At 40.3% G+C, this 57,671-nt stretch carries 59 protein-coding genes and 1 pseudogene (1 of these 60 running past the window's edge); 32 read left to right on the top strand and 28 right to left on the bottom strand.

Features of this window, described 5'->3' with window-relative positions; translation table 11 throughout:
• The 11 genes from AC559H_RS19220 to AC559H_RS19170 form a co-directional block, all read right to left on the bottom strand.
• Positions 1-175, bottom strand: the 5' portion of a protein-coding gene (locus AC559H_RS19220) for a DUF3067 family protein (RefSeq protein ID WP_026787978.1). It extends 143 nt beyond the left edge of the window; 175 of the gene's 318 nt are visible here — the first part of the coding sequence; the start codon lies at positions 173-175; the stop codon falls past the left edge of the window.
• A gap of 35 nt (positions 176-210) precedes the next feature.
• Positions 211-1,701, bottom strand: coding sequence for a site-2 protease family protein (locus AC559H_RS19215; protein WP_026787979.1), 1,491 nt, complete (start codon positions 1,699-1,701; stop codon positions 211-213).
• 78 nt (positions 1,702-1,779) lie between these two features.
• Entirely contained in the window at positions 1,780-3,075 is a 1,296-nt protein-coding gene (locus AC559H_RS19210; RefSeq protein ID WP_043937812.1) for a glycosyltransferase family protein, read from the bottom strand.
• Between the two features lie 233 nt (positions 3,076-3,308).
• On the bottom strand, positions 3,309-3,821 hold the full coding sequence (locus AC559H_RS19205) for a YqeG family HAD IIIA-type phosphatase (protein ID WP_026795241.1): 513 nt from the start codon (positions 3,819-3,821) through the stop codon (positions 3,309-3,311).
• A 79-nt stretch (positions 3,822-3,900) separates the two neighbouring features.
• Positions 3,901-5,061, bottom strand: coding sequence for a hypothetical protein (locus AC559H_RS19200; RefSeq protein ID WP_148292314.1), 1,161 nt, complete (start codon positions 5,059-5,061; stop codon positions 3,901-3,903).
• 107 nt (positions 5,062-5,168) lie between these two features.
• Positions 5,169-6,215: an endolytic transglycosylase MltG gene (mltG, locus tag AC559H_RS19195; RefSeq protein ID WP_026795243.1), complete on the bottom strand. Its 1,047-nt coding sequence runs from the start codon at positions 6,213-6,215 to the stop codon at positions 5,169-5,171.
• Between the two features lie 150 nt (positions 6,216-6,365).
• Positions 6,366-6,962, bottom strand: a complete 597-nt coding sequence (locus AC559H_RS19190; RefSeq protein ID WP_026795244.1) for a DUF3727 domain-containing protein — start codon at positions 6,960-6,962, stop codon at positions 6,366-6,368.
• Positions 6,963-7,081: 119 nt separating this feature from the next.
• Positions 7,082-7,522, bottom strand: a complete 441-nt coding sequence (gene ruvX, locus AC559H_RS19185) for a Holliday junction resolvase RuvX (protein WP_026787984.1) — start codon at positions 7,520-7,522, stop codon at positions 7,082-7,084.
• A 33-nt stretch (positions 7,523-7,555) separates the two neighbouring features.
• Positions 7,556-7,717, bottom strand: coding sequence for a ribbon-helix-helix protein, CopG family (locus AC559H_RS19180; RefSeq protein ID WP_141292963.1), 162 nt, complete (start codon positions 7,715-7,717; stop codon positions 7,556-7,558).
• Between the two features lie 342 nt (positions 7,718-8,059).
• On the bottom strand, positions 8,060-9,271 hold the full coding sequence (locus tag AC559H_RS19175) for a GNAT family N-acetyltransferase (RefSeq protein ID WP_026795245.1): 1,212 nt from the start codon (positions 9,269-9,271) through the stop codon (positions 8,060-8,062).
• A gap of 45 nt (positions 9,272-9,316) precedes the next feature.
• Positions 9,317-10,486 carry a hypothetical protein gene (locus AC559H_RS19170; RefSeq protein WP_026795246.1) on the bottom strand — a complete coding sequence of 390 codons (1,170 nt, stop codon included), beginning with the start codon at positions 10,484-10,486 and terminating at the stop codon, positions 9,317-9,319.
• 272 nt (positions 10,487-10,758) lie between these two features.
• Here AC559H_RS19170 and cruF point away from each other — a divergent pair, with 272 nt between their 5' ends.
• Both cruF and cruG read left to right on the top strand, forming a co-directional pair.
• Positions 10,759-11,679 carry a gamma-carotene 1'-hydroxylase CruF gene (gene cruF / locus AC559H_RS19165; protein ID WP_026787987.1) on the top strand — a complete coding sequence of 307 codons (921 nt, stop codon included), beginning with the start codon at positions 10,759-10,761 and terminating at the stop codon, positions 11,677-11,679.
• Positions 11,680-11,796: 117 nt separating this feature from the next.
• Positions 11,797-13,026: a 2'-O-glycosyltransferase CruG gene (gene cruG, locus AC559H_RS19160; RefSeq protein WP_087882122.1), complete on the top strand. Its 1,230-nt coding sequence runs from the start codon at positions 11,797-11,799 to the stop codon at positions 13,024-13,026.
• 179 nt (positions 13,027-13,205) lie between these two features.
• On the opposite strand, the gene AC559H_RS19155 is transcribed toward cruG, so the two are convergent.
• Positions 13,206-13,475: a hypothetical protein gene (locus AC559H_RS19155; protein WP_026787989.1), complete on the bottom strand. Its 270-nt coding sequence runs from the start codon at positions 13,473-13,475 to the stop codon at positions 13,206-13,208.
• Between the two features lie 61 nt (positions 13,476-13,536).
• Positions 13,537-14,154 carry a ribosome maturation factor RimM gene (rimM, locus tag AC559H_RS19150; protein ID WP_026787990.1) on the bottom strand — a complete coding sequence of 206 codons (618 nt, stop codon included), beginning with the start codon at positions 14,152-14,154 and terminating at the stop codon, positions 13,537-13,539.
• 87 nt (positions 14,155-14,241) lie between these two features.
• Between rimM and AC559H_RS19145 the strand changes: the two genes are divergently transcribed.
• From AC559H_RS19145 to AC559H_RS19135, 3 genes are all read left to right on the top strand, one after another.
• Positions 14,242-15,615 (top strand): tetratricopeptide repeat protein, encoded by a 1,374-nt coding sequence (locus AC559H_RS19145; RefSeq protein ID WP_051319653.1) that lies wholly within the window; start codon positions 14,242-14,244, stop codon positions 15,613-15,615.
• 13 nt (positions 15,616-15,628) lie between these two features.
• Positions 15,629-16,207 carry a hypothetical protein gene (locus AC559H_RS19140; RefSeq protein WP_026795247.1) on the top strand — a complete coding sequence of 193 codons (579 nt, stop codon included), beginning with the start codon at positions 15,629-15,631 and terminating at the stop codon, positions 16,205-16,207.
• A 93-nt stretch (positions 16,208-16,300) separates the two neighbouring features.
• Positions 16,301-17,224 carry an Rpn family recombination-promoting nuclease/putative transposase gene (locus AC559H_RS19135; RefSeq protein WP_026795248.1) on the top strand — a complete coding sequence of 308 codons (924 nt, stop codon included), beginning with the start codon at positions 16,301-16,303 and terminating at the stop codon, positions 17,222-17,224.
• A gap of 166 nt (positions 17,225-17,390) precedes the next feature.
• On the opposite strand, the gene AC559H_RS19130 is transcribed toward AC559H_RS19135, so the two are convergent.
• On the bottom strand, positions 17,391-18,182 hold the full coding sequence (locus AC559H_RS19130) for a calcium-binding protein (RefSeq protein ID WP_141296331.1): 792 nt from the start codon (positions 18,180-18,182) through the stop codon (positions 17,391-17,393).
• 229 nt (positions 18,183-18,411) lie between these two features.
• Positions 18,412-19,539: a class I SAM-dependent methyltransferase gene (locus AC559H_RS19125; RefSeq protein ID WP_026795249.1), complete on the bottom strand. Its 1,128-nt coding sequence runs from the start codon at positions 19,537-19,539 to the stop codon at positions 18,412-18,414.
• A gap of 145 nt (positions 19,540-19,684) precedes the next feature.
• Between AC559H_RS19125 and AC559H_RS19120 the strand changes: the two genes are divergently transcribed.
• The 4 genes from AC559H_RS19120 (at position 19,685) to AC559H_RS19105 (ending at position 22,596) form a co-directional block, all read left to right on the top strand.
• A complete protein-coding gene (locus AC559H_RS19120; RefSeq protein ID WP_026787994.1) occupies positions 19,685-20,059 on the top strand; it encodes a DUF3110 domain-containing protein in 375 nt (124 codons plus the stop codon).
• 38 nt (positions 20,060-20,097) lie between these two features.
• Positions 20,098-21,015 (top strand): N-acetylmuramic acid 6-phosphate etherase, encoded by a 918-nt coding sequence (gene murQ / locus AC559H_RS19115; protein WP_026795250.1) that lies wholly within the window; start codon positions 20,098-20,100, stop codon positions 21,013-21,015.
• Positions 21,016-21,124: 109 nt separating this feature from the next.
• Positions 21,125-22,102, top strand: a complete 978-nt coding sequence (locus tag AC559H_RS19110) for a pentapeptide repeat-containing protein (RefSeq protein ID WP_051319654.1) — start codon at positions 21,125-21,127, stop codon at positions 22,100-22,102.
• 35 nt (positions 22,103-22,137) lie between these two features.
• On the top strand, positions 22,138-22,596 hold the full coding sequence (locus AC559H_RS19105) for a hypothetical protein (RefSeq protein WP_026795251.1): 459 nt from the start codon (positions 22,138-22,140) through the stop codon (positions 22,594-22,596).
• A 12-nt stretch (positions 22,597-22,608) separates the two neighbouring features.
• On the opposite strand, the gene AC559H_RS19100 is transcribed toward AC559H_RS19105, so the two are convergent.
• Both AC559H_RS19100 and AC559H_RS19095 read right to left on the bottom strand, forming a co-directional pair.
• Complete coding sequence (locus AC559H_RS19100) at positions 22,609-23,016, bottom strand: hypothetical protein (RefSeq protein ID WP_036832903.1); 408 nt, start codon at positions 23,014-23,016, stop codon at positions 22,609-22,611.
• Positions 23,017-23,081: 65 nt separating this feature from the next.
• Entirely contained in the window at positions 23,082-24,752 is a 1,671-nt protein-coding gene (locus AC559H_RS19095) for a GUN4 domain-containing protein (RefSeq protein ID WP_026795252.1), read from the bottom strand.
• Between the two features lie 293 nt (positions 24,753-25,045).
• Here AC559H_RS19095 and AC559H_RS19090 point away from each other — a divergent pair, with 293 nt between their 5' ends.
• Positions 25,046-25,438: a hypothetical protein gene (locus tag AC559H_RS19090; RefSeq protein WP_026795253.1), complete on the top strand. Its 393-nt coding sequence runs from the start codon at positions 25,046-25,048 to the stop codon at positions 25,436-25,438.
• 268 nt (positions 25,439-25,706) lie between these two features.
• Here the strand turns inward: AC559H_RS19090 and AC559H_RS19085 are convergent, their stop codons facing one another.
• Positions 25,707-27,266 carry a DGQHR domain-containing protein gene (locus AC559H_RS19085; protein WP_026795254.1) on the bottom strand — a complete coding sequence of 520 codons (1,560 nt, stop codon included), beginning with the start codon at positions 27,264-27,266 and terminating at the stop codon, positions 25,707-25,709.
• A gap of 157 nt (positions 27,267-27,423) precedes the next feature.
• On the opposite strand from AC559H_RS19085, the gene AC559H_RS19080 reads away from it, so the two are divergent.
• From AC559H_RS19080 to AC559H_RS19060, 5 genes are all read left to right on the top strand, one after another.
• A complete protein-coding gene (locus tag AC559H_RS19080; RefSeq protein ID WP_036832905.1) occupies positions 27,424-28,647 on the top strand; it encodes a DNA sulfur modification protein DndB in 1,224 nt (407 codons plus the stop codon).
• A 30-nt stretch (positions 28,648-28,677) separates the two neighbouring features.
• Positions 28,678-30,255, top strand: coding sequence for a DNA phosphorothioation system sulfurtransferase DndC (gene dndC / locus AC559H_RS19075; protein ID WP_026795256.1), 1,578 nt, complete (start codon positions 28,678-28,680; stop codon positions 30,253-30,255).
• Between the two features lie 149 nt (positions 30,256-30,404).
• Complete coding sequence (gene dndD, locus AC559H_RS19070; protein ID WP_026795257.1) at positions 30,405-32,390, top strand: DNA sulfur modification protein DndD; 1,986 nt, start codon at positions 30,405-30,407, stop codon at positions 32,388-32,390.
• Between the two features lie 407 nt (positions 32,391-32,797).
• Positions 32,798-33,199, top strand: a complete 402-nt coding sequence (dndE, locus tag AC559H_RS19065; protein ID WP_026795258.1) for a DNA sulfur modification protein DndE — start codon at positions 32,798-32,800, stop codon at positions 33,197-33,199.
• Between the two features lie 100 nt (positions 33,200-33,299).
• The gene (locus AC559H_RS19060; RefSeq protein WP_071782736.1) at positions 33,300-33,827 is read left to right on the top strand and encodes a late competence development ComFB family protein; all 528 of its coding nucleotides are present in this window, start codon (positions 33,300-33,302) and stop codon (positions 33,825-33,827) included.
• On the opposite strand, the gene ftsZ is transcribed toward AC559H_RS19060, so the two are convergent.
• Positions 33,824-35,098, bottom strand: coding sequence for a cell division protein FtsZ (gene ftsZ, locus AC559H_RS19055; RefSeq protein WP_026788004.1), 1,275 nt, complete (start codon positions 35,096-35,098; stop codon positions 33,824-33,826). The genes AC559H_RS19060 and ftsZ overlap by 4 nt on opposite strands.
• Positions 35,099-35,226: 128 nt before the next feature.
• Entirely contained in the window at positions 35,227-36,090 is an 864-nt protein-coding gene (locus tag AC559H_RS19050) for a cell division protein FtsQ/DivIB (protein WP_026788005.1), read from the bottom strand.
• A 275-nt stretch (positions 36,091-36,365) separates the two neighbouring features.
• Between AC559H_RS19050 and AC559H_RS19045 the strand changes: the two genes are divergently transcribed.
• From AC559H_RS19045 to AC559H_RS19035, 3 genes are read left to right on the top strand one after another with little or no spacing between them, the layout of a single operon-like run.
• On the top strand, positions 36,366-37,634 hold the full coding sequence (locus AC559H_RS19045; protein ID WP_036832907.1) for a P-loop NTPase fold protein: 1,269 nt from the start codon (positions 36,366-36,368) through the stop codon (positions 37,632-37,634).
• 25 nt (positions 37,635-37,659) lie between these two features.
• Positions 37,660-39,270, top strand: a complete 1,611-nt coding sequence (locus tag AC559H_RS19040; RefSeq protein WP_237746373.1) for a tetratricopeptide repeat protein — start codon at positions 37,660-37,662, stop codon at positions 39,268-39,270.
• Positions 39,271-42,960: a WD40 domain-containing protein gene (locus AC559H_RS19035; protein ID WP_237746372.1), complete on the top strand. Its 3,690-nt coding sequence runs from the start codon at positions 39,271-39,273 to the stop codon at positions 42,958-42,960. It begins immediately after the preceding gene.
• A gap of 259 nt (positions 42,961-43,219) precedes the next feature.
• Here the strand turns inward: AC559H_RS19035 and AC559H_RS19030 are convergent, their stop codons facing one another.
• From AC559H_RS19030 to AC559H_RS19020, 3 genes are all read right to left on the bottom strand, one after another.
• On the bottom strand, positions 43,220-43,654 hold the full coding sequence (locus AC559H_RS19030) for a heavy metal-responsive transcriptional regulator (protein ID WP_026795260.1): 435 nt from the start codon (positions 43,652-43,654) through the stop codon (positions 43,220-43,222).
• Positions 43,655-43,682: 28 nt separating this feature from the next.
• A complete protein-coding gene (locus AC559H_RS19025) occupies positions 43,683-43,973 on the bottom strand; it encodes a hypothetical protein (protein WP_026795261.1) in 291 nt (96 codons plus the stop codon).
• 301 nt (positions 43,974-44,274) lie between these two features.
• Positions 44,275-44,445 carry a CAB/ELIP/HLIP family chlorophyll-binding protein gene (locus AC559H_RS19020; RefSeq protein WP_026788010.1) on the bottom strand — a complete coding sequence of 57 codons (171 nt, stop codon included), beginning with the start codon at positions 44,443-44,445 and terminating at the stop codon, positions 44,275-44,277.
• Between the two features lie 61 nt (positions 44,446-44,506).
• Here AC559H_RS19020 and AC559H_RS19015 point away from each other — a divergent pair, with 61 nt between their 5' ends.
• The 13 genes and pseudogenes from AC559H_RS19015 (at position 44,507) to AC559H_RS18955 (ending at position 51,769) form a co-directional block, all read left to right on the top strand.
• Positions 44,507-45,091, top strand: a complete 585-nt coding sequence (locus AC559H_RS19015) for a DUF3611 family protein (protein WP_026788011.1) — start codon at positions 44,507-44,509, stop codon at positions 45,089-45,091.
• Positions 45,092-45,253: 162 nt separating this feature from the next.
• Entirely contained in the window at positions 45,254-45,397 is a 144-nt protein-coding gene (locus tag AC559H_RS19010; protein ID WP_026788012.1) for a CAB/ELIP/HLIP family chlorophyll-binding protein, read from the top strand.
• A 399-nt stretch (positions 45,398-45,796) separates the two neighbouring features.
• A pseudogene (locus tag AC559H_RS19005) lies at positions 45,797-45,952 on the top strand (DUF1254 domain-containing protein); the annotation flags it as partial.
• 57 nt (positions 45,953-46,009) lie between these two features.
• The gene (locus AC559H_RS19000) at positions 46,010-46,792 is read left to right on the top strand and encodes a DUF1214 domain-containing protein (protein ID WP_202806355.1); all 783 of its coding nucleotides are present in this window, start codon (positions 46,010-46,012) and stop codon (positions 46,790-46,792) included.
• 223 nt (positions 46,793-47,015) lie between these two features.
• A complete protein-coding gene (locus AC559H_RS18995) occupies positions 47,016-48,458 on the top strand; it encodes a DUF1214 domain-containing protein (RefSeq protein WP_051319655.1) in 1,443 nt (480 codons plus the stop codon).
• Between the two features lie 255 nt (positions 48,459-48,713).
• Entirely contained in the window at positions 48,714-49,346 is a 633-nt protein-coding gene (locus AC559H_RS18990; protein WP_026788013.1) for a methyltransferase domain-containing protein, read from the top strand.
• A gap of 198 nt (positions 49,347-49,544) precedes the next feature.
• Positions 49,545-49,778: a hypothetical protein gene (locus AC559H_RS18985; RefSeq protein WP_026795262.1), complete on the top strand. Its 234-nt coding sequence runs from the start codon at positions 49,545-49,547 to the stop codon at positions 49,776-49,778.
• Positions 49,775-50,116 (top strand): type II toxin-antitoxin system PemK/MazF family toxin, encoded by a 342-nt coding sequence (locus AC559H_RS18980; protein WP_026788015.1) that lies wholly within the window; start codon positions 49,775-49,777, stop codon positions 50,114-50,116. Before AC559H_RS18985 ends, AC559H_RS18980 begins: the two co-directional genes overlap by 4 nt.
• Positions 50,117-50,254: 138 nt before the next feature.
• A complete protein-coding gene (locus tag AC559H_RS18975) occupies positions 50,255-50,455 on the top strand; it encodes a type II toxin-antitoxin system HicB family antitoxin (RefSeq protein ID WP_026795263.1) in 201 nt (66 codons plus the stop codon).
• Positions 50,452-50,658: a type II toxin-antitoxin system HicA family toxin gene (locus AC559H_RS18970; RefSeq protein WP_026795264.1), complete on the top strand. Its 207-nt coding sequence runs from the start codon at positions 50,452-50,454 to the stop codon at positions 50,656-50,658. The genes AC559H_RS18975 and AC559H_RS18970 overlap by 4 nt, the downstream gene beginning before the upstream one ends.
• A 194-nt stretch (positions 50,659-50,852) precedes the next feature.
• Complete coding sequence (locus AC559H_RS18965) at positions 50,853-51,056, top strand: hypothetical protein (protein WP_051319656.1); 204 nt, start codon at positions 50,853-50,855, stop codon at positions 51,054-51,056.
• Complete coding sequence (locus AC559H_RS18960) at positions 51,046-51,198, top strand: type II toxin-antitoxin system PemK/MazF family toxin (protein WP_081692370.1); 153 nt, start codon at positions 51,046-51,048, stop codon at positions 51,196-51,198. The genes AC559H_RS18965 and AC559H_RS18960 overlap by 11 nt, the downstream gene beginning before the upstream one ends.
• Before the next feature lie 247 nt (positions 51,199-51,445).
• A complete protein-coding gene (locus AC559H_RS18955; RefSeq protein WP_026795266.1) occupies positions 51,446-51,769 on the top strand; it encodes a DUF2442 domain-containing protein in 324 nt (107 codons plus the stop codon).
• A gap of 48 nt (positions 51,770-51,817) precedes the next feature.
• Here AC559H_RS18955 and AC559H_RS18950 read toward each other — a convergent pair whose 3' ends face one another.
• The 4 genes from AC559H_RS18950 to AC559H_RS18935 all read right to left on the bottom strand — a co-directional run bounded on the left by AC559H_RS18950 (position 51,818) and on the right by AC559H_RS18935 (position 55,860).
• Positions 51,818-53,308 (bottom strand): PAS domain-containing protein, encoded by a 1,491-nt coding sequence (locus tag AC559H_RS18950; RefSeq protein WP_051319657.1) that lies wholly within the window; start codon positions 53,306-53,308, stop codon positions 51,818-51,820.
• Positions 53,301-54,764 carry a response regulator gene (locus AC559H_RS18945; RefSeq protein WP_036832928.1) on the bottom strand — a complete coding sequence of 488 codons (1,464 nt, stop codon included), beginning with the start codon at positions 54,762-54,764 and terminating at the stop codon, positions 53,301-53,303. Before AC559H_RS18945 ends, AC559H_RS18950 begins: the two co-directional genes overlap by 8 nt.
• Positions 54,765-54,868: 104 nt before the next feature.
• Positions 54,869-55,108 carry a NifU family protein gene (locus tag AC559H_RS18940; RefSeq protein WP_026788019.1) on the bottom strand — a complete coding sequence of 80 codons (240 nt, stop codon included), beginning with the start codon at positions 55,106-55,108 and terminating at the stop codon, positions 54,869-54,871.
• Between the two features lie 101 nt (positions 55,109-55,209).
• A complete protein-coding gene (locus AC559H_RS18935; RefSeq protein WP_026788020.1) occupies positions 55,210-55,860 on the bottom strand; it encodes a DUF3386 domain-containing protein in 651 nt (216 codons plus the stop codon).
• A gap of 134 nt (positions 55,861-55,994) precedes the next feature.
• Here AC559H_RS18935 and AC559H_RS18930 point away from each other — a divergent pair, with 134 nt between their 5' ends.
• A complete protein-coding gene (locus tag AC559H_RS18930) occupies positions 55,995-57,185 on the top strand; it encodes an IscS subfamily cysteine desulfurase (protein WP_026795267.1) in 1,191 nt (396 codons plus the stop codon).
• Here the strand turns inward: AC559H_RS18930 and AC559H_RS18925 are convergent.
• The gene (locus AC559H_RS18925; protein WP_026795268.1) at positions 57,178-57,603 is read right to left on the bottom strand and encodes a hypothetical protein; all 426 of its coding nucleotides are present in this window, start codon (positions 57,601-57,603) and stop codon (positions 57,178-57,180) included. The genes AC559H_RS18930 and AC559H_RS18925 overlap by 8 nt on opposite strands.
• Between the last annotated feature and the right edge of the window lie 68 nt (positions 57,604-57,671).

The following is a 57,671-nucleotide window of genomic DNA, read 5'->3' as shown; positions in this document are numbered from 1 at the left end:
TAGTGATCGCATTCAAATGGGCAATATAATCGGCTTCATTCAGGGGAAAGGATAATTGTTCTAAATATTTCCACATAATTTGCAGAAATATTTTACCCCTTGTCCGTCGCAGTTGAATATCGTAGGACACTCCCCATTTATTTAATAACAATTGACGCAGATCTTCACCAGTCATAGTTACGATTCACTCCCTAGATACGGCTCGATCCATTAACTACCAATTCCTAACCCGGTGGCCAAGGCAGGGGTGAGGGGAAATAGGGTTAAAATCATGAACAAGAAAACCAATAATCCCCAGGCGGCACGGGTATCATTGGGTTCAGTTAATTCATTTAAACTCGGTCGTTCTAAATTCCGTTGTAAAATCAAAATTACTAAGGCCCAATACAGGGCTAACGGATTAGAGAAAGAAGCGATCGCTAAAACAATAAATGTAGCAATGGTGGAACGTCCGGCAATTTTCCGGCCATAAATCGCCTGCATCATCCGTCCCCCATCTAACTGTCCGGCTGGCATTAAATTCAAAGCCGTAATCACTAATCCAAACCAACCGATTAAAGTTAGAAGATGCACGTCAACGCTGGTTTGATGGAGTTGGGAACCTAAAATTAATCGAGATAACATCCCGACTAAAACCGAGCCTTGAAAAAATTCCGTTGGTACTTGAAAAGCACTCCCCTGATGGGATAAAAATAACCCCATAATTAACAGGAATAACGATAATCCGCCAGCAGCTACCGGGCCAGCAAAAGCCACATCAAATAATACCGTCCGGTTAGGTAATACGGATTCAAACCGATTAAATGCTCCAAAACTTCCAATTTGAACCGTTGGGATAAAAAACGGCCAACTAAACTTAATATTATAGTGTTTGGCTATAACTTGATGGGCAATTTCATGGATGAATAAAACCGCTAAAATTCCGAGGGCGATCGGGATAATTTCCGGGTAGCGGGTTAAATTTTCAGAAAAATCGAATCCTAATAATAAACCTCCCGCTTCAAAAATTGTTCCTAGCGTCATTAAAAATAAAATAATCGCTAAAATTTTTTGAGGAATTGAAGTGCTTAAGGGTTCATTATTCTGGGGTAGAACAATAACAACGGGTTTGCCTTCGGGATTATCAACTAAAAATAATCGTAAGCGATCGCCAATGCTTTTTTTTAAATTTGTCGATAATTGTTGATAGGCAATTTCCGGGTCACTGCGAAGATTTCCTTTAAAAATCACCCCATCTTGATAGGGAATGGTTTCCGTGGCAAAAAAGGTATCAATACCAAAAATACCCTGAATAATTTTCAGGTCTTCTGGAGATAACGGAACCGATCCCAAGTTCAAAACCGGATCGGGGGTTGGGGGAATAATGTTGAGTTCCGGTGGCAGGGGGGGCGGACTTCCTAACAGATCGGGTTTAAGCTCAGAGACCGAATCTTGATTCGCCACTTCCCTGAGTCGTCGGCCAATCATAATATATAATCCCGTCGAAGCCACGAATAAAAATAAAAGACTCACCAAATTTAGGTAAATTCCCGTCGCCGCCAAGCAGAAAAACAGAAATCCCGGAGACATTAAAGCCACGGATTGTAACCAGGACAACAAACCCAGTTTCCCATAGGGTAAGGCACGATAATACCCCCAACCCAGGATACCCAGGGTAATCAGGAGGACGAGAATAGTGGTGTTATCAGATGCAGTAAACATTATAGACCTTAATTTTGAACTAGAAAGGCGATCACCTTGAGAATTCATTGTAGCCCAGTCCATTCCCCCCTAATTCAATCAAGGCATTGTCGGAATGCTATCCAGGTCTTTAGGATGGGTCTTGATATCTGCCTGGGAAATGAAATCGGGATTGGTCGCCAAAATCGCTTTCGCTTCTGCCATATCTCGGCGGGTCGCTTCCCGTAGTTGTTCTCGCAGGGCGGGCATAGCAGCCAAAGCCCTTGTCCAGTCGGGGATTTGAGCCGTGACCGGATTTTGAAAGAATTCTTCACCCGCTTCCGCGATCACTTTTTCAAAGACATCAATGATCGCTTCTTCGTGGTGACGGTCATACTGCATATTATTAAACCGAGCATCGACAAAATATTGGCGGGTAAAATCCTGGGCCTCCCGTTTGAATTTAATTCGTAAGGTATGAATTTGTTCCCGGTTCACCACCACCCGTTCGGTTTCGATTAAGGTACGCAAAATCGACCTAAGAATATCAGCGCACATTTTCCGTAATCCTTCGGTGGGAGATTGACCAATATTTTGATGTTTATGGTCGAAGTTTCCTAAATCAATTTGAGCAATTCTTTGGGGAACAACATTGCGATAAACCTCCGCTAATAAACCAATTTCTAAGCCCCAATTGCTGGGAATTCGAGTATTGAGAGCGATATCATTGGTTAGGGCAAATTCCCCAGATAGGGGATAACGATAGGCACTTAAATAGCGCAGATAATTGTTATAGCCATATAAATCCATCAGTGCCACCAGTAACGGCGTGACAAATAGACGCATCACCCGACCATGGAAACTTCTAGGTTCGCCGCCCAATCGGGCATAATAGGCTTTATTAAAGGAAATTCCGAGTTCTTTTTCTAGGAGGGGGAATAATAGTTTCAGGGGATAGGATTTATCGTAGGTGATAATATCGGCATCGTGCAGTGCGATCGCTTCGGCTTGCAGGGATGCTACCCCCAAACCAATCCAAACCGCCCGACCTTTGCCCTTGAAGCTCATCAGATCTAGGCCTTTTTCCCGCAATTTTTCTAAAAGTTGGTTGACTCTTGGGCTATTTTCCCAAATCACCAGGGTCGGTTGGGGTAAAACACTAAAAAAATGAACCGCTTTTGTATATTCCTCAAGGGTCTTTGCATACAGACAGACCACGATGGTATTGACGAAATGACAGTCCTTGAGGCAATCTCGAATCCGGGTTAAAGCGGGTCGTTCCAGTTCCTCGTATAAGGCGGGAATCAAGACAGCCGTGGGGCAAGTTTCACACAGTTGGGTGATTCTGGCTTCTAATAAGTCAAGATCGCAACCAAAGTCATGAATCGTGGTAATTAATTCTTGTTTATAGTCCATTATGGTGACCCAATTCCCAAGATAGCCAGTGCCTTATAGAGTCCATCCATCCTAACACTCAAGGAACAAATTAGACTAGCTCAACTGCTGCACATATATGGCGCTACGCATTACACTTAGGGTACTTCTAAATCCAGCAAACTCATTCACTGCTTACTGTTCCGGTGTTCCCTTGTTCCCTAGTGCGTAGCCCTATAGATCTCGCTGGTACATATAGCAGTTTTTTCTACCAATCAGTGCAGAGATGCCCCTAACAGTTTAGAGATCAATACCTCAAAATTACGCACAGAATTAGCCGATGGCATGATTTCTGGATCAACCATGGGTTCCACCAAAATTGTAAACATTCCCAAACGGTTCCCCGCCAATACATCGGTAAATAAGCGATCGCCCACCATCGCTACTTGTTCTATGGGCAAATTCATCGCTTCAACAGCCCGCTTGAGTTTCCGACGGGAGGGTTTACCCGCGCCGCTAATATAGGGCAAGTTCAAGGTTTCAGCAATATTGCCAATCCGAGTTTGACTAATATTGTTACTCACTAACCATAGACTCAAATGAGGTTTGAGGGTATCAATCCAACCTTTGAGATCTTCGGAAACCGACTTTTCTGTAATCGGAACTAAGGTTTCATCCACATCCAGTACCATTCCTTTAATCTGATGCCGTTGTAATAACTCCGGTGTCAAATGTAAAACGCAATCCCCAAGAACTAAATCAGGCTGTAAGAGTTTCCCCCAAGACATAATAACCGTAAGATTTTAGCCTTTTTATCTTAGCGGAAAACTGGGCAATATAGAGAAATTTTTTCCTGAAATCGTTGGATCACCAAGCAATAGGGGGCAAGGAAATCAGAATACTGCGATCAGAAATTTCCACTTCCGAGCGATTTCTTCCCCACTGTTCCAATCCCACCACAATTGTACTTGAAAGAATAGCATCTTCAGTCAAACGACGCTCAATTTTACCTTCAGCAATTAACCGTTCAAAAATAGCTTTAAAGGGAATATAAACATCCTGAAAAGGTAAATCTTTTAAAGGTAAATTACAATCCGATGATTTATCAACAGTAAACTTTAAATCCTTGGGGGTAACATTCCATGACTTGCCATTAACATGAATTTGAGACAAAGAATATTCAGCCACTTCAGGTTCACGAAATAACTCAGGTAAGGTGGATATTTTGCCCTGATTAATTACATAATCCATTAAATTAACAGAAACTCCAAACCCTTGACGGCTTTTTAAACTATAAAAAGTCATATCCGTATGCACCCTAATTTTCCGGTATAAATCCTCAGTTTTATCCGCAAAACACACCTTAGCCCGAAGTTTTAAACGGACACCCTGCACCCATTCATACAAGGGTGTCATGACTCGATTTCGGTGATCTAACCCGCCATAAGTCCCTGGATAGGTTTTCAGGTTTTCTTGTAGTCCAATATAGAAACTACCATAACCAAAGGGAATTTGTGGCAAGCTGGAACTGTCATTAATCAAATAAGCTGAGGGACTTTCTCCCACACCGTTGTTTTTCCAGTAAAAAAAGTAAGGACAGCGACCCTTGACCGGGGGAGTTCCAACAGGTTCAGAAGGGTGAGATTCCATTAAAACTCGATTATTCGGGGCGTTGGGGTTTTCAGCTTCATTGGGAATACAACTTAATTTTCCGGTTGGCCCTACTTTATCCTTGTAACTAAAAGATCCATAGGCTAGGGTATAAAACCCAGAACGATTCGGAATTGACCCATAACATTTTCCCCCAATTCCATCAGGACAACTCTCAAAATAAACAGGACTTTGGGGATAATAGCCAGCCACTCGGCGAATTTTCAACCCAGAATCCCAACCCCAAGGGATTAGAGAAGATGGGGAAATTGCCGCATGAGAATCAATAGCTGAATGCTCCGAAGATGGTAACGAAATTGAAGAATTTGGGGCCGTCAAGGAAAGATTAGATAGTCCGAACAAAATGGCTAAATACACAGCTTTTGTTTTCGATAAAAAACTGGGTTTTAGACTATAAAAATAATCACTAAAGCGCACGTTCTCTGGTTGTAGATGTAGATACAGGTTCAAAAAGCAATGATTTTCTATTTAGAAGAAAGATTGCGTTCAACTTCAGCAATCGCCGCTTGATGTTCCGCTTCCGTCCGACTAAAAATATGGGTTCCGTCGTACCGCGCCATAAAATACAAATAATCCGTTTTTTCAGGAGTTAAAGTTGCTTTTAAACTGGCTAAACCAGGACTGGCGATCGCCGTTGGAGGTAATCCCACATTAATATAAGTATTGTAGGGAGATGGCGTTTCCACTTGTTTAAAGGTTAGGGGTTGTTCAACAGTTTGACGAATCCCCAAAGCATATTCTACTGTTGGATCAGATCCTAGTTGAATTCCTTTTTGTAAACGGTTATGAAATACCCCAGAAATTCGATTTCTTTCTTCATGAACAACCGCTTCTTTTTCCACAATACTCGCTAATGTTACCCATTCATTTAAACTCAAATTCTTTTGAGATTGAGCTTGTTGATAAATGGGTAAAGCCTGTTCTTGGAATCGATTCAACATCTGACGGACAACCGCCTGGGGAGTAACTTCCGTTGCTTCGACTTGATAGGTATCGGGAAATAAAAAGCCTTCTAATAAGGGTAAATTCTGCGGAAGCCAAGGATAATCCTGATAGGGAATTTGACGACTAGCCGCGATAAATTCCTCCGCCGAGAAAAATCCCTGTTGCTCAAAATATTCGGCCATCTGTTGAATTGACCAACCTTCAGGAATGGTGAAACTCAGAGTCATTACCTCCCCATTCCAAATAGTAGACGCCACTTGACTCAGGGACTGGGTAGGAGCTAGGGAATAGCTTCCCGCCTTAAAATCTCCTTGGGGGTTTTGGAAGATTAACCACCGCGCCCACAGTCTCCAAGCCAAATCAGAACGAATTAATCCCGCCGCCTTCAAATCTTCACCAATTTGCTGACTGGAAGTTCCTGCTGGAATCAGGATTTTGACGTTGTTTCCCTGACCCTGGGGCGCGGCACTGGCCCAACTCCACCAAGCCCAACCTTGCCATCCTAAGAATCCCCAAATAATCGGCAGAATCAGAAGGTAAAAAAATCCCTTAGAAAACCGTTTCATGGTTTGTTTATTTTGAGGTTTTTTCTGTTTTGTGTTTGCAATTCCCAAGCTAATTCTCCATAATTAAAATTTTAATAAAAACTGAAGTTATGTGAATTAAATTATTAGAAAAGATCTGCTCACAAAAAAGTAGAAACAGATCTAAATCCTTTAATCTAAAGCATCAAAAAGTTGATCTTCAATTAGGGGTAAAAGAGGTTCTAACCTTTTAAATTCTTCGGGGGATAGTTGTTTATATTCTCCTTCTTCATTGGCTTTAGCCAGAATAAAAAATGGATCGGCTGGGGTATAAATACCATATTCCTGTTCCTCATGGTAGAAACTGGCTAACCAGAGCAGTTCCTCATATTCTTGTTCATCGGGTTCAGCAGAATCGAGATCCAGATTCGAGTCTCCATCATCGGGAAAATCCGGTAATTCTCCGGCTGCGGTTAGGGTAATTCCTGTTCGCTTTAGATCCAAATTGTGTTCTGCTAAAACCGCTTTAGCCGTTTTAAAAATACTATCAATTTCTTCTTCTGATTCCACCGGAACTGCGGATTCATCATCATCCTCATCGTCATTCCAAGTTAGAATTTCGATTGGTGAGTCCACAGGTAGGAGTAATCCATAATCTTGACCTTCTAACTCAATTGAGGATTGTAAGACGCAAACCAGCGATCGCCCCTGTTCATCCGTCAGGGTCACGGTCACTTGTTCTTCCTCAGAACGTCCATTTCCTTCAGAAAATTTAGGTGGGAACATCATTTATATCGTACTATTTTTAACCATATTAAACGTTACTGGTAACAAGTGTCAGTCATCAGTCATCAGTCATCAGTCATCAGTCATCAGTCATCAGTCATCAGTCATCAGTTCATTACCCATTACCCATTCCCTTGTCTCCTCTGGTCTAACCATTGTTGCAAAATCAAGGCGGCGGCTTTGCGGTCAATCATGCTTTTATTGCGAGAGGGAGAAATATTGTCCGCAATCATTAATTGTTCGGCTTGATAGGATGTCAGACGTTCATCCACATATTCCAGGGGTAAATTCAAGCCATGGGCTAACCTTTGAGCATAGTTTTGGGTATATTTAGCCTGAGAACCCAAGGAACCGTCGAGATGATAGGGTAAACCTGCCACTAATAACTGTACTTGTCTCTGCTCTACCAGGTCTTGAAATTGAGCGATATCATGGGTAAAAGAACGCCGCAGAATTGTAGTGAGTCCGGTGGCAATTAAGCCCGTACCATCACAACCGGCGACGCCAATGCGTTTGCGACCAATATCTAATCCCAAGGCGGAAATAAACAGGGATTTTCCCATAATTACAACAACCTCGCACAAAGCCCACGCACTTCAGTCGTGGGATGTAGTGCGACCCCCTTTAGGGGGTGTGAGGGTTTTAATGTAATCCCTAAGAACTTCAGCCATTGATAATCCTTCTGATTCAGCATGACTTTTGAGACGTTCATATTCTTTCTCGTTAACATTAAACTGAATTTTCTTTTCCCTTGACATACTCTATTTAAGACTCTATTATCAGAGTATAGCAAGGATGTTCCTCGCTTATCTGGTCAGATGTTCTGACCTCCTTAAAAACAAGTTGTCAATGGCGAGAAAAAGGCAACCACTGTGATTATCCCTGTTGACTACAGAAAGCTCCGAAAAATCTTGGCAGAGCCAAAGACTGTAATAGTCGTGTGCCGTCAATTGGGACGAGGTACTTGGCATTCCTCAGAGTCTCGTACTCTCCTCTAATATTGCTGTGAAGCAATTCTGGAAACAGTAGGGGGCAACTCCATGAATACCGAGCAATCGGGGCTAGACAGGAGAATCCCACGCGGTTCACCCCTGGGAGTGTCAAACAGGATCAGACGGTAAATCTAAGGACTTTTGGGTTGAGTTTTTCGGGTCTAATTCCGGTGTTTCCGAGATCCCCTCCACCGTAGATTTTTGCACGGGAGAAGGCTGTTTTACCGTTGGCCCCAACCAAGAGATATGCGTGGGTACGGGTTTATGGGCGGGTTGCCAACTAGGTAGGACATCGGATAATTGCAACCCTTCCAGGGAAGATTTAGATTCCCGTAATTTATGCCAAACGGAACGGGACATTAATAAGGTATGTTCCACCCGTGCGGCCCCAATTTTTTCTAAATAGGCTTCTCTTTCGGGTTGATAGTCAGCCGATGCTAATTTTAGGGACTGGGGGCCAAATTCCTGGGCTAAATGGGCCATCTGGGATAGCAATTCGGGGTAAAGCCAGGTATAGGCCGGATGGACGGTTAACTCAGCAACATGGGGTTGGCGACCATCACGGGATAACTGCACTTGAAAATAACCAATTGCCGCTTTGCGTTGGGGTTCAAAAACATAACCACTGACCTGTTCACTGTGACTAAACCATTGTTTGATTGCATCTACAACAGCCTGAACAAAACTGGTTTTAAAATCTAAAATATGACGGTCAAATACTTGTCGCAACAACGGAGGCATGGAAACCGTATCTAGTTGATACAGTAGTTGAGCATCCGCATTACTGACGGGTAAAAGGTTGGGTAAATCGGGTTGAGAATTCGCCAAGGTTTGTAGCAATTCCGGTTCCACTACCCAATAGGTCATTTGAGCTAAGGGTTGAAATCCATTTTGCCGATAAAGAGCCATCAAACTGCTATCATTTACATTAACTTCTAATAGCCAGGTTCGTGCTTCCCAAAGGGTTTCAAAACAATAACGTAATAGTTGTGAACCGATACTACTGTGATTATTTAATCGATCTACAAATATTCGATCAATTCGCCAAGTGCTGCGGGTGGTGTTAAAAGGAGAGACTTTAATCATCCCTAAAACTTGACCGAATTGTTCAGCAATATAGGCATTAAATAAATTTTGACAGGGGTTAGGAAACCAACTTAAAAATTTTAGCAACCCATACCACCGACGCAGGTATTCTAACTCCTGGGCTAACACCGTGTCATCAGCTTGGTCATATAGCTTTTCAATCGCCTCTAAGTCCCGGTATTGAAACGGGCGAAGATTAAATTGGTTTTGATTTTGGGAAAGAAATAAATTCATGGGATAAAGTCGGGTAAAGAGTCACCGTTCGCTTATCTTGGTTATCTATAAAGGGCGAATTAGTACCAGTGGGGTTTGCTCATCGGCATTTCCGGCGGGATTACTCCTTAAAGCTTGCTCGATCAAAGCCGTGGAAAGACCGGAGGTTGCTGCTAATATTTTAACCGCTTTTAAATCGTTTACGTCTACAATTGCCGCTCCTAACCCCGTTTCTTTTTGTAGGGTGTTAACCACGTTTTGAGGATCATCTGGCCCTAAGACAATAAATTGATCATAAGGTGGTAAAGTTCCGGTGACATCATCAATCAATCGGGCCTGCTCACCCGCTAATTGATAGAATACCCCTGGTTTCCCTAGAAGTTTGGCTATAGTTCCCACCACAATAGCAAATAATACCCGGACTGATCCGACCTGATTGACTAAGGTTTGCATTCCGCAGGCTGTGGCTAAACTGGAAGTAGGCATGAAGAAATAACAAACCCGTTGGGCTACCCATCCCGGCTTGATTTGGCTAGGATGGTAAAATCGCCCCTGCATTAAAGCGACCGGGGTTTCTCCCAAGGTGACAATATCCCCGGCTTGAGCATGGGGAAGCACATACCTTTTAATCACCTCGACGGGATCATCAATATGGGTTAATAAATGGGTACGAATCGGATAAACTTCGGCAACCCCTTCTACGACTCGTTTATTGGGGATAACTTCCGGATCGGGATATTGTAGAGGTAGGACAAGGTGGCGAACTTTGGGGATACGTCCCTGTGGCCCGTAGGTCATGTACTTAACTTTCACCCAGGCCGATTGTAAGGCTTTTAGATCAGTCCCTTCGATTTCAATTAAAACTTTAATTCTGGTGGTTTTTTGGGCTTTAACAATATAGCCAAACCAATAGTTATCTTCCCTAGCACCTGCATCAATATGGGCGGGAATGACTTTAATTGTATGGTTAATCCCGTCTAAACTCGCTTTAGACAAAAGGGTTAATTGGGCACTGACTTCCGGTATCATGATCTCCAGATTTGAGGTCAGATTCTGGAATTCCATTTCTCCCCGCAAGACATAATGGCGGTTGTCGGATAAATCCAGATTCCATTCTCCCCGCGTCAGTTCGAGTTGATTCCCCGGACGCAGACGATATTGAATTTCTAGCCCCAATGTTCCTAAACCCAGTAAAACCAATGCAGCTGTTGTTACCAGGCTCAAACCTCCTGCCATTACACCACTTCCCCTTTTAAATGTGCGTAGTTGATGCAAACCGATATCGGATTTGCACTCCCATCCTACCGCAAGCCCGTCTATTCTAAAATTTTTAAGTTAAATTACAAAAACAACCTATAGGTGAACCAAAGTATTAATAAGACTTATCCCACAGGGATATCAGGGGGAGAGTACACCTAATCTAGCACAAAAGGGTATATCCTTATTTAAAGATTTGTAAAATTCACCCAAAACGCTTGACGTATCTTAATACTTTTTCAAGGAGTCCCATGAAGCACAAGTCAATTGCGGAAAGATTTTGCCTCACGGCTCACGTTGTGTCAACCCTATTTGGATTAGCGGGGTTATTGTTTATTCTCCCTAACCCTGAACTGGTCGCTAATTTACCTCCGATGGGGATGAATATTTTCGTCTGGAGTATGGCGACCGGAGGCGTAGCCTATATTGTGTTTGGGGCGGCGACCCTGGCATTATATGGCTATAGGACTTTAGGGTTAGGAACAACCTTAGCCTTTATGATTCCATCCCTATTCTTATCCCTATCCAGTGAACTTTTAGGAACTAGCACCGGATTTCCCTTTGGTCATTATCAATATTTGAGTGGTTTAGGTTATAAAATCGCCGGACTGGTTCCCTTCACCATTCCCTTATCTTGGTTCTATATGGGCTTAACTTGCTATTTGTTAGCCCGGGCAGGTTTAAAATTAAAAATGGGAGATAGTTGGGTACGTCAACTTTCAGCCTTGGCATTAGGGGCTATATTACTAACAGCTTGGGACTTAGTATTAGACCCAGCCATGAGTCAAGCTACTTTTCCTTTTTGGCAATTTCAAGAAGTTGGTGAATTTTTTGGAATGCCCTATCGTAATTTAGCTGGATGGATGGGAACGGGCTTTATTTTTATGAGCGTTGGGGCGTTTTTATGGCGCAAAACTCCGATTGCTTTATCTCGCTCCCAATTAACTTTACCCCTAATTGTTTATATCACTAATTTCTTCTTTGGAGCGGCGATTACCGTTGTCGAATTAGATACCCGCTTCCTATTTCCCGTGGCTTTAAGTATTCTATTTGGAGTAGTTCCAGCGATCATTTTCTGGTGGAATGCTAAACCCTCTTTAGATACTATGGAAAGTTTATTATCTAGTGATAATATTACTACTCCCTCAGCCGTTGAAGTGGTTGCAAAGTAAGCATTAAGATTTAAAGAGGATGGGCTTTGCCCATTCTTTTTTATGGGAATATATTTAATTATCCTGCTTTGTGTCTTTGTACCTTTGTGTTTCCTATTCCCTTTTATACTAATTTTAATGTTGAATCTAATTTTATTAACAATTCCTGATTTTTTACAGACTAATTCCTGGGTTATATTATTTTTTGGGGTGATATTATTCTTGCAAATTCCCGCTACAATTATTTTATTGTCTCGGTTATTAAAAGGAGCGATTAGGGTTCCCCCTCTACAGCCCCAAAACCCGACTTTAGAACTCTTTGGAACGGTGAGTATTGTGGTTCCTACATTGAACGAAGCCGCCAGGGTAACGCCCTGTTTAGAAGGGCTAACACGGCAAAGTTATGAAGTCCGAGAAATCTTAATTGTTGATAGTCATTCCCAGGATGGAACCCAGGATATTGTTAAACAATTTGCTAAATCTGATCCGAGATTTAGACTAATTTTAGATGATCCTTTACCTCCAGAATGGGTAGGTCGTCCTTGGGCTTTAAATACGGGTTTTTTAAATAGTTCTGAAAAAAGTGAATGGATTTTAGGCGTTGATGCGGATACTATACCACAACCGGGTTTAGTGGCGAGTGTGGTGAAAACTGCGATCGCAAATCAATATGATTTATTATCATTATCCTGTAAATTTATTCTCAAATATCCGGGGGAATTGTGGTTACAACCTGCCCTATTAATGACTTTAGTTTATCGGTTTGGATCGCCGGATTTATCGCCACAAAAACCCGAACGGGTTATGGCGAATGGTCAATGTTTTTTATGTCGGCGTTCGGTATTAGAAAAAGTTGGGGGATATTCTAGTGCTAAAAATTCCTTTTGTGATGATGTCACCTTAGCTAGAAATATCGCTCAACAGGGTTTTAAAGTGGGGTTTTTAGATGGCGCAAATGTGTTAACTGTTAGAATGTATGATGGATTAAAAGATACTTGGGAGGGTTGGGGGCGATCGCTCGATCTCAAGGATGCTTGTTCTAAAACTCAATTGTGGGGAGATTTATTTCTATTATTAGCGGTTCAGGCGTTACCCTTACCATTATTACTAATTAATCTAATCTTTTCCTCTAGTCTATCCTTACCCGGTTTTTTGAGTTCAACGCTATTAGGATTAAACGGTTTTTTAGTGTTTCTAAGAATAATATTAACCGCCGCAATTTCGTTATCTTATGATTTGAGTCAAGCTAAAATGCCTTGGGTATTTTGGTTATCTCCCCTGGCTGATCCGATCGCCGTATTAAGATTATGGATATCAGCAACTCAGACCCAAATTCAATGGCGAGGGAGAACCTACGAAAAGAATTAAAACCCAACAATTGATGTTGACATCCGCCCCGGCGTGAACGCACGGGGATTCCATCTATTTAAGCAGATCAAAAATTGATAGCTGCTCAAATGCTGGATAGGATAAAATTCTCCCCCGTTATGAGGGAGAACTTTACTAAATCAGTGCTCGATAATAAACAATCAACGGTCAGCAAACTGCTAGTTAACTCGTTCCAACTGCCAGAGAATTTGATTACCTTCTCGCCGCACTCTGGATACTTCCCAATTGCGCCAGGCCCAGTTATCCCCTCGACTGGTGACAGCGCTGGCATTAATATCCATGAGATCGGCCAGTTCAGAACTACTGATTAAGTAGCCCTTGGTAGCAATTTCATCAGCAATATGCAGGGTTTCGATCAAATTGCGAAGTTGGTTCACCCTAACCTCGCGCGGTAGGTTTTCTAGTGAATCGTTAATTAAGTCAGTCATGGCAAGATCTCAGACAGCAAGATTAGAGTCTATCACACAGCCCGTTAAGAAAAGGTTTAGTTCACACGGTTTCCTCAATTAACCCAGGGGGCGGGGTAATTTCAATCCGTTTTTGTTCTAAATCCACAATGGGAACAATCTCTTTAACAAAGGGAATTAAAACCGTAGGTAGGGGTTTAGGTTTACGTTTCTTTTTAGATTTACGATGAATTCCCTCTGGAATGGGTTCAGAAACGAGAGTATCTTGGGTGGAAGTTGGGGAATTCAACTCGACTTCGAGTAAATCATTCCCGGCTGAAATCACATCTATGACTTTTCCAATCACTTCCGCTTTTCTTTGGTCGAAGACTTCCAACCCAATTAAATCTAAAACATAAAATTCGCCTTCCTCTAAATAGGGACGATCTTGATCGGTAATCAATAAGGGACAGCCCTGTAACGCCTCCGCCTGATTTCGATCTTCAATTCCTTCAATTTCCACCACATAAATGCCTTTACTGGGCATTAAATAGCCGCCCAAAAATTCCACGGGTTCAGGTTCAGTTTGTCCGGGATGTAATAACCAGCGCTTTCCAGGTTCAATAAATCGTTCAGGAAAATCCGAATTGGGATAAACCCGTACTTCTCCTGTTAACCCGTGAGCCGCAACAATAGTCCCGATCTCGATCCACTCAGACATGATAATATTTTTTAATTCTTGCTGTTCTTCAATAATTTGATCCTGGGGATCTCCAATTTGGATTTCCTCAATTCACGCTTGGATGATATGAAAAACAAAAACAAATTTGCGCTCACCTTCGCCTTTTGTCGATTTGGGACATTTGGGAAGCTCACACCTAAGCTATTTGATCAACGGAGCTCGATTGCTGCCGCTACTATTTTACTATTTTTTACCACCTTATCCACATCTTCCCTGGCTCAGAATCCCACTTTATCAGAATCTTCTGTCCAAGAACAGGAGATTAAAAATCAAGTAGAAAATCAGGTTGATAATACCTTCCGTCGCTATCTGGCATTATTAAGTTTAATTTTACTATTGTTATTGCTGTTGAATACGATCGCAGCCTGTGGAGTTTGGTTTTTACTGAAAAAATTAGCCCAACAAACTGCATCCGCAGATCAGGAAATTGAAAGTCTTAAAACCGATACCCTGACGGAGATGGAACGGGTACTCACCGAAGCTAGACAAATTTTATATCAATTGCAAAATAAAAATGATTTAGCCCATGAAACCTTACAAACTCTAACGACTCAAACTCCTTTACCTGTGATTGAAGCGGTTTGGGTGGAACAGCCAGAAAACAATAAATCGGGTGCAGAGATTGAGGAATTATTACCCGAAACCCATGATCAATCTGTAACCGATGAAACAACAATCCCGGTAAATCTGGATCAGGCAGTCTTAGTCCCGATTATATTACCTATTACCACTGAAAACGACAAAAATCAAACTCTGTCTGCGGTTGAAGTTGAAGAAAAATCTTCGGAGACAACGGAAACAGAAACTCCAGCCGCAGAAGTTGAACCGGAAGAACAACTTAGACAAGCGATTAGTTTAGCCAAACAGGGAGATAAATTATTTTTAGAGGGGGATTTAGAATCGGCAGTTCAAAGTTATGATGAGGGGTTAAAATTTAAACCGGATTTGGCAGAAGTTTGGAATAATCGCGGGGTAGCACTGACACGGTTACAACGGTATCATGAGGCGATTGTCTCCTATGAAAGTGCGATTCAATTGCGATATAATTATGCCGATGCTTGGAATAATCGAGGAGTGGCTTTAGGAAAACTCAATCATTATGAAGCTGCGATTTTATCCTACCAACGGGCTATTGATTTAAAGTCTAATTATATGGATGCCTGGAATAATCAGGGCTTTGCTTTAGCTAAACTGCAAAAGTATGATGATGCGATTTCATCATATAATCAAGCTGCAAAAATTCGTCCTGATTTTTACCGAATTTGGTATAATAAAGCCCGATGTTATGCGGTTCAAGGGCAAGTAGAGTTAGCCTTGGAAAATTTAAAACGGGCAATACGGTTGAATCCCGAAGCCTGTAAAAAGTTGGTTAAACGGGAAACGGATTTTGACCCGATTCGAGAGGATAAAAACTTTAAAAAGTTAAATTTTGATTCCTAATTATTGAAATTAAATGAATATAATTGAATTAATTTTGGTTGGTTTTTCTGCTTGTTTTAGTATTTTTTATCCAGATTTATTTGATGATAAATCTTCTAAATATCAAGATTTAATTAGTCAGGATTCTGACAATTTCTTGGCAATATCCTATACTAGCAGCAATGGCGTAGATGCTACCAGGCTGGATCGCATGGTAATTAGAGATTTAGTTCAAACTGAAATTTCTCAGAGTTTCAGGAGGGTTCACCCTTTATTATCAACTTGGATTTTAGTCGCTGTTTTGGTTCCCAGTGCTAGTGTGTTAAGTATTTTAATTTTGTTTTTTAAAATTACGCGAGATAGCCGGAAATTCTCTCAACATTTAGAGACTTTAAAAGATGATTTTATTCCTGAATTTTATGCTAGAATTGGCGAAGCCCAAGATATTGTTTATGATCTCCAAGATTCTTTTCAAGTCACCGAAGAAGCGATTCAAGGAATACAAGCAAGGCTAGACTCTCTTTCAACTCAAGATGATGATTTGGAAGAATATACGGTAGAAGATAATAAAAAAAGACTCAGAAATCGACGAGTTAACTCATCAAAAACTTAAATTTTTATAAATTAGGCATAAAAAACCAAGCCTAGATCTGATATAATTTGTATTATAATATTATAAAATTAGCCCAATTAAAAATATCTACCTATGCGTTTTATTAGTGTTAAAACCGATTTTGGGTTCAAAAAAGTCTTTGCTTCTCCCCAGAGCAAAAATGTCTTGATCAGCTTCCTTAATGCTATGATCTATGACGGACAACCGACTATTGAAGACTTAGAAATTATTGATCCTTATGCGGCTGGAACTGTTACGGGATTAAAAGATAGTTATTTGGATGTTAAAGCTAAAATCACTGGAAATAAAACGGTAATTGTTGAAATGCAGGTGATTAATGTTCCTGCTTTTACCAAGCGAGTTATTTATAATGCGGCTAAAAGCTACGCCACTCAACTCAAACCCAGAGAGGGATATTCTAAGTTAAATCCCATAATTGCATTAACAATTACGGATTTTGTGTTATTTAAAAATAACGATAAATTTCTCTCCCATTTTGTCTTCCAAGAACTAGAAAACAAGTTCGAGTATCCTGAACGAGAAATCGAGTTAGTTTTTATAGAATTGCCTAAATTCAATCAAGAATTAGAACAACTGGAAAATCTGTCTCAAAGCTGGGCTTATTTTATTAAAAACGTTTCTCAAATGGAACAAATTCCAGAGGAATTATCATCGGTTGTCGAAATTCAAACGGCTTTTGAACTGGCAAATCGAGCCAATTTAACCCTAGATGAATTGGAAAAACTAGAAAAACGAGAAATGTTTTTTGAAGACCAAAAAGGGTCTATTCTTAAAGGCATAGAAGATGGCAGAATCCTAGGAATTAAGCAAGGGATTATTGAAGGTAAATCATCATTAATTCTACGTCAAATTTCTCGATTATTGGGTGAAATATCATCAGAAACTCAGGCAAGTATCCGACAGTTAAACTCTGACCAATTAGAGAATTTAGCAGAAGCGGTTTTAGACTTTAAAACGGTAGAAGATTTGTTAGTTTGGCTGTCAAAAGTTAGATAAAGAAACTGTTATAGCCCCCCTAGCCCTGCGTGCACGGGGGGCTAGGGGGCTAGGGGAATAGGGAATAGGTAATAGGTAATAGGTAATAGGTAATAGGTAATGAAGTATTATTTTTGTTCCCTGTTCCCTGTTCCCTGTTCCCTGTTCCCTTTTGATTCTGAGTTAATTAAATAAACACATATTGGTTACTGTCTAATGTTGATGAAATATTGCCTTGAACAACTGCTAATAACTGTTGTGACCCATCACCATTCAGTTTGAAAATTGCCACTCCTGCGGGTACATTGGAGGGCAAATTACCAATAGTATATAAATCGGGAGTACCACCTAACAGTAACTTATCTTCATCCCCATTAAAATCCGTAACCAGGGTATAACCTAAATTATCATTGGAAATACCTAACAGGGTATCATTACCTCGGTCGCCTAAGAGCAAATCGTTTCCCGTCCCACCAATTAAACTATCATTACCCTGACCGCCATAAATGCTATCATCCCCACCATCACCAAACAGTGTATCCTCGTCGTTATTCCCAAATACGATATCGGGGTCTGGCCCCCCATAAACCGTATCAATTCCGATATCACCAAATAGAGTATCAATTCCTTCACTGCCTATGAGTAAATCATTCCCTTGACCGGAAAATAGAATATCATTTCCATTTTGTCCTTCAAGAAAATCATCCCCCTGGAAACCAATAATAGTGTCGTTTCCATCTCGAGCCGGGATGACATCACGAACATTAGTTCCTTCTAAAATATCATCATTTTTTGTCCCAATCAGCGATGCAGCCGGGGTTAAGGGTGCGATTTGATCTCCATTACGTCGTAAAAAGAAAGAGTCTGCACCCTCACCGCCGATGAGGGTATCCACTTCATCATTAAAGACAATTACGGCTGGGGTCGCAGGGATCGTTTCTCTGGAAACTGGGACAGATACAAATGGAAAGTTTGACATTGTACTTCGGGGTAAACAACAAGCGATGGTGTGAATAAAAAAAACATTTTACACTCAATTCACTATTTTTTATACCTTATAAACTTCTCTATAAATGGTTGTGTTGTTTTTTTGCTCTGCTCCTCTGAATCAATAGACTCCGATTAGTATACAAAATCAGGATTGTTTTTGACAATATTTGGGATAGGGAGTTTAAAGGGGTAAGGGCTGATAGGATCGAGGGATTTAATTATGGTATAGTATAGGACTGAATTAAATTTTCTAGGGTTGTTGTTTCAAAAACCCATTCTAATTCTTGATTGTTGATCGCTTTAATTAAGATAATATCTTGCGGTGAAATTTCCCCTAGGGGAAGTTGATAAGACCAAGAAGATTGAGTATCGGAATCAGTAGGTTTAAAAGCAAATAAACCGTTTTGAATTAACTTACCATTAATTGAAACCAGAATAGAGTCTAATTGACCGTTGGGATTAATTTCTGATAGTCTTCCGGTTAATAAAAGATTTCCCTCAATGGTTAATTTACACCGTTCTATTTTTCCCTGGGGATGGTGACTAAATTTTAGGGAAGATAGGGGATTTTGGGGTGTGCGAGTGACTAAATATAAATCTTGATAACCACAAATTCCTTGGGGAATTCGGGAATAAACTGCTTCCCCTTGACTAATGGTTTTTAAACTCTGCGCCACGAAACTTTCACCGACATAACTGGTGCCATATTCATTCACATCTAAACTGCGACTTTCACTATTGGGAATAAATAAAATATCTGAGGTAGAAATATTAAAATGTGGGGGTAATAATTCCCGGTCATGGACACTAAACATTAATATTCCTTGGGGAGATAATAAAGAATAGAGTTTTTGTAACCAAGTTAAAAAGGTGGATTCAGGAAGATGACTAAAAAACGAACAGGCTAAAATACCATCAAAGGATTGTTGGATCGGATAGTCCTGGGGATAGGTGGTAGAAATAATTCCCTGTACGCCGAATTGTTCGATTTGAAACTGTACCGCCTGGGCATAAATATCGGAAATCCAAACATTTTTTGGAGGAATATCCTGAACTAAAAATCGGGTAAAACGACCATAACCACTGGCAAAATCCAAGAAGGACGAAATCCGATCTAATTCTCCAAAATGCCACTGTAAAACCTGTCTGACGGTATCTAAAATTCGATGTCCATTAAAATAATAACGAATACAAGCGCGATCGGGTGTGCCGTGATTTGCCAAGGCAAATAAATACATTTCATCCTGATCACAAATTGCAGCATTAAAGGTATCAGGAAATCGAGTTTGATCTTGAATAAACTGTTTTAGAGCTAAGGATTGAGAAGATAAATTAACAAGCTGCATTGATTGTTTTAAAAAATATAAGTTTTCCGATCTAGTTCATCTTACCTAAGACTGGGAATCGAAACAATCTGATCCCCTTGTCAAAAATTTCCCCCTTTGGCAGTAAAATGGTAAAGCAATAGTGATCACAACTTCATCCAAAGCTATGCGAGTTTATGTACTACTGTTCAACGCCGGAACAGAAAATGAAGGAATTCATACGATTCAAATGGGCGATCGCAATAAGGTGTTAATATTTGAAGACGAGGATGATGCCACCCGTTTTGGCATACTTCTGGAAGCCCAGGATTTCCCCACGGCTACGGTTGAGGCGATTGATAAAGAGGAAATCGAAGAATTTTGCGTTTCGGTTGACTATGACTGGGAACTGGTGGGGTCTGGAGAGTTAGCTATTCCTCCCGAAAATAACGTTGATCAAACGGATTGGCAAATCGAGGAAGACCAACCCCCAGAGAAAGAGTCTGATTTTGTCTCACCGGAACTTGATGATATTCGTAAACGGCTAGAAGGTTTATTATAGTTGGGTCTAAATAGTACAGATCGCAGGTTGAGTGAAATATGGAACAGTGGGAGTCCCGGGGACATTTATTAACCGAACAAATCAACGCCAGTAGTCAGAACTTAGACCAGATGAGTTCCTTGGAGTTGGTGGATTTGTTCAATCGGGAAGATGTCCAAACTTTGTTGGCCATTGCCCGTTCCCGTGAATCCTTGGCCGCAGCCATTGACCTAACCACGGCGGCACTGCGTCAGGGGGGGCGTCTATTTTACGTTGGGGCGGGCACCAGTGGCCGTTTAGGGGTTCTGGATGCGGCCGAATGTCCGCCCACCTTCTGTACCCCTCCAGAATTGGTTCAGGGCATTATTGCCGGGGGTGCGGGGGCTTTGGTTCGCAGTTCGGAGGACTTGGAAGATCGAGCCGAAGATGGGGCGACATCGATCGCCTTACGCCAAGTTACCCATTTAGATGTGGTGGTGGGAATTACGGCCGGAGGGACGACTCCCTTTGTTCAGGGGGCGTTACAAGCGGCTCGTCAACGGGGGGCCAAAACCGTATTTATTGCTTGTGTTCCGGTGGAGCAGGTGGAATTTGAGGCGGATGTGGATATTCGTCTGTTAGTCGGGCCAGAAATCTTAGCGGGTTCGACAAGATTGAAGGCCGGAACTGTGACTAAAATGGCGTTAAATATTCTCTCAACTAGCGTGATGGTGAAGTTGGGGAAGGTCTATGGGAATCGGATGATTGATGTGGCGGTGACTAATAAAAAATTACAGGATCGTTCTTTAAGAATATTAATGGATTTGACCGAAATTGATCGAGCAGCGGCGGAAATTTTATTAGAAAAAAGTGGAAAATCTGTTAAGTTAGCTCTATTGATGCAGTGGACGGGACTAGATGCGGTATCCGGTCAAGACTTATTAAATCAGCATCAAGGACAATTAAGACAGGCGGTATTGAGTTGGAATTTGCCATAGGATTAAGATGGGTTTCTCCTGCTTCAAAACAGTAGTTAAAGATGTCCAGATTGATTTTTCCTGATCTGATCAGCATCTTTTTAAACCTGCTTAAAATGGAGTTTTAACCATGAATAATCAAGAGTTAAAAGAACAAATAAAAAGCCAGATTAAAACCCTGATTCAAGCGAAGAGTTGTAATTTATTGGAATTAGCTAAACTTGTTGGTATTGATGCCAACCAGGATTTAATTGGGATTGATTTACAAGGGATTGATTTAACTAAAGCCGATTTAAGAGAAGTTAACCTAAGTCAAGCGAATCTTAGTCGGGCTAACCTAACGGAAGCTAATTTAAGTCAAGCTAATTTAAGTCAAGCTAATTTGACGGGTGTTAATTTAATGGGGGCAAACCTCGATAATGCTGATTTGACGGGAGCCAACCTGAGTAATTCTAACTTAATTGGGACTAATTTCAACGCAGCCAACCTCAAAGAAGCTGACTTGACTGAAGCCTATCTGAGTCAAACCAATTTAAGTGGAGCCAACTTGATTAAAGCCTATCTCAGTGGGGCTTATTTAGGGAATACAAATCTGGCATTCGCCAACCTGAATCAAGTCTATTTGAGTAAAGCCAATTTACAAGGAGTTGATTTAAGTGGAATTAACTTGAGTCAAGCTTATCTGATGGGAGCAAATCTAAGTCAGGCTAATTTAAGCCATGCCAACTTGAGTGAAGCTAACCTAAGTCAAGCAAATTTGGCTCAAACTAATTTGAGTGAAGCTAACTTAAATCAAGCTAATTTAATGGGAGCAAATTTAAGTCGAGCCAACCTGACCAAAACCGACCTAATTGGAAGTAATTTAAGTCGAGCTAACTTAACAAAAGCCAACTTATTTCAAGCTAATTTGACTCTAGCTAATTTGACTCTAGCTAATTTAAGTATTGCTAATTTAAGTCTGACAAAAATGATGGGAGTTAGGGCTAAACAAGCTTATTTTAAACATAACTTAGGTATTTCGGAACAAATCAAAGATGAGCTCATTATTCAGGGTGCTATATTTGATGATAATTTAGGTAATAGTTTGGGTATTTTTACTTCTGATTAAGTTGATTAATTCAGTTAAATTAAGGAAATTTTTTGATGGAAACCTTATTTCAATACTTTTGGCTATTGCAGATTGGGATCAATATAGTTAATTCCGTTATCTTCTGGCTTAGGGCGCAACCTTATATTAAAAAACAACCCGATCTGCGATCCGGTTATATTAGAATGATTCGGGGTTTCTTTGTGGGAATGAGTATACCTTGGGTTGTGATGGGAATTGGCTTGACCACTGGTGCTGTTTCTAATATTATGGCATACTTTTATCCTCGTGCTGGGAATCCATTTGTTATGGCTTGGTGGGTATCAATTTGGGGATTAATTCTGTCTCTTAGCTATTGGATTTTGTTCCGAGGTGGGGCGGAGAGTTTGATCAAATATCCTGTTTTTTTGAGAGGAAATCCCAAGAATCCTAAAACCATTAAGTTGGTCTGCCTTTTATCATTAATTGTTAGTCTGGTTGCTGTTGTCGTAATATTTTATCTAAATCCTATTTAAAAGGACGTTTTGCTATATTTTGGTTCCCACAATTAATTCCTCTTTATCCTTGATCAGAAATTGAGACCGATTAATTCTAAATACTTCATAACTTTCTGGCATAAATATAGAAAATGAAGTAGCAACTATATCGGCCAAAGAAATCTTTAACCCTAGTGGTATCTCTAAATTAAAAAATGATTTTGGCATCGTTCTAACATCTAAATGTAATTTTTTTCTACTGACATACCATATTCCAGTAAATGTATTGCCCGTTATCAGTTCTTTTGGTTTAGAAAAAAACAGCATTTGAACCCTGGTTTGTCGATAAGTCATATCATCTTTAAATTCAATCATGATCTTTTCCGAAGATGTACCAAAACGCCATTTTCCTAAAAGCAAAATTTCTATCTCTATGTCAGAATGTTTACTCTTATTCATGTTAATCCTCAAAGTGGGCTTTAGCTCTAATTTGTACTATAGTAATTCTAAATAGGTTGTATTCCCTATTCCCTACAAATTTTTACGCGAGAAAAGAATAAGTGCATCTGCCAAACTAACCAAGACCCCACCCGCCAAGCTCCCATAGAAAGGTTTTCTGTCGATGCTTGGGCAGATAATTCAAACTTCGGGTCATAGTGTAACCATTGGGCTGGTAAGTGTCCCATGGGTGTCATCGGGGACAATTTAAATGTTAGGGCTTCATAGTCTAACCACTTACCCTCTTTTCGCCACCCCAGTCGCTCGCCGAGTCTCTTTTCCGTTTCATAATCAACTTGACCTCCCATTTCACTCCAAATTGTTTGCTGAATACTAAAGCCAAAATAACCATAACTATATTGTTCCCAAAGTTGATCAATTGTCTGGAGATCTTGACTAGAAAAGTTATCAATATCTTCCTTATAAACTTCATTCCAATACTTCTTACCCATGACTTTTAGCATTAATTGAGTGGTTTCCATATCAGCTTCTTTCCAGTTATGTTGGGCAAGGAGATCCCGCAATTGGGTATAATCAATATTTCGATCACTGCGAAATTCTTGGGTTAATATAACAGGATGATTACTCAGTCCCATTGATCTTGTTTCTTCAAGAGTCGATAGAGGGACTGTAGAAACAAACGTTACTTCTGTAATGCCTAGCATTTTTCTTTGATCAGTTAGTTGGTTAGAGATATAGTTAGAGATTAAATCAATACCCTGGTCTAAAAATATGCCATTTTCACTGCCATCAAAATGATGAATTTGCCAATCTAATAATTGAGATTGCATAAAAGCATCTTTTAATCGAGCTTTTTTCTCATAACTGGTCACCATGAAATCAAGAAAAGTTTCAGAAATTACCCCATTATCTTCAAGATTTACTGAATTTTCATTATACTTTAAAATATTATCCCCTAAATTTTTAATATCTCCGACCGTTGCATAAAAATATTCATCTACCTTGACAATTTCATCAATTAAAGATTGAAAAGGACTAAAATAATCTTGTAAAGAATTATCAAAATTAATTGCATTATGGGCAATTTTTGCTATTTTTTGACGAATTTTATAGGCTTTGCTTTGATATTCATAAATCTCTTGATAGACTTCTAAATCTTTCACAATTTGCTTAACAATTTCTTTCTGATTTTTGGTATCTTCTGCAAGTTTTTGAATCCCTTCACTAATCAATCTGATTTTTTCTAACATCAAAAAATAAGCATTGCTCAACAATAAAACTGCTTTGAAATTTTCTTGTTTTTCCCACTTTAGTTCTCCCAATATTTTCGGGTTATTAGTATTTTTTAACTCTAATTTTCTTCTTTCATTTTCCAAGATTTTTATTTCAGAATATTTTTTTTTAAATAACTTTTTTAAATCATCAGCCAAGGTTACTAAAAATTTATAATAACTATCCCTATAATTTTCTAATAAATCAATAATATGACTATAATTCTGAATAAATAATTGAATTTCATCAAAAATTTCTCCTTGGCTAATTTCTTCTTTTCGCTTAATGATTCCTCCCAAATAATAATGATATCGAACTCCCTCTTTAATTAATTTCTGATGTTCTCTGATTTTTTTCTGAACTGCTTTTACGCCCTTATTTTTGAGAACAGGTAATCGATAGGTTTGTTCATAAATTAAAATAGTTTCGTAAGTAATGAGTTGTCTTTGCTGTTTAGTTAACATAATCTTAATGTTTAAACCAAGTTAAATTTTTATCTTCAATAATTATATCGAACAAATGCAGACTGTGAAGACCAATCTCAAAATATGTAAGCGACATTGAAGCCCAAATACAAGCATATCAATTCACTACGCATTTTATGTCAGCAACCTAGAAAATGTAATTTTATTTGGTGCGATGACAACAGGCGGACTACTAGAACTGCGAAAGCACTTCGACGTTTTTACACTGTTCACAGTTGACCAATAACTAATCAACTCTTACACTGATAATTAATAACTGATTATTAAAATCAATGGACGAAATCGTAAAGAAAATTGCTGGTCTGGGTCTTCCCGGTATAGTTCTCCTGATTATAACTGTCTCATCAGCCGGAAGTAATGCCGCCATTGCTGCTACTCTCACCGCCATGGGAGGGCCTTTTGGCATCGTTGGTGGCATAGGAATACTGGGTCTAATGACGGTGTTAGGTGATACTGTCGCAGGATATGGAATTGAAGCCGTTCTTCATGCTGTCTATGCAGAACGGAGTAAAACCGAATCTGTCAGATATCTCCTGAAAGAAATCCAAGATTTACCCATTTCAGACGAGCTCAAACTCAAACTTAAAAATCAACTTAGCCCAGACTTACAAACTCAGGTGGAAGACTTTGAGCTTATAAGAACAGTTGAAATTGTGGAAGATTAAATCGAAATTTTTGGGAATTTAAACAATTTTTTCGGCTGGAAAATATTATCTTAACCACAAAGGCACAGAGACACAAAGAGGTTATAAGGTTTTAGGCGTTGACTAAAAAATCAAGAGTATGGGCGTGTTCCCCCTTACAATATTGTCTCCCCGACGGCGGGTTTTGTCAACCCCTTTTCCCAGAAAAATCGAAATTTTTTGGAGTGGAAATATTTTTTTCGGCTGGAAAATATTATCTTAACCACAAAGACACAGAGACACAAAGAGGTTATAAGGTTTGGGGTAAACCGACTTCTTTGGGTTTAACGAATTTACCGTCAAAACTGACAGCTTTATTTTCAAATGTCCTAGCATCGGCTAAGGCTTTGCGTAACTCGGCGCATTCCATGGGTTGCTGCATTCCCCCTAATAAATAGATGAGTAATTTGGCGGCTAGGTCTTTTCCGGCGACTCTGACCCGGCGTTTATTGGGGTCATATAATATTCCATACCAGAGGGAGTCGGGATATTCCATACCGCTAAACCCCCCAGACCCATCAAAAGTTTGTAATTTCTCGAAAATCTCTGCTAGGGGCTGTTGTTGATAAAAAACTAACACTCCCAAGGCTGCGGCTACGGCTACTTGTCCGACGGGGCGAAATAATATATTTCCTTCTCCTGGGGGTTTTTCAAAACTAAACCTGCGCAGGTCGGGGGTTTCCCAACTATCTTCTAAGCGTTGATAACTGGGTAAACTTGCCAAGGCATCAAAAAGTTGTTGTAATTCCTGAATACCCGTTTCTAACTCCTGGGTTGTCGGGCGTCGGGGGACTAACCCGGGTTTGGCGGCTTTCCAGTGGGGAAATTTGGGGGTTAAATAGCGTTGACCCATATCTGTTAAGGCTTGCAGGGTAGTTAATACCGTTGACTTGGAGGCGACGGTGGCGCTATCCCAATTAATTCTAGGGTTGCGTCCGGGTTTATCGCAAAATAGAGGATGGGAAACGACGACCTGACGAGTAACAATAGAAAACCCATCATCTTCATCTAATAGGGCTAACTGTCCTTTACTGAGTTTAACGGCCATTAAGTTAACGTGAACAAAAATAGACCTTACCCGTTGTCTAGCTTGGGCGCGGGTTTCGCCTTTGACAACGGCGGGAATAAATTCTACTCCGATGGTTTCTTGGGATAGTTGTTGTAACTGTTGGGGTGTGATACCGAATTTTTGGGTCATCTCTTTAACGGTAATAGCATCCCCGATGGGTTTTTTCTGTTTGCTATAGGGTTGTAAACGCCCTGTCCGTAGGAGTTGCATTAACCCTTGTATCCCCATGAGGCGATGTTGTCCATCTAGGGCAAATACGGATATATCGGTTGACATTTGCAATAGTCCCAGTTTTCCCTGACTATCCAGGGGTAAAAATTCAATGGCGGACTGGGTGGCCCGGCCCTGTTTATCCCATTCAGATGCTTGGGGGTTATCGACCCAGGGGGGACTGAGGACGACTAACACCGCCGGAAATTTATGGTCTTTGTGGTTGGTGAGATATTGGGTTAGGGTGGCTTGACGTGACCAGTCGAGGGGGCGTTGTAAGATATCGTCCACGGTTTCGGTGTCTCTTTGGACGTTTCCTGTGGGGTCTAAATGGGGTTGAAATAGGGGCAGTTGGGAGGCGAAACCGACTTTTGCTGCTATCCATTCTAGGGTGACGGAGGTGATAAAGGTTTCGGTTTCGGCCATATAGGTTTTTTGAACCAGTAAGCTATCTGCTTTTTGTAGATAGGGTTTCAGCAGTTGTGCAATTGCTTTTTGGGATTCGGAATTGAGTTGGGTTTCAGTATCCATTAGAGTTATGTTGCCAAATGAGTCAATAAATGCTATGATATCTAAAAATGGTTTTTAAAAATTTAACTAATGTTTTTAAAAACTCATTCCTAGTCCTACTTTACCGGAATAGAGGGGTTTAGGGAATATCTGTAATTTCTGAAAAGAGGAAATAGTCATGACGGAAGAACAGCCACAGAAGCGTTCAAGTGCTGAAATTATCGTGATGCAACGTCAAGAAGATGCTGTAAATCAAGCATTTGCTGATGCTGCTACTTGTGGTGCAAGAGTATTTCAATGTCATGTCTATGAACAAGGACAGAGAGTTCACTTAGCTTTTTGTATCTCTTTTGAGCAACTACTTGAAATGGCTAAATTTCAAACAGCAGATAAGAAAAAACATAGATCTAATGCTGAAGATGTGATGAACCGTCCTATAGATAAATCCCATGTTAATGAAATTGCCAAATACTTACTAGAAACTGATAACTATATTCTACCTTCATTTATTTTTAATTGCAAAACACCGATTAAGGTTTTTACGTTTGGTTCCAAAATAACGCAATTTGGTTATGCTGTTTTACCGAGTAATGTCGAACTGTATGTTACAGATGGTCAACATCGGATTAAAGCAATTGAAAAAGCAGTTCAAGAAAGACCTGAATTATTGAACGATAGTGCAACGGTATTAGTGGTTCAAGAAGATGATATTGATCAGATTCATCAAGATTTTGCTGATTGTGCTAAAAATAAGCCAATCGCGGCAGCGTTACTCGCTACATTTGATGTTAGTGATGCTTTATCAAAACTTACCCGTGATATTTCAAAAGATTTAGTTATTTTTGCAGGACGTATTGATAAAATTTCTAAAACACTGAACAAAGATCCAGATTACTTATTTACAATGAATCAGTTACGACTGGGGATGGCAGAATTTTTGTTTGGTTCATCTCAAAAACAGGTGATTGAATCTCGTAAAAATCAAAATAGAGAGCAGCTAAAAGTATGTTTAGAAAAGGCTAAATATTTCTATCTTGAATTTGCTCAACATAATGAAGGCTGGAGTTTACTTCTTACCCCAAAATCTGGAACATCAAATCTTGATTTTTATAAATTACGTCAAGAAAGAATAGATTGTCATAGTGTGGGATTGCAATTGATTAGTCGAGTAGGGCATTTAATTTTCTTTCAAAATGATTTTACAGAGGAGCAACAGAACTTGTTAATTAAAACATTAGCTAATTTAGGTTATCAAAGGTCTACATCTCTATGGGAAAACAGTCTACTGATGAATGATGGTAATGGAAATATGAAAATCATAACTCAAACAACAGCAGTGAATAAAGCATTTAGAATTGCTGTGTCTGAGGTTGAAAATCAAACAGGTCTATTGTTAAAGTAAGCCTAAAATTTTATTTATGGGATGTAAAAAATGACTACAATTCAGGAAATTCTTTTATTAAAACGTACTGTCAATGAGTTTATAGAAGATTTAGAAAAATCTACTCAAGAAATCCAAGATTTATACTGCTTGGATCAAATACCTTGGATTATTGGTGTATCTTGGGGAAAAGATAGTACAGCAACATTACAACTAATTTGGAATGCTATCTCAAAACTGCCTATAGAAAAGCGTCAAAAAACAATTTATGTAATTACAACAGATACTTTAGTTGAGAATCCTATTGTTTCTACTTGGGTGCGTAAATGTATTACTCAACTAAAAAAAGCTATTCAAGAGCAAAATATGCCAATGGAAGCTCATTTATTACATCCAGAAGTTTCACATACTTATTGGGTTGGTTTAATTGGTAAAGGTTATCCCGCACCTCGTCTTAAATTTCGATGGTGTACTTCTCGATTAAAAATTGATCCATCTAATCGCTTTATTCGTGATGTTGTAAGAACTAATGGGGAAAGTATTATAGTTCTAGGAACTCGCAAAAGTGAAAGCGTTAGTCGTGGCAAGAGGATGAGAGAACTTGAAGGTCAGCGAGTCCGTGAACGTCTCAGTCCTAATGTTAGTTTGCTCAATTCTTTAGTTTATACGCCGATTGAAGATTGGCGTACTGATGAAGTTTGGATGTATTTAATGCAGTGGGAAAACCCTTGGGGGGGTAATAATCAAGAATTATTCGTTTTATATCGAGGTGCAACCGCAGATAATGAATGTCCCCTAGTTGTGGATACTTCAACCCCTAGCTGTGGTGATTCTAGGTTTGGATGTTGGGTTTGTACTTTGGTTGATAGTGATAAATCATTAACCGCAATGATACAAAATGATCAAGAAAAAGAATGGTTACAACCTCTGATTGATATTCGTTTAGAATTAGATATCCAAAATGATCGAGAGAAACGAGATTTTAGACGACTTATTGGAAAAGTTCAACTGTTTGAACGAAATGTTGATGGAGAAATATCCGTCGAACCTATTCCTGGGCCCTATACCAAAAAATGGCGAGAACATTGGTTAAGACGGGTATTAGAAGCACAACAACAAATTAGACAAACAGCGCCCGAAGAATATCGAGATACAACCTTAATTACCATAGGAGAACTTAGCGAAATTCGGCGAATATGGTTAGAAGAAAAACACGAATTTGATGATAGTGTACCTAAAATCTATCAGGAAGTTATGGGAGAAACCTTTGAAGACCCCCGTTTGGGTGCAGGAAATACCGTTCTGGGTGCAGATGAATGGGAATTATTAGAAGAACTCAGTCAAGGAGATACAATGTATATGGAATTAATGGCAAAACTGATTGATACAGAACGTCAATATAAAACTATGGCGAGACGAAATGGTATCTATGATGACTTAGAAAAGTGTTTAGAAACCAGTTCTCGACCTCAAGAGCAAGCTATTAATAACGCTCATTATGAACGCAACTTAAAAGAAGCCGCCAAAACCGGAAGTGTGGAACAAGTCAAGCACGCCATAGAAGACAAAAACCCCGAACCTCCACAACAGTTAAGTTGGGGAAGTTTGAAATTTCAAAACCCTACCTAACCCTCGTTCCCAGGCTCCCGCCTGGGAATGACTGATGCAGGCTCCGCCTGCTACTATTATTGGAGGCGGAGCCTCCTTAAGAGCATTTCTAGGTAGAACCTAGAAACGAGATAAACGGGATAAAAATTAACCTTTAAACTTTTAATTTTATGATTTTCCTAGAATTAACCTTAGAAAACTTTGGCCCCTATCGAGGGAAACAAGTAATTGATTTACGCCCTAAAATTAAGGATAATGTGATTAGTCCCATTGTCTTATTTGGAGGTATGAATGGAGGCGGAAAAACTACCTTAATGGATGCAATGCGCCTCGCACTTTATGGACAGCGTGCCCAATGTTCTACCCGGGGAAATTTAAGTTATCCCGACTTTCTCAAACAAGCAGTTAATAAACAGACCTTAGCCCATGAAGAAACCAGTGTAGAATTATTATTTGAACATATTGTTAAAAATATGCAAGTAGAGTTTCGGGTTAAACGTCGCTGGACAAAAAACCCGAAAAATGGTAAAGATATTTTAGGCATATTAATTGATGATTGGCCGGACTCCGCTTGGGTAGAAACCTGGGATGAACGCATCGAAGATTTTTTCCCGATAGGAATTTCCAACTTATTTTTATTTGATGGTGAACAGGTCAAAGAATTAGCCGATTTAGACAGTCCTCCTAATGTTGTGGTACAAGCAATTCAATCTTTATTGGGATTAGAATTATCAGAACGTTTAGCAGTAGATTTAGATATTTTAGCTAACCGCAAACGCCGACAGTTAGCCGACTCAAAAGATTTAGCATATTTAGAAGAAATTGAGACTAAATTAAATCAGTATAAATCCGAAAAAGATGCGGCGGAAATGGCGGTAGAAGAATTAAAAATCAAGGCTGGAATTGCTAAAAAAAAGTTAAATCAAGCTAAGGAAAAATTTAAACTAGAAGGCGGCAAAATAGCCGGAGAACGGAGTCAGTTAGAAAAAAAGTTAGAGGATGAAAAAGAAAAAGCCAAACAACAACGGGAACGTCTTTGTGAATTAGCAGCAGAAGGTTTACCTTTAAGTTTAATTCAACCTTTATTAATTCAAGCGCAAAACCAGGGAAAGCAGGAGTTAAATTGGGAAAAAGCTAAGATAGCCCAGGATTTTATTAAAGATAGAGATCAACGATTATTTCAATATTTAGAAAAACTTAATATTGCCAAAAAACAGTTAGAAAGTGTTAAAATATATCTGGAAACCGATTATCAAAATTTAACTGAAAATCATCCTAATCAAGAAAAGATATTTTTAGAAATTGATGATAAAATATTCAGTCAATTAGGAACATTTTTAGACCATCAACTTCCCAGTCAAATTCAACAATCTCAGGACGTTTTAGAAGCCCTAATAATAATTGAAGATACCCTATCTAGTCTGGATAGACAATTGGCTATTGCTGCACCTCCAGAGGTCTATGAACAACTGTTAGAAACGGTATCCCAAGCCCAAACAGAATACACCAAAATTGAAACTGCTATTGAAGACGCAGAACAGCGATCTAAAAAGTGTTATACTGAATATGAAAAAGCTAAAAAAGACTTAGAAAAATATAGTCAAAATACCATTGATCGAAAAAATGCTAATCATATTATTGAGACTATTAGTAAAGTTCAAGACTCCTTAAAAATATTTAAAGAAAAATTAACTCTGAAAAAATTGAATAAATTAGAAGTAGAAGTGACCGAATGTTTCCGCTATTTATTACACAAATCAGACTTAGTGCATCGAGTGGTAATTGCTACCGAAGACTTTAGTTTATCCCTGTACGATCCCCAAGGACAACCCGTGGAGAAACATCGCCTATCTGCGGGAGAAAAACAACTATTAGCGATCGCTTTTTTATGGGGGTTAGCAAGGGTTTCAGGACTAAACTTACCCATCGCTATTGATACTCCCCTAGGTCGTTTAGACTCCTCCCACCGTCAAAACCTAATTGAACGGTATTTTCCCGCAGCTAGTCATCAAGTTATTTTACTCTCAACCGATACGGAAATTGCAGAAAAGGAAATTAATAGTTTACGAGAACAAGATGCGATCGCCCGTGAATACCTACTCAAATATGATCCCAAACAACGCCAAACCAGGATAGAACTAGGTTATTTCTTTTAACAACAACTTCCATATTTCTTTGTGTCTTCGTGTCTTCGTGGTTAAATTAAACCTCAAAAAAAAATTAATCTGGAAAAAAATTTCGTTTTTTGGCTAGGGGGGGTTGACAAAACCCGCCGTCTGGGAGACAATATCGTAGGGGGGAACACGCCCATACTCTTGACTAATTAGTCAACAAATCCTCACAGGACTTGATTTACCGCAGCAGCCCCTTCGTGTCTTTGTGCCTTTGTGGTTAAACCAGGAACATTTCTTTACCAAAATTTAATAAAAGTAGGTTATTTATGAAGATTTTGTAAAAAAGTCTTAACACTGGGAGCAATTCCTAAGTATTTAGGTATAAAATGTTTAATGTATCAATCTGAAATCCACTGATAACGGATCACTGATCACTGGTCACTGAACAAATGGAACCCCCCGTAGAGCGAATTCGCCTATCCCAAGCAGCGAAGGAGCAACTAACCAAACTCAAACGAATTACCAAAATAGACAACTGGAATGTTCTGTGCCGTTGGGCGTTGTGCCGTTCCCTAGCCGAGTCAACCATTCCCTCCCCGGTTCCCATCCCCGCCGATAGCAACGTGGAAATGACTTGGCAAGTCTTTGGGGGAGAAATGGGTGATTTATTCACCATTGCCCTGAAGCAACGTTGCCATAATGACCATTTAGGAACCGATCCAGAAACCCTCGCCACCCAGTTTCGCCTACACCTGCACCGAGGAATTAGTTACCTAGCAGGTGATCCCAATCTCAAACAGATTGAAGATTTCATCGCCCTCACCCCCGCCCAAAACCCAGTTACCGCGTAAATGGTAGAGGAAAGCACTGTCATGCTCTCCCCCTAGAAAATCTAGGGGAACTCACCGCGCCGAACAAAATTGTTAAACCAGAAACTAGAGGATAATCTCCGTGATCACACTGAATGAAGAATCTGGAACGGTGAATACCATGACTATAGATTCTAAGCGCAGATATCATAATGTGATGGAAGATTTAGTTGCCCAGGAAGTCAAGATTCAATTAGCTACCCTGGCTCCTCGACTCTGCCAATACATCAAACGAGTTGAAGTTGAAACCTATGCCCTCAACCGTTTACCGCCCCTTTATGCTTCTTCCAAAGAAGGTTGGATGCAGCAACTCAAAAGGGGAAGGGATGAATTTTATGCCCCGATTAAAACCGCCGTCCGACAGGCGATCGCAGCCGTTCAAAGGGACTTACTGCGGCACTCAACCCCATTATCCCCAGAAGAATCAACCCCTGTGAAGGAGGAGAGTCCAAAACCAGAGGCTGCACAGCAAATGTTACCCCGTCATGCTGCTGAGTCCTCTGTGCCTCCTCCCCCTGGGCTGGATCAGAAAGTTGTCAACCGTCACCGGGCTTTTGCCGATAATTACTCCCGCAAGGAAGCCTCAATTCGGGATGGATGGAACGGTTAACGGTTGGGAGGACGTCGCCGCCGTAAGAAGTCAGGAATATCGGGTTGTTGACCAGGATTAGCCGGGGTTGGGGGTTGGTTGGGGTTAGCTGGAGCCGGAATAACTGGAATATTACCCTGGGGTACGCCAGTATTCCGGGCCACGGGGATACCACTTTTGTTTTCTCCTGAGAACCCGGTGGCAATCACAGTAATTTTCACCTCTCCCTGCATCCGTTCATCAATTACCGCCCCAAAAATAATATTGGCATTGGGATCAACCACTTCATAGATAGTTTCGGCCGCCGCGTTCACTTCATGTAAGGTTAAATCCGTGCCTCCGGTAATATTAAATACAACACCCTTGGCTCCATCAATAGAAGATTCTAATAAAGGAGAAGCGATCGCAGCCACGGCGGCTTCTCTAGCCCGGGATTTTCCCGAAGCAATCCCAATCCCTAATAAGGCAGACCCGGCATCAGCCATCACCGCCCGCACATCGGCAAAATCGACGTTTACTAACCCCGGAATCGTAATAATATCCGAAATCCCCTGTACCCCTTGACGGAGAACATCATCGGCATAACGAAAGGCTTCCTGTACGGGGGTTTGTTCAGCAATCACCTCTAATAACTTATTATTCGGAATCACAATTAAGGTATCAACCCGGGATTGTAATGCCAGGATTCCATCATCGGCTTGGGAAATTCGCCGTCTACCTTCAAAGTGGAAGGGACGAGTCACCACCCCAATAGTTAAAGCTCCGAGTTCCTTCGCCACCTCCGCCACAACAGGCGCTCCACCTGTCCCGGTTCCGCCTCCTAGTCCGGCGGTAATAAAAACCAAATCAGCCCCTTCCAAGGCTTTCTGAATTTCTTCCCGGGATTCTTCGGCGGCTTTTTGACCGATGGCAGGGTTTCCACCGGCTCCTAACCCCTTAGTTAATTTCTGACCCACTTGTAGACGTTTCTGGGCTTTGGATAGGGTTAAAGCCTGGGCATCGGTATTCATTGACCAAAACTCAATTCCGGCAACCTGGCTATCAATCATGCGGTTAACGGCATTACCGCCACTGCCACCCACACCAATCACCTTGATCTTTGCAGCATTGCTCGGAATAATATCGCCACTCCAAGAATCTTCACGGGGCATATCTTTAGAATCGTTATTAGGGTTAACTATTAGTTCTTTTCTACGGAATGGATTGGCTGAATCGTCTGTCAACCAGGGATTCGCTTTTCCTTCAGCATCAGAATTGCCAAGGGCAGACCCCAGATTATTCTTAACTGTCATTTTAATAGGGGGAGTAGATGAATAACGGTTCTATCACTTTAAACCAAATAAACACAAATACTATAGGGTAAGTTGGATTAGAAACCAAGTCATTGAGGAGAGTGATTCTTCCTACAGCGATCCGTCTGTTAGTTCGAGGTAGACTCGTCCTCGGATAATCTGCTTTTATCCGTACTTTCAGATTGCATTTGGAGTAAGGGTTGGTTGGGATTTTTCAGATCAAAATACATCATCTGAGTCCGATCTACCTGTTCGGGGATATTCCTCATTCGATCAATCACCCGCAACTGTTCCGGGAATTTGGAGGTATAGGCGCCCAAATGAACTGTACCAATTTCCGTCTCCAGAATCAGATTATTTGGATCTTCCCAATTAATTTGGGAGATTTTCACCGGACTGTGACTGATGGCTTGATAAACTGAAGGCCAGTAAGAATGATACTGGTTGAAGTTGCCAATCACCTTGAGGGTGGGGAGTTTCTGGGATTTTTCTAATTCCGTATAGTTTTCTAACGGCATCCAGTCCCCGGTAGCATCTAACCATCCGATGGCGTTATTGGCTTCAACAGGGGAAGGTGTGGCGGCGGGATGAGCGATCGCTACGGGCTGTCGTTCTCGAATATTCACCGTTAAACTGGGGGGAAATAACTCACGGGTGACATGGGCAGAGGCAATTTGACCCCGTGATTCCAGACCCGATGCTAACACCTGGGGTTGAATTTTCCACAGAGATTCAGGATAGGATAACGGCAGTAAAGAGCGAACCATTTGATCGGACAATAGCTGATTACCTTCGACTTTGATTTGTTCGGGTTGGCGAATCAACCAGAGGGGTTGGTTAATCAGCCAAAACATACCCCCAGTCAAGCTACCCAGTGCTAGGGTTTGCCATAACAGTTGAACTAACTTTAGCCGACGTTGACGTCGTAACTGCTGGCGTTGACGTCGTAATTGATGGGTTGAAAGAGATTTAATCTGGGTCAGATTGCCCATGGGTAGCGTTGTTTCACCTCACCAATGGTAGCCCCCAATAATTTAGCATATTCTGTATCCCCCTATTTCTAATTGTTTTAGCGATTTTGCCCTACTCCCCGGGTTCCCATACCCCCCTGACCCCCGGCCCCCCATCCTGAAACATGACTCCGGCAGCTACACTAATATTTTCAGAGTCACCCGTTAAATTGATACATGAGGTTAAGAGTCTAATTGTGATCGAGCTTAACTTAAGCAGATTTTATAAAGCCTGTAACCCCAGTAAAACTATCGACATGGCAAACCCGGAAGATCGAAAGTATTATATCGATTTTTCTTCCGTCCGGGGTAGCGATATTATTCGAGAATTGAGTCGCACCATTACTTTACTGTCCCATGATGAACCCACCTGTCAATTATTTAGTGGTCATATAGGCTGTGGGAAATCGACTGAATTATTTCGTCTCAAAGATTTATTAGAACATCAAGGATATCATGTCGTTTACTTTGAATCCTCTCAAAATCTCGATATGGCGGATGTCGATATCAGTGATGTTTTATTAATGATTGCTCGTCAGGTAAGTGAAAGTTTAGAAGCGGATCAAATTCGTCTCAAACCCGGATATTTTTCTAACTTATTTACCGAAATTTCCGAGTTGATGCAAACCCCCATCCAACTCGCAGCCGAAGCCGAATTATCCGTAGGAATTGCTAGAATTACCGCCAAAACCAAGGATTCTCCCAAATTACGTTCCCAGTTACGACAATATTTAGAACCGCGTACCAGTAATATTTTAGATGCTATTAATGATGAAATATTAGGACGGGCTAATACTGCGTTACAAGCCAAAGGTAAAAAAGGCATTGTCGTGATTGTCGATAACTTAGATCGAATTGATAACTCTCCTAAACCCTGGGGAAGAACTCAACCGGAATATCTATTTGTCGATCGCGGTGAACAACTCAAACGCCTCAATTGTCATGTAGTTTTTACTATTCCCTTGACCCTGATGTTTTCTAATGATTATGATCGGCTATCAAGTCGATTTGGAGTCAAACCCAAAGTTTTACCGATGGTTCCAGTCTGCCTGCGTGATGGCACAAAAAACCCATCAGGAATGCTAAAATTACAACAAATGGTATTAGCCCGAGCCTTTCCTGATCTCCCTCCCGAAGATCGTTTTCAGTTGATATCCACTTTATTTGATAGTCCCGAAACCCTAGATCGTTTGTGTTTAATTAGTGGGGGTCATATTCGACGTTTATTAATGTTGATGTACAGTTGTTTACAACAAGAAGATCCACCATTTACCCGGGCTTGTTTGGATCAAGTGATTCAAGAATATCGAGATGATCTTTTAGGAGCAATTAGTCAGGAAGAATGGGAGTTATTGTTACGAGTAGTTAAAACACAAAAAGTCACCGGAGAAGATGAATGTCAAACCCTACTCCGCAGTATGTTTGTATTTGAATATCGGGATCAAGATGGTCGTTGGTTTGGAATTAATCCCGCTTTGACGGAGAGTAATCAATACAAACTATTGGTTAATTCCCTTAATGTTTGAAGTCTTCAAATTTGCTCTGAGATAAATGGATAAACTTGTTGACCCCAAAATAGTAGCCTCTGTGAATGAACGAAGTTTGAATCGCTTGTTACGCGCTGTATCCTTGTCCCAAGGTCAGTTTTCCTTAGTGTTAGTTCGCTGTAATTCCAGTCAACTCAGACAAAAAGTTCTACAAACTGTACAGGTTGATTCAGAAATCAAGATTGAGTCTTTAATTTTATCTCCTCATACCAAAACTCTCTATACAACCCTATTAGAAAAGGTTGAGAAAAATTCCCCCTCGGCACTAATGATTTTAGGGTTAGAAACCGTGGAAAATCTGGATATTATTCTGAGTTCAACTAATCAGGTTCGGGATGAATTTAGAAAACAATTTAATTTTCCGATTATTATATGGATTACCGATGATATCGTTACGGGTCTAATTCGTTTAGCCCCTGACTTTAAAAGTTGGGCCGCCGCCACAATTAAATTTGAATTAACCACAACTGAATTATTAGATTACTTAAAATTACAAGCCAATACCCTATTTACCCTAGCAGAATTAAAAATCAAAGCCTGGGAACCCAAAACACAACGACCGTTTAAATCGACCGTATCCCGTAGTTTTCCATCTGATTTTGGTATGGGTTGCAACCGACGGCGGGAATTAGAACTGCATTGGCAGGATTTACAAAATCGAGGTTATGAGTTAGACCCCGCTTTAGAAGCCAGTCGTCAGTTTATTTTCGGTCAAGATGGCGATGCCCATGACCACATCGAAATTGCCCGCCAACATTATCAACAGAGTTTAGCCCTCCTCCAACACGAGGCGGGTTTACGAGGCTATACCGCCCAAGGTGAACTCCCAGGTCAAGTCTCCAGTGTCGATGTGATGACTCCCCCCACTTCGGGCCCCCTTGTGTTTTGTTTAAGAGAACGTCAGGGAATTGTATTGTTTCATATTGCTTTAACCTATTGTATTCAAGCAACTCGAAATCCCAACTTAGTTCAGATTTTATTAACAGAAGCCAAACGCTATTTTGAGCAAAGTCAGCAAATTTTTCAACAAGCTGGACGCCCTGATTTAGTGGCAGGAGTGATTTCCCCTTTAGGTGAAGTATTGCAACGCTTACAATTATGGGAAATGTTGCAAGAATTAGCCCTGGGGGGCGTAAAAATGCACTTTGTTTATGGCACATCAAGTCAATTAGCTCAAGATTATGTGTTTATGGCGGAAGTGGCTCTAAAACGTTCGGAATGGCGTCAGGCTCTGATGTTAGCAAAATTAGCTTTAACTATTTTACCAGAGTCAAAACCAACGGTTAGTCAAGCACAGTGTTTATTATTATTAGCCCGATGTTATCAATATCAGGGAGAATGGCAACAAGCAAAGCAGAAATTAGAATTAGCTCTGACCCAAATACAACCCCAATATAATCCTCAGTTATATCTGGATATTTTGGAAGAATTACGCGATATTGACTATCAGCAAGGTCAGTATCGTCAAGCCTTTAGAATTAAGAAAAAACAACGGGAAATTGAGCATCAATATGGGTTGCGAGCCTTTATTGGAGCAGCCCAACTGCAACCTCCAAAACAAGCAATTAATCCCTCTAGTAACCAAGGCGAAAATATGGTTACAATTGCGGAATAAATGATGGCATCCTGTCGCCAACATGATATTCAGAATTTGCTGCATCGCTTGAGTCGTGATGATCATAAATTAATTATTATTCATGGCCGTTCTGGGGTCGGTAAAAGTTCTTTAGTGAATGCGGGTTTAGTTCCAGCTTTAAAGAATACGGCAATTAGTGCGCGGGATTGTTTGCCCGTAGTGATTCAATCTTATATGGATTGGACTCGGGAATTAGAACAGAGTTTAGCGAGTGCATTATTAAATTGTGCTTCCTTTAAATATCCCGATGAGTCAATCAAAAAACTTTGGTATAAAGTGATTGCTCAATCCTCTATTCAAGATTGGAATAATCGCAATCCCAATCAAAGTTATGAAGAAATTCCGGTAGATTGTATTCTAAATTCGTCCTCTTTTGTGTTGAAACAACTCACCCAAAATGCCGAACAAAATTTACTCACAGTTTTAATTTTTGATCAGTTTGAGGAATTCTTTTTTATCTCCCATTGTCATCAAGAAAAGCGCAAAATATTTTATGATTTTCTAAAAATTTGCCTGGATTTACCCTTTGTAAAAATAGTTTTCTCTCTGAGGGAAGATTATTTGCATCATCTCTTAGAATGGGATCATTTATTGAACCTAGATGCCATTAATAATAATATTCTCGATAAAAAAATTCGCTATCATTTGCGAGATTTTACTTTAGCAGAAGCAAAAACGGTGATTGAGCGTTTAACCCAACGGTCTAAACTCCAATTAGAGCCAGGTTTAATTGATGCTTTAGTAACAGATTTAGCCGATGAACGGCAGGAAGTTCGTCCAATTGAATTGCAAGTTGTCGGGGCGCAACTTCAGGAAGAAGGAGAACATGGAATTACCACCTTAACGGCCTATAAACAATTAGGAATTAATCCCAAAACTGAATTAATTAAACATTCCATTGAACAGGTTATTAAAGATTGTGGGAATATCAATGAAGATGCAGCTTGGGAAGTTTTATTTACCCTAACCGATGAAAAATTTACTCGTCCGATTAAAACTAAAGCGGAATTAATTACGGCGGCGAGGAGAGCAGGGGGAGTAGGAGAGGCAGGGGAGGTAAACTCTTTCTGTTACCCATTACCCAAAACCCATTACCCAAAACCCATTACCCAAAACCCATTACCCAAAGGAGGAGAGGAAGCGGAGGCTTTTATTGATATCATTTTAGAATCAGGGTTACTATTAAGAAGACGGGAAGAACCCGAAGATCGATATCAACTGTTACATGATTATTTAGTCTTGCCAATTCGACAGCGCTACGGACTACAGGAAAAACAGCGCCAGCATGATATTAAGCAACGTTTACAGAAAGCCCAATCTGAAAAATCCAAGGCGGAAGCAGCCTTAAAAAAAATGAGTCGAGAGCAACTTTTGCAGCGTAATCAACGGTTAAAACAGTTGTTAGGGTTGTCGATAATTGTTGCCCTGTTATTGGGTTTTACCACAAAACTAGCCACCTATCAACAACAACGGGCCGACGGACAAAAGCAAATCGCCGATTTAGCCACATTAACTGCTGCTTCCGATGCTTTATTCTTCTCCCAATATAAATTTGATGCTCTCCTCGAAAGTTTAAGGGCGGCTCGACAATTTCAACGGTTAAAAGCGACGACCCCAGATGGGTCGGAACTCAAAACCATGGAAACTAGAATTGCAGCCACCTTACAACAGGCAGTATATGGGACAACTGAACATAACCGTTTAGAAGGACATCAGGATGTAGTTTGGGATGTTTCCTTTAGTCCCGACGGCAATTATATTGTTTCTGGGAGTGTGGATAAAACGGTGAAATTGTGGACACCCGATGGTCAACTCCTGCGAACCTTAGTCGGTCATCAGGGAAGTGTCACCAGTGTAAGTTTCAGTCCCGATAGTCAGATGATCGCGTCATCTTCTCAAGATGGGACGATTAAACTTTGGCCCGTCGCAGCCTTGTCTACAATAAAACGGCTGGTCACTCCCGTTACTATCCAAGCCCATCGCCAGGGTGTTTCCGCAGTCACTTTTTCACCCAATGGCCGTTTGATCGCTTCGGTGTCCGATGATCGTCGATTAAAATTATGGAGTCGAGAGGGGACTTTATTGCGAACTGTCTATCGGGCTGTGGCTCCTTTAACCTGGGTGGCTTTTAGCCCCGATGGTCAGATTTTAGCGATCGCGGTGGCCGATGGGACGGTAAAACTGCTAAAACTAGATGGAACAATACTCCACACCTTGGATCACACTGCTAATCCGAATAAAACGGTTTATAAGGTGAGTTTTTCTCCCAATGGTCAACTAATTGCCACGGTCGGACAAGATCAAACGGTGAAATTGTGGACTCCTCAATGTCAACTTTTAAAAACTTTAAAAGCGGATCGTTCTAATATATATGGGGTGAATTTTTCTCCTGATAGTAAACTGTTGGCAACTTCTACGGACAATAAAAATATCTATTTATGGACGGTGGATGGAACTCTATTAAAGCAGTGGCAAGGACATGGGGATAAGGTGACAAATATTCAATTTTCCCCCGACGGCAAGACTTTAGTATCCTCAAGTTATGACAAAACAGTAAAACTTTGGAGTTCAGATTTAATTCCTCTAAAAACCCTAACGGGGCATCAACATCGGGTCTTAGGGGTGAATTTTAGCCCCAATGGTGAGATGTTTGCCTCGGCGAGTCAGGACAAAACGGTGAAACTTTGGAGCCGTACAGGGGCATTATTGACGACCTTAGCGGGGTATAAAGACCGGGTGACGACGGTGAGTTTTAGTCCCGATGGAGAACTTTTAGCGACGGCGGGCTATGACCGGACGGTGAAATTGTGGAAACTGAGTCCTGATTTAGAAAGCTCAGAAAAATCCCAGGGGAGTTTGTTTAAATTGCCTGATAATTTTAGTCTTTGGGGTGTAGCAAAATTAAAATCAGCTTTGCCCTTAACAAAAAACCGGGTTTCGGTGGAATCTATTCAACTGCTTCAAAGTTGGATTGGTCATGACGATAGTATTCTGAATATTACTTTTAGTCCTAATGCTGAACAAATTGCTACGGCGAGTAAGGATAAAACGGTGAAATTATGGAGTCGCCAGGGTCAATTATTACATACTTTAATCGGACATGATTCTTGGGTTAATAGTGTTACCTTTAGTCCGAATGGGGAGATGATTGTAACTTCTAGTGATGATGGGACGATTAAACTTTGGGATGATCAAGGAAAGTTATTAAAGACGATTATGGCTGATCAGGGTTATGTTCTGAGTATCAGTTTTAGTCCCGATGGTAAATTTATTGCTTCTGCTGGCTATGATAATACGGTTAAACTTTGGGATAGTCGGGGAAACTATCTGAAGACGCTGTTAAAGGGATCTAGTGATAGTGTTACCAGTGTGGTGTTTAGTCCTGACAGTCAGTTAATTGCTTCGGCCAGTTACGATGGTACGGTGAAGTTATGGAGTCGTGATGACGGCACTTTGCTCAAAACCTTGGTGGGACATCGGGATAGTGTAATGGGGATTAGTTTTAGTCCCGATGGTCGGGTTTTGGTTTCTGCTAGTCGGGATCATACTTTAATTATGTGGAATCTGGATTTAGATAATTTGATTGATCGCGCTTGTGATTGGGTTTACGATTATTTACGAACTAATCCTAAAGTCCAAACGAGCGATCGCGATCTTTGTAATCAGTAAACAGTAATCAGTTATCAGCTATTTGACTTGACACAGAGCCAAAAATTAGTGTATTATCTTTAGATAATGTCAAAAAAATATAAAGAAAATGGCACGGTATTTGAAAAGTTGGGAATCTCCCCGCTCTCAAGGGAGAAATACGAAAGGAAAAGGCGGTTCTGCAAGGGCGCGACAACTGAAAAAACAACGGCAAACCCTGAGAAATAAACTGAATCAACAAAGCAACGGGAAGGATAAATCAGATTCCTTCCCGATTTCTTTAAGGGGGTTCTCCTTGAATATTGGGGCAGATTTTTGTATTTACTTGAACGGATAAAGGATGATCTTGCCAATGGTTGAGTAACTGTTGCAACTCCGTTTTTAAGATTTCCAAGGCTGTGATTTGGTGATTAATCTCCTCAACTTTAAGTGCCAAATGTTGTTTGACTTCCTCACAGGGAAGTTCGCCGCGATCGCTAACCTTTAAAATATCTCTAATTTCATTTAAACTCAAACCCAAAGATTGAGCACGTCTAACAAAACCCAAACGATTAATCACCGACGGCTCAAACAGTCGATATCCAGAGTCTGACCGTTCAACAGTAGGTGCTAACAAGCCAATTTCTTCATAATAACGAACGGTTTTCACCGACAAGCCACTTTGTTGAGCGACATCACCGATTTTTAATCTTTCATCTGCAATCACCGCATCCATTTTTTCGTAATCCTAACTATTAATCGACTTAGTAGGAAGATCGTTTTTTATCCGTCAGCTTGGGAAGGGGAGAACGGGCAGAACTTGGGGGAAGGGCATATTCTGGGGCAGTTTCAGCTTGTTGTAGTTTAGACTTTTGCCACATCCACCACCGCAAAACCAAGATTACCCCAACGCTGGAAAGGCCAAAACTTAATAAGGATACACTGGAACTAACTCCACCAATCACAGCATCTACGATTCCAACTGTGACCACAAAACTAACAATAGGTTCTCGACGATAGGCAGACCTGAGAACACGGGGCCATAAAGCATTCATCACAATTTTACTCTAAATTTTTAAGGGTTAACTTAAGTACAATCTCTCGGATTGGGAGCCGATAGCATTATCTTATAATCTTCTTCACTTGAAAGTTTATCTAATCCTAATTTAACCTAATTTATAGGGATTGACTGGATTTGGGTCATTGGTCATCCGTTGGATGGAGGGCAAACTTAGGATTGTGTTTAGCCCGGATTTGAGTTAATCATAAAAACTACTGCTAAACCCTGGAAATCCTAAATTACCCCTCACTCCTAAACGGAAGACTGATCACCAATAATCAATCAATTTGGTAAGATTAACTCAGCCCTAGCCAGGATAATAAACCTTGTCCGCTAAAATATTCAATTGCCAAGGTGATCAAAAAACCAATCATGGCGGCTCGACCATTTAATCGTTCAGTATATTGATTGAATCCAAATTTGGGTTCGTTGAGGTTGGGGGTTGTCGTAGGTTGTGGTTGGCTCATATTTGAATTCCTAGGATTTTTTCGGCTTTGATTTTGATTTTAACCCCTGATTGTTTAAAAAATGTCCTATCTACCTGACCAATCACCAATTCCGAATTCGGTTCAACAAGTTGCCTCTGCCCTTCGTACCACAGGCTGGATTTGCTTTTGGATACAACTGGTTTTAGGGGTGATTTCGGCTGTGATTCAGCTTTTTGCCATTTTAGTCTTTAGTCGTGGGACGACAGGAACAACGGCCCCATCATCGGGAATTGGTGGGGGTTTGGTCTTTGCCCTCATCGGACTGGGGATTTTGGGATTTAGTATTTTTCAGGCCTTTGGTTATACTCGTTTGGCCCGTAGACTCAAAGCACCGGGCATTACCCGTCCCAGTCGAGGAGAAACCTTCAAGCGCATCCGTACAGGCTTAACCAGTAATTTAACTGGAATGGCGGTAACTTTAATGGCTTCGGAAGCAATTAATGGGATTCTCTTGGCAAAAGCCATCTCTCAACCCCGTGGTTTGTTTAATGCTCCTGGCAACTTGCAAGATTTTGTCCAACCCCTTGATTTTTTTGTAGTTTTGGCTAATACCCATACAATTGTGGCTCATTTTGTTGGGATCGCAGGTGGCTTGTGGCTGATCAATCGAATTTATAAGAATTAGGGGAATTACGAATTACGAATTACGAATGGGGAACAGGAAGAATGTACTTATAGATAAGGGTTTTGGGTTTTTGTCAATCTTTCTTAACAAAAAGTTGCAAACTTCTGGAAACTGTGTTAACTTTTATGTAGTTGGCTCAAGCAAACAGGAGATTTTTTGATTATGGAAAGCAAAGATACCAAGTTTGGGTTTACAGAATTCGCGGAGACTTGGAATGGCCGTTTAGCCATGTTAGGTTTCACCATCGGTTTAGCCACGGAACTTCTAACCGGTCAAGGGATTCTGTCTCAATTAGGTTTAATGTAATTTTTCCGGTTGTTTTCAACGCATTCAAGGGTTCTAGGACTTAACCTGAGAACCCCATTTACCCCCTAAATAGCAATAATCCCTCAAATTCGTAGTGTTTGGGGGATTTTTGTGATTAGAAATAGGGCTTGCTGAAAAAGTAACAGAATTAGAGGAGTAATGTATTATTGCGATCGCTATTCCTGTGAGTCGTGATTTTTAGGAAATCGCTTGTTGTGGTGATTATATTGAGGTGATGAAACCCATATTAACTTTTGTATTGCATTATCTCTTGCTTGTCATTTATTATCTTAATTTGTTGGTCTATCATTGTCATTTTCCATAGTTGGGTTGCGTTCCTTAACCCAACCTACAAGATCAGCGATCGCACTTGTGTGTACACGGTAGGATAAAGGCCAAGGCGGAAAGTACCTCTTTTTACCCCCAGGCTACAAAGGGGAAATTCCATCGGGTTACAACGTGGTGAAGTCGCCGACTTTTAATATTTGGATTCCCTGGCGTAGTTTTTTGGTTAAGGGCGACCCGAAACCTGGGGTTGAGTTGGTGACCAAGAACACGAAAATTTATTCTCTAAACAGTGCGAACAATCCCCCCGCTTTAAATTTTGTGAATATGTCGGGCAAGCCGTTTAATACGATTGCACCTGCCGATTATCGGTTCTGGGAACTGCTCAATCAGGTGGTACAGGAAGAACCGAGTGAGTCCCTCGATCAAATTCGACTGGGTTACTATGCCTCTATCGGTATTCAAAAAGGCAAACCTTTCAAGCCCGATGAACGCATGAAAAAAATCCTGACGGAAGCGGCGGCTGTGGGGGATGCAACGGCACGGGCGATCGCTTTTCATAATCGACAGAAGGATGCTTATTACTATGCAAACAGTTCATGGCAGTTACCTTTTATTGGTGGCTATAAGTTCCAGACCCAGCCTGATGTTCTGAATATGGATGCTTATATCTATTACTATTTCATGGCGACGGGGGTTACTCCTGCGATGGAAGAAAAAATGGTGGGATTGGGTTCTCAATATGCTTGGACAGCCCGTGATGCTAAGGGTAATCTCCTCGATGGTGGCAAGAGTTATCGCCTACGTTTACCGCCCAATATTCCTGTTAAAGATTTCTGGTCAGTCATTCTTTACAGCAACCAAACGCGATCGCAGATTCAGACGGATCAACAGTTTCCTAGTGTCGGTAGTCAAACTAAGGGGCTTTTGGTTAATGCTGATGGTTCTGTGGATATCTATTTCGGGCCGAAACCGCCTGCTGGCAAGGAGAATAATTGGGTACAGACGATGCCTGAAACGGGTTGGAATACGATTCTTCGGCTTTATGGCCCGCTTGAGCCTTGGTTTGACAAGACGTGGCGACCAGGGGAAATGGAGTTGTTGAAATAGTCCTATCCAGAATATTTCTTGCTCGTCTGCGTTAATAGTTCCAGTCATGGTATATTGTATTTCGGTTACCTTAAACCTCTTGCAAAAGTTTTTTAACCACTTCTTTTCTAAGTAAGTAGGCGCAATTGATTTTTTAGAAAATCGATTCACAGCAAGGCTTTCAAGGAAATCTATCTACTTAAGTACCCCTAACTACTTAAAAACTTAAAAACAAGCAACCCAGATGACTACTTCCTCTACTTTACGAAATGCCAAACTCTACGGCAATGAAATTATCCAAACCCCCATTGGCGACATTGAATTAGTCCACACCTATTTCAATGATGAAGCCTCCCAACATCTGTTTGATGAAATGGACTATCAACGGGCTTGCCAAACCTATATCTGGAGTCAACCCCTTGTTAGTATGACCAACTGGCGTGATCGCCAAAAAGCAGACTATAATGCAACAAACCCTTTTGATTTTGTCGTATTCAAATCGCTCAAAGAAAAACGTGGCATCCTGACCGCGAATCTCACCACGCCCTATATCTTCAACTTCACCAGTTTGAAGGCAGGTCCTTTAGTCGTAGATTACCCCGCAGGTGAGACCGCAGGTGGTTTCATGGATTTTTGGCAACGTCCCCTTGCAGATGTAGGATTGACTGGCCCAGATCAGGGTCAAGGTGCTACATACATCATTGTTGGCCCTGAAGATGATCTCCAAAAGTATGATAAGAACGAGCAGAATGTCTATGTCATCCAAAGTGCAACCAATAACCTGTTCTTGGGCTTGCGTATCCTCAATTCTGGTACTGAGTTTTATGAACGGTTCAAATCCTCCCTGAAAATGGGTCAGGACCGCGAATCTCTACAAAATGTCAACTTCATCGAAGATCTGGATGTTGAATGGAATGCAACAGCCCCTCGTGGAATAAAGTATTGGCAGGTTTTGTCTTCGATTATCAATGAGGAGCCAGTACGGGTCATTGATAAAGCTTGGATGGCGATGCTGTTACCCTTGGGCATTGAAAAGGACAAAGACTTTCACCCTAATGAACGCCAGACATCGATTCTCGAAAAAGGTGGAGCGATGGGTGAACTGATGGCCCGAAACCTACAAGTGAATCCCCGCTTTGCCGAACCGTATTGGCAGGGAACCCAATGGTACAAGAGCGTTGACTTTACCATTCCCCAGGAAACCGAAAACCGTGTGGAATTGGATGAACGGACCACTTGGTTCTATGAAGCTGTCGCCACTTCCAAAGGCATGGTTAATCCTACACCCGGCAAAGGTCAAATCTATATGACGACTAAACGGGATAGTCAAGGCAATCCATTCCGAGCCGATAAAACCTATAAGCTGACTGTCCCCAATGATGTCCCCGTCCCCCCTGAGCAATTCTGGTCTTTGTCGCTATACAGCGAAAATACTCGACGATCCTACGATAATGGCGGTACGGAAATTTCCAGTGTCAGCCTTGATAGTCGAATGGAAAACCTGCAATATAACGATGACAAAAGCATCGATCTTTTTATCGGTGCGGAGGCTCCTGCGGGTTATGAAAGTAATTTTATGAAGACAGTAGGAGAGGATGGTTGGTTTGTTTATTTTCGTCTTTATGCTCCCCTAGACCCCTTCTTTGATAAGACGTTCAGCTTGCCTGATTTTGTTGAGATCGATTAAGTGCGATCGCTGATCTTGTAGCTGTAGTGCGATCGCCGATCTTGTAGGTTGGGTTGACGAAAGGAAACCCAACGTTTCTACACAAACAATATCCCCTCTCCAAAACGAATTAACACCATTGTCATTTAATTTGTTGGGTTGCGTTCCTTAACCCAACCTACAAGATCAGCGATCGCACTATAACCTTTGATAGCTCGGAAGGCAATCTTGCGATCGCTAATCTCAATATCTCTTAATCTTAAACTTCAGTAAAAAATGACAACTTTTTGGCAAAATTTAAGAGCTAATCTTTGGAAATTATCCCTCCTAGGCTTAGAACGTGGCCCTCACATTACCCGTTATTCCATGTATGCGAATTTGCAAGCCCAGGGTCAAAAACTTCCCAAAAAAGCAGGGGATATTCTATCCATTAGTCACTCGCAAAATTTAATCGAACTATTAGGTATTCAAGCTAAAACTTTAACCGAAGCTAATTATCCCGATCATAACTTTTTATCCCTGAACTTTGCCGATGAATCCTTTGATTTTGTCCTGTCCGATCAAGTCTTAGAACACGTTGAAGGCAATCCCCAACAGGCCATTGATGAAAGTTGGCGAGTGTTGCGACCTGGCGGGATTGCGGTTCATACCACTTGTTTTATTAATCCGATTCACCTGGTTCCCAAAGATTATTGGCGATTTACTCCCGACGCATTAGCCCTGTTGAGTCAACGATTTTCTAGAATTTTGGCTTGTCAAGGTTGGGGCAATTTTGAAGCCTGGCTATTAATTCGTGATGGTCTGCGGTTTGAAGGTATTCCCCAGGCTGCTTGGCATCCTCTTCATCAGTTAGCCCTTCGCAATGATCCTGACTGGCCAATTGTGACCTGGATTATTGCAGAAAAATAGCGGGTTTACTGCCTGGGATAGCGTCTAACCCACATTCCGTACATAAAAGTGCGATCGCCGATCTTGTCGTGGGATCGCCGATCTTGTAGGTTGGGTTGAGGTTACGAAACCCAACATTGCTTTTTCCCAAATTACCACCCAATATCTGAGTTATAATCAATACTATCAATTTTACCCCTTAATCAAATAATTTAACTTATGTCTGCTACAATTCGTGAAGAACTTCACCAACAGATTGACCGATTACCTGATGACATTGTTGAAAAAATTGCCAACTTTACCCGATTAATTTCCCCTGATCCAAATAACATTTCAGAATATACTAATTGGCAAGATGAAGACTGGCAAAAATTTTCATTAGAGCAATTTTTCAAAGAAGAAGATGAAATTGAATATTCCCTAGCAGATGCTCAAGAAATTTATCAACCATGAAACCTGGTGATATTGTTCTAATTCGTTTTCCTCAAGCAGACTTGAAATCAGGAAAACTACGCCCAGCCTTAATTATTGCTATTTCACCAAGTCGCCATCGTGATTTATTACTTGCTTTAATTTCTTCTCGTCTCCATCAAGCTACTCTAGGATTTGACGAAATCATTAATACCTCAGATTCCGACTATATTAATACTGGACTTAAAGTGGCTTCTTTAATTCGGCTAGGACGATTAACAAGTGTCGAATCATCTGTAATCAATGCACGTTTAGGAAATATCTCACCAGAAAGACTAATACGCATTAAAAATCTTTTAATCAATTGGCTAAGAAAATAAAATTAGTGAGATCGCCGTCATCTTGTTGATTAAACTTTAAAATTTCGATCATTTTGGCTTTTGAAAGTGCGATTACTTTGGCTGTTTAAGGTGCGATCACGGTATAATAAGGGAAATACTCTTTAAACACCTTAACCGATGAAAATCAAAGTCATTGTTCACACAGAAGAAACGGGTTATTGGGCTGAAGTTCCTGCTCTTCCTGGCTGTGCTACCCAAGGTAATACCTTTGAAGAACTCTTACAAAACTTATATGAAGCGGTTGAAGGTTGTTTGTTAGTAGATACGGAGCAACTACAACTTGATGAATCTTCCCAAATTTTAGAAATTGCCGTATGAAGTCTATTTCAGGCAAAGAGTTTGCAAAAATATTAGAACAAAATGGTTGGCAACTACTACGCATAAATGGTAGCCATCATATCTATGGGAAACCAAATAATCCAGCCCGAATTTCCGTACCGATTCATGGCAATCAAGCCCTAAAACCTGGATTATTAAGATATTTTCTAAAAGTTGCTAATCTCACTGATAATGATTTGTAACTTTTGGCGGCGATCGCCGATCTTGTTGATTAAGGCTTAAAAACGTGATCGCTTTAGCTTCTGAAAGTGCGATCGCTTTTATTGTCATCAGTGCGATCGCTGATCTTGTAGGGTGCGTTAATGAAATATAACGCACATTATTTGTTCGAGATTTGTTGTACAATAGGTAAATGAAGACTTTAGGGGTAATCAAAATGTTAAGTATTGATACTATTAATGAAAATATTGCTCAATCTTCTTTGCCTTCATTACAAGAAATTGCTCAACTTTCTCTATCAGAAAGATATAAACTTTTACGTCCTCTTATTCAAGAAATAGCTGAAGATGTCAATAATGATCCTGAACTAGATTTCTTTTCAGAAATTGAGGGAGAAGGATTAGAAAACGATGACGATTAACCAAAAACGCGGCGAAATCTGGCAAGTTAACCTTGAGCCAACCATCGGACAAGAAATTAGGAAAAAACGTCCTGTTGTTGTTATTAGTTCAGATTTATATAGTCCGATTGCTTTAAGAATTGTGATTCCATTAACAACTTAGTATTGATTATTCGATAGACAATTAAATAGTGCGATCGCCATCATCTTGTTGATTAAACCTTAAAACCGCGACATTTTGGCTTTTAAAAATGCGATCGCCGTTACCTTGTCGATGATGGAGCGAAGCGAACGCTTACAATAGAGGGCAACCTTTATTGCTATTCTTAGCTTATGCCCACTCTATCAAGCTTCTTTAGTATGGGAATGGCTTGATCTGCACCAATCTGAACTATTGGAGAACTGGGAAAATGCGCGTCAAAGAAAACCTCTTAACAGAATCGATCCCCTTCCCTAAAAAGGATATCTTGCTTAATGTTGTCTCTGTGGAATATCTGGATAACTATCAATTAAAGCTAACGTTTAATAATGGAATAGAAGGGATTGTAGATTTAGAACAAGAATTGTATGGAGAAATCTTTGAACCCTTGAAAGCTAAAAGTTTATTTCAAAAGGTATTTGTAACCAGTCGGACTATAGAATGGCCAAACGGAGCAGACTTTGCCCCTGAGTTTTTATTTGAAATTGCTTTTGACAAGCAATCTATTGGTAATATTAAAATTAACCCAGGTTAACTTCTTCGGGTAGATAAACTTTATATAAACTCCACAACCCCAGTACAATCAGAAACGGACTAAACGGGTTGTATTAGCACCAGCAATTTCAAACATTCGTTTAGCGCGTTCGGGTTGAGTATCTAATAATCCACTGGCTAATAATCCTAAAGCACCATGAATTGAGGTTAAAGGAGTCCTAAGTTCATGACTGACAACGGAGATAAATTCATCTTTCATTTTTTCCATGGCTTGCCTTTCGGTAATATCTTTAAAGATGACCACAGCCCCAATAATTTCCCCTTGATTTTGAATGGGAGTGCTAACATATTCGACGGGGAAATCAGACCCATTGCGATGCCTAAAAACTTCGTTATCGACATGACGAACTAAACCATCTTCTAAGGTGGCAAAGATTTGAGAACTTTGTTGATTAGTTAATGATTGATAACCAGAATGGACGTTTTTTTGGGGGAGAGTCTCGGAGGCGGAAACAGCGATAACTTCTGCGGTGATTTTTTGCCAATCACTCATCAGTAATTCTCGGACAGTGTATCCGGTGATTCTGGCGGCGGCCGGATTAGCAAAGGTAATTTTTCCCTCTTGGTTTAAACCACAAATTCCTTCTCCGGCTGAATCTAAAATTAATTCATTTTGATGACGGAGTTGTTCTAGGGTTTTTTCGATTCTTTTTTGATAACTAATATCCCTAGAAATTGTAGAAATTCCCGTAATATTTCCCAGTTCATCTTTCATCGGAGAAATGGTTAAAGAAACATCAATATGTTGTCCATCTTTGCGAATATGAACGGTTTCATAATGATCAATACTGCCCCCGGATTGAATACTGGCTAAAATTTGAGGAACTTCGCTGGCTCTTTCAGGTAAGGTTAATAAACCAAAGGGAAAGTCTTTAACTTCAGTTTCGGAGTAACCATAAATTTGTTCCGCCCCTTTATTCCAGCTAATAATTTTTCCTTCTAAGGTTTTGCCAATAATTCCATCTTCGGAAGATTCTACAATGGCAGCTAATTGTTTATAAGCATTTTCAGCTTTTTGGTGTTCGGTAATATCTCTCCCCAATATAACTAATCCTTTACGTTCGCCATTGGGATGAAATAAAGGAACTTTAATCAGATCAAAAATTCTGGGGTTGCCATTAACATCGGGAATAATTTCTTGTTGTTGGGAAGGTTGTTGATTTTCCCAAACTTCTTGATCGGATTTTTGAAAATTAATTAAGGCATTTCTATAGAAATTTTTACCATGAATCTGTCCTACTAATTCTACTAATTCAGGATCGGATTTTCCTTGATAATCTAAAGTCTGGATTTGAAATAGTTCTAAGGTTGCTTGATTGGCTTCTAACCAACGTCCTGAAGCGTCTTTAAAGCAGACTAAATCCGGCATGGCATTAATTAAGGTTTTCAACCTTTCTGAACTCTCTCGCAATGCTTCTTCTACCCGTTGTCGTTCTTGCATTTCTTGAATTAATCGTTGATTAATTGCTTGTAGGGAAGCAATCAATTGAGTTTCAGTTTCGGAATTTTGATTAATCATTTAAGCTACGGTTTTGACTAAAGGTATCGATCATGAGTTTAATCATTTGTTCTGAAGTGATGGGTTTTTCCAAGAATCCTTGGCGTCCCAATTGAGCGACTTTTACCCGTTGATTTGGGTTCTTTTGTTGAGTTATAACAATCACAGGAATTGGCGGGGTCTGTTGAGTAAGTTTGGTTAATAAATCGTAGGAGGAATATAAGTCAAAATCTAAAAATACTAGGGGAGAATATTGTTGTTTTTTGGATGATAATTTGAGTTCTGTAATTAATGATAAATCCGTGAGAATTTTGGTTTCAACTCCCAAACTTAAACTCGCTTTTTGTCCGGCTTCAATTAATAATTTATCTTGACTGATTATCCAAACTTGATGGTCGGATTTAATCGAGGTCGGTTGAGGGTTTTGTATTGTGGAAGGGGGAGAATATTGTTCAACTTCTTTTCTAAGTTTAAAGACTAATTCTTGCAATAGGGTAATTTCTGCTAAATTTAAGGTTTGATTTTGACAGAGTTGTTCGATTTCTTTAGCGATAATCGAGCCTCCTCCTAGGCCAAATGTTCCTAAAGATCCGGCAAGTTTATGAGCTTCTTGTTGAGCTTTTTGTTTGATATTTTGATCGGGTTTTCCCTGTTGGTTGGAGAGAGAAAATTCTTCTAAAATGGTAATGCGATCGCAAATTTTGCCTTGATATCTATGCCAAATTTCAACAATAGCTTGATCCAGTTTGTTTTGATCGAGTTCGGGTTTTTTACTGGTTTTTTTAGGTTCAATTTTAGGGTAAGATTGCTGTTTAAGACGATAACCTAAGCCATATACTGTTTCAATCAAATCTGCGTGGGCACCGGCATTTTTAAGTTTATTTCTTAATCCTTTAATATGCGCCCGGACAGTATTTTCCGTTGGTGGGTCTTCAAATGTCCAGAGTTGCTCTAGGATTAGGTCTAAACTAAAAATTTGTTGATGATGTTTGAGAAATAGTTCTAATAATCCATACTCTTTAGGGGTTAAATTGAGGAGCATTTCCCGATACATAACTTCACTGGTTTTCGTATTCAAATGCAGATCTTCCCATTCCAAAAGAATTGAAACCGTGGGTTGACGTCGGCGAAATATAGCCCTAATTCTAGCTAATAATTCCTGCACATCAAAGGGTTTAACCACATAATCATCCGCGCCCGCATCCAAGCCTTTAACTTTATCTTCTTGATGATTGTAAGCGGTTAATAAAATAATCGGATTTGTAATATTTTGCGATCGCAGTTTTTTACATAAATTTATCCCATCTAATTGAGGTAATTCCACCTCTAAAATCATCAAATCATAGGTAAATTTTTGTGCTTTTTCCCACCCGGCTATTCCATCTGTCACCCTGTCAACAGTGTACCCTTGGTGAACTAAAGCCACCACCAAAGTCTCAGCCAGATCCTGATCATCTTCTACCAATAAAACACGCATAGAGGGGACAGAATTTAGGGAAGGGGAAAAGAAAGTTAAATCCAGTCCAAAGTTGATAATTTTTAATTATTAAACTTTGGACAATCTGTTAGGAAAAAAATCCCCTAAGCAACGGATTGAACTTCGGAAATTTCAGGAATTCTTTCGCGCAAACGGCGTTCAATTCCCATTTTTAAGGTCATCGTAGAACTAGGACAAGAACCACAGGCTCCTTGTAGTCGGACTCGAACAATCGGGCCATCGAGTTCAACGATTTCTACATTTCCCCCATCCGACATTAGATAAGGACGGAGTTCATCTAAAACAGTCTCTACGTTTTTTTCAGTTAGTGCTAGTGTATCCATAATTTACCTTAAATTGAGAGTACAGAAATCGAGTTGGGATAGTTTCATCCTAACGTTATTTTTGGATCAATTCATCCCCCTTTAGGAATCACTGATTGCGATTAAACCGCAACGGCCTCAAGCAGTTTGACTTGGGAATAGTTAAACTCCGTGATCATCAGTTTATCGGCTTCTTTAGAATGAACTACTTGGTGAGTCATAATGTAATAGTTGCCAAATTTTTCAAAGGTATCTTCAAACTCAAGTTCTTTAATAATTTCTTGAGTTTGAGGGTTACGGAATACCGCATCATAACGGGCTGCTGCGTAACCTTTTCCGGTGTCCAAACTTTCATGGGTATTAATCACAAATGCCATCCGACCCATGACGCGGCTAACCCGAGAAATTTGATCGCCACGCACGGAATAATTTGATCCCATGGCATCACCTTCGACTAGGATTTGTAAAGCCCCGGTATCGTCAATTTCTCCTAAACTAAATTTATTTTTTCCATGGGCTTGTTCAAAAGAACTGCGTTTGCGATGGGTGACTACATCCCGCAGTTGGGTATAGACGCTTTGCTTGACTTCTTCGTCAGCAATTTGGCTAACTTCCACCGTCAAGTCTGGGTTAATTTGAATCTGTCCGGTGTAGACTTCATCCCCCTGTTTAAGTTCAATCTCAGCCTGATAACCGGGGAAGTTAGAGTCCCAGGTATAACGATTTTCATAGGCATTCCGAAATAAATCTAAAGCGTTTTTTGATTCGGTCATAAAATAGCTAGGGATGAACAGCACTATAATCTCTATTATAGAATATTAAGGGGTTCCTGAGTTCAGTCTCGAAAAAAATAGACTAAACTTAAGGATTAGAGATTAAAACTCACCTATTTTTATTGGCAATAATTATGTCTAAACGTCCAATTTATCTGGATTGTAACGCTACAACCCCCGTTGATCCCTTGGTTTTAGAAGCAATGTCACCCTATTTTACGGAATATTTTGGTAATGCCGCCAGTATTAATCATATTTATGGGTGGGAAGCTGAAGCCGCTGTTAAACAGGCTAGAGAAATTATTGCTAATGGAATTAACTGCTCTCCCGAAGAAATTATTTTCACCAGTGGAGCTACGGAATCTAATAATTTAGCCTTAAAAGGAGTAGCTGAAGCCTATTTTAATAAAGGTAGACATATTATTACTGTCATAACCGAACATAATGCTGTTCTTGATCCTTGTCATTATTTAGAAACTTTGGGATTTGAAGTTACTTATCTTGGGGTAAAATCCGATGGAATAATTGATTTATCTGATCTTAAAATAGCCCTGCGTCCCGATACTATTCTAGTCTCAATTATGGCAGCTAATAATGAAATTGGAGTGCTGCAACCCTTAGCTGAAATTGGAGAACTTTGTCATAGTCATGAGGTTTTATTTCATACTGATGCCGCTCAAGCTATCGGTAAAATTCCTCTGGATGTTCAGCAATTAAATATTGATTTAATGTCTTTAACCGCCCATAAAATTTATGGCCCTAAAGGTATCGGGGCGTTATATGTACGGCGGAGAAATCCTAGGGTGAAATTAGCACCTCAACTTCATGGTGGGGGCCATGAACGGGGAATGCGTTCAGGAACTTTATGTACCCCTCAAATTGTCGGATTTGCTAAAGCAATTGAAATTGCCTTATCCCAAAGGTTAATTGAAACTCAAAGGTTAATTCAACTCAGAGAAAACCTCTGGAATAAATTATCAACCCTAGAAGGAATTTATTTGAATGGTCATCCAACCCAACGGTTAGCTGGAAATTTAAACATTAGTATTGACGGCGTTGATGGTCAAGCATTACTATTAGGATTACAAACTATGATGGCGGTATCTTCTGGTTCTGCTTGTACCTCGACAAAAATTGAACCCTCCCACGTTTTAAAAGCATTGGGTCATTCGGATAATTTAGCCTATGCTTCGATTCGTTTTGGTTTGGGTCGGTTCACCACAGAATCAGAAATTAACCAAGTAGCAGAGCATACGATAAACACTATTCAAGCCTTGAGAAAAGTCGCATCTCGCTCAACAACTATTTCAATTTTGCCTAATTAGAATTCTGTTTTTCCAGCCAACTTAAAACATCTTCCTCTGAGTCTAAATCATAGGTTAGACCACTTTTGGGATCATAAATATGCCATTGGGCGGAACCTAACAAATTAGAACTTTTCCAAACATAAGGTTCTGATTTTGTTGAGAGATTAGAGAATTGAATGGGTTGATTTAAAATCAGCCAAAGGGTTCGGAATAAATGAAATCTTTTTGTTGAATTAGGATCAGAAAAATCGAGTTTAAAACAGTCCTCGATATGGTTAAGTATTTGTTGCTCTGATAAATTTTTGGCACAAAAAATTACCCAAGAATGCCATATTTTACCTTGATAAAATCCCGATATTCCCTGTTCATTTGAAGGGAATAAAACCGTATCAGGAATTAATTCTAATTTGCGATAAATTTCCCATTGAGTTTTCATAATAAACACTCCTTTTTAAAAAAGTTTAGGTGCTACAAAAGACCCTGAATTTTTGAGTCGGAGTATCA

Origin of the sequence: Planktothrix prolifica NIVA-CYA 540 (assembly GCF_963864145.1) — a bacterium.
GTDB classification, from domain to species: Bacteria; Cyanobacteriota; Cyanobacteriia; order Cyanobacteriales; family Microcoleaceae; genus Planktothrix; species Planktothrix agardhii.
Note: the sequence above shows the minus strand (reverse complement) of the source record. Positions and strands in the feature narration are given on the sequence as shown.

Bases quoted from the DNA above. Each gene is read 5' to 3' on its own strand.
- AC559H_RS19215 (WP_026787979.1), bottom strand. From the start codon at position 1,701: ATGTTTACTGCATCTGATAACACCACTATTCTCGTCCTCCTGATTACC.
- AC559H_RS19210 (WP_043937812.1), bottom strand. From the start codon at position 3,075: ATGGACTATAAACAAGAATTAATTACCACGATTCATGACTTTGGTTGC.
- AC559H_RS19205 (WP_026795241.1), bottom strand. From the start codon at position 3,821: ATGTCTTGGGGGAAACTCTTACAGCCTGATTTAGTTCTTGGGGATTGC.
- mltG (WP_026795243.1), bottom strand. From the start codon at position 6,215: ATGAAACGGTTTTCTAAGGGATTTTTTTACCTTCTGATTCTGCCGATT.
- AC559H_RS19190 (WP_026795244.1), bottom strand. From the start codon at position 6,962: ATGATGTTCCCACCTAAATTTTCTGAAGGAAATGGACGTTCTGAGGAA.
- ruvX (WP_026787984.1), bottom strand. From the start codon at position 7,522: ATGGGAAAATCCCTGTTTATTTCCGCCTTGGGATTAGATATTGGTCGC.
- AC559H_RS19180 (WP_141292963.1), bottom strand. From the start codon at position 7,717: ATGTCAAGGGAAAAGAAAATTCAGTTTAATGTTAACGAGAAAGAATAT.
- AC559H_RS19175 (WP_026795245.1), bottom strand. From the start codon at position 9,271: ATGAATTTATTTCTTTCCCAAAATCAAAACCAATTTAATCTTCGCCCG.
- AC559H_RS19170 (WP_026795246.1), bottom strand. From the start codon at position 10,486: ATGGCAGGAGGTTTGAGCCTGGTAACAACAGCTGCATTGGTTTTACTG.
- cruF (WP_026787987.1), top strand. From the start codon at position 10,759: ATGAAGCACAAGTCAATTGCGGAAAGATTTTGCCTCACGGCTCACGTT.
- cruG (WP_087882122.1), top strand. From the start codon at position 11,797: ATGTTGAATCTAATTTTATTAACAATTCCTGATTTTTTACAGACTAAT.
- AC559H_RS19155 (WP_026787989.1), bottom strand. From the start codon at position 13,475: ATGACTGACTTAATTAACGATTCACTAGAAAACCTACCGCGCGAGGTT.
- rimM (WP_026787990.1), bottom strand. From the start codon at position 14,154: ATGTCTGAGTGGATCGAGATCGGGACTATTGTTGCGGCTCACGGGTTA.
- AC559H_RS19145 (WP_051319653.1), top strand. From the start codon at position 14,242: ATGAAAAACAAAAACAAATTTGCGCTCACCTTCGCCTTTTGTCGATTT.
- AC559H_RS19140 (WP_026795247.1), top strand. From the start codon at position 15,629: ATGAATATAATTGAATTAATTTTGGTTGGTTTTTCTGCTTGTTTTAGT.
- AC559H_RS19135 (WP_026795248.1), top strand. From the start codon at position 16,301: ATGCGTTTTATTAGTGTTAAAACCGATTTTGGGTTCAAAAAAGTCTTT.
- AC559H_RS19130 (WP_141296331.1), bottom strand. From the start codon at position 18,182: ATGTCAAACTTTCCATTTGTATCTGTCCCAGTTTCCAGAGAAACGATC.
- AC559H_RS19125 (WP_026795249.1), bottom strand. From the start codon at position 19,539: ATGCAGCTTGTTAATTTATCTTCTCAATCCTTAGCTCTAAAACAGTTT.
- AC559H_RS19120 (WP_026787994.1), top strand. From the start codon at position 19,685: ATGCGAGTTTATGTACTACTGTTCAACGCCGGAACAGAAAATGAAGGA.
- murQ (WP_026795250.1), top strand. From the start codon at position 20,098: ATGGAACAGTGGGAGTCCCGGGGACATTTATTAACCGAACAAATCAAC.
- AC559H_RS19110 (WP_051319654.1), top strand. From the start codon at position 21,125: ATGAATAATCAAGAGTTAAAAGAACAAATAAAAAGCCAGATTAAAACC.
- AC559H_RS19105 (WP_026795251.1), top strand. From the start codon at position 22,138: ATGGAAACCTTATTTCAATACTTTTGGCTATTGCAGATTGGGATCAAT.
- AC559H_RS19100 (WP_036832903.1), bottom strand. From the start codon at position 23,016: ATGAATAAGAGTAAACATTCTGACATAGAGATAGAAATTTTGCTTTTA.
- AC559H_RS19095 (WP_026795252.1), bottom strand. From the start codon at position 24,752: ATGTTAACTAAACAGCAAAGACAACTCATTACTTACGAAACTATTTTA.
- AC559H_RS19090 (WP_026795253.1), top strand. From the start codon at position 25,046: ATGGACGAAATCGTAAAGAAAATTGCTGGTCTGGGTCTTCCCGGTATA.
- AC559H_RS19085 (WP_026795254.1), bottom strand. From the start codon at position 27,266: ATGGATACTGAAACCCAACTCAATTCCGAATCCCAAAAAGCAATTGCA.
- AC559H_RS19080 (WP_036832905.1), top strand. From the start codon at position 27,424: ATGACGGAAGAACAGCCACAGAAGCGTTCAAGTGCTGAAATTATCGTG.
- dndC (WP_026795256.1), top strand. From the start codon at position 28,678: ATGACTACAATTCAGGAAATTCTTTTATTAAAACGTACTGTCAATGAG.
- dndD (WP_026795257.1), top strand. From the start codon at position 30,405: ATGATTTTCCTAGAATTAACCTTAGAAAACTTTGGCCCCTATCGAGGG.
- dndE (WP_026795258.1), top strand. From the start codon at position 32,798: ATGGAACCCCCCGTAGAGCGAATTCGCCTATCCCAAGCAGCGAAGGAG.
- ftsZ (WP_026788004.1), bottom strand. From the start codon at position 35,098: ATGACAGTTAAGAATAATCTGGGGTCTGCCCTTGGCAATTCTGATGCT.
- AC559H_RS19050 (WP_026788005.1), bottom strand. From the start codon at position 36,090: ATGGGCAATCTGACCCAGATTAAATCTCTTTCAACCCATCAATTACGA.
- AC559H_RS19045 (WP_036832907.1), top strand. From the start codon at position 36,366: ATGGCAAACCCGGAAGATCGAAAGTATTATATCGATTTTTCTTCCGTC.
- AC559H_RS19040 (WP_237746373.1), top strand. From the start codon at position 37,660: ATGGATAAACTTGTTGACCCCAAAATAGTAGCCTCTGTGAATGAACGA.
- AC559H_RS19035 (WP_237746372.1), top strand. From the start codon at position 39,271: ATGATGGCATCCTGTCGCCAACATGATATTCAGAATTTGCTGCATCGC.
- AC559H_RS19030 (WP_026795260.1), bottom strand. From the start codon at position 43,654: ATGGATGCGGTGATTGCAGATGAAAGATTAAAAATCGGTGATGTCGCT.
- AC559H_RS19025 (WP_026795261.1), bottom strand. From the start codon at position 43,973: ATGAATGCTTTATGGCCCCGTGTTCTCAGGTCTGCCTATCGTCGAGAA.
- AC559H_RS19020 (WP_026788010.1), bottom strand. From the start codon at position 44,445: ATGAGCCAACCACAACCTACGACAACCCCCAACCTCAACGAACCCAAA.
- AC559H_RS19015 (WP_026788011.1), top strand. From the start codon at position 44,507: ATGTCCTATCTACCTGACCAATCACCAATTCCGAATTCGGTTCAACAA.
- AC559H_RS19010 (WP_026788012.1), top strand. From the start codon at position 45,254: ATGGAAAGCAAAGATACCAAGTTTGGGTTTACAGAATTCGCGGAGACT.
- AC559H_RS19000 (WP_202806355.1), top strand. From the start codon at position 46,010: ATGTCGGGCAAGCCGTTTAATACGATTGCACCTGCCGATTATCGGTTC.
- AC559H_RS18995 (WP_051319655.1), top strand. From the start codon at position 47,016: ATGACTACTTCCTCTACTTTACGAAATGCCAAACTCTACGGCAATGAA.
- AC559H_RS18990 (WP_026788013.1), top strand. From the start codon at position 48,714: ATGACAACTTTTTGGCAAAATTTAAGAGCTAATCTTTGGAAATTATCC.
- AC559H_RS18985 (WP_026795262.1), top strand. From the start codon at position 49,545: ATGTCTGCTACAATTCGTGAAGAACTTCACCAACAGATTGACCGATTA.
- AC559H_RS18980 (WP_026788015.1), top strand. From the start codon at position 49,775: ATGAAACCTGGTGATATTGTTCTAATTCGTTTTCCTCAAGCAGACTTG.
- AC559H_RS18975 (WP_026795263.1), top strand. From the start codon at position 50,255: ATGAAAATCAAAGTCATTGTTCACACAGAAGAAACGGGTTATTGGGCT.
- AC559H_RS18970 (WP_026795264.1), top strand. From the start codon at position 50,452: ATGAAGTCTATTTCAGGCAAAGAGTTTGCAAAAATATTAGAACAAAAT.
- AC559H_RS18965 (WP_051319656.1), top strand. From the start codon at position 50,853: ATGTTAAGTATTGATACTATTAATGAAAATATTGCTCAATCTTCTTTG.
- AC559H_RS18960 (WP_081692370.1), top strand. From the start codon at position 51,046: ATGACGATTAACCAAAAACGCGGCGAAATCTGGCAAGTTAACCTTGAG.
- AC559H_RS18955 (WP_026795266.1), top strand. From the start codon at position 51,446: ATGCGCGTCAAAGAAAACCTCTTAACAGAATCGATCCCCTTCCCTAAA.
- AC559H_RS18950 (WP_051319657.1), bottom strand. From the start codon at position 53,308: ATGATTAATCAAAATTCCGAAACTGAAACTCAATTGATTGCTTCCCTA.
- AC559H_RS18945 (WP_036832928.1), bottom strand. From the start codon at position 54,764: ATGCGTGTTTTATTGGTAGAAGATGATCAGGATCTGGCTGAGACTTTG.
- AC559H_RS18940 (WP_026788019.1), bottom strand. From the start codon at position 55,108: ATGGATACACTAGCACTAACTGAAAAAAACGTAGAGACTGTTTTAGAT.
- AC559H_RS18935 (WP_026788020.1), bottom strand. From the start codon at position 55,860: ATGACCGAATCAAAAAACGCTTTAGATTTATTTCGGAATGCCTATGAA.
- AC559H_RS18930 (WP_026795267.1), top strand. From the start codon at position 55,995: ATGTCTAAACGTCCAATTTATCTGGATTGTAACGCTACAACCCCCGTT.
- AC559H_RS18925 (WP_026795268.1), bottom strand. From the start codon at position 57,603: ATGAAAACTCAATGGGAAATTTATCGCAAATTAGAATTAATTCCTGAT.